At 47.4% G+C, this 56,844-nt stretch carries 64 protein-coding genes (1 of these 64 cut by a window edge); 57 read left to right on the top strand and 7 right to left on the bottom strand.

The annotated features are described in order from the left end of the window. Positions 1-49: 49 nt before the first annotated feature. From ASF99_RS02970 to ASF99_RS02890, 17 genes are all read left to right on the top strand, one after another. Positions 50-2,122 carry a peptidoglycan D,D-transpeptidase FtsI family protein gene (locus tag ASF99_RS02970; protein WP_023467537.1) on the top strand — a complete coding sequence of 691 codons (2,073 nt, stop codon included), beginning with the start codon at positions 50-52 and terminating at the stop codon, positions 2,120-2,122. A 225-nt stretch (positions 2,123-2,347) separates the two neighbouring features. Then, the gene (locus ASF99_RS02965; RefSeq protein ID WP_055966887.1) at positions 2,348-3,292 is read left to right on the top strand and encodes a PstS family phosphate ABC transporter substrate-binding protein; all 945 of its coding nucleotides are present in this window, start codon (positions 2,348-2,350) and stop codon (positions 3,290-3,292) included. 90 nt (positions 3,293-3,382) lie between these two features. Next, a complete protein-coding gene (gene pstC, locus ASF99_RS02960) occupies positions 3,383-4,324 on the top strand; it encodes a phosphate ABC transporter permease subunit PstC (RefSeq protein ID WP_023467539.1) in 942 nt (313 codons plus the stop codon). A 1-nt stretch (position 4,325) separates the two neighbouring features. After that, entirely contained in the window at positions 4,326-5,234 is a 909-nt protein-coding gene (pstA, locus tag ASF99_RS02955) for a phosphate ABC transporter permease PstA (RefSeq protein ID WP_023467540.1), read from the top strand. Between the two features lie 99 nt (positions 5,235-5,333). Beyond that, entirely contained in the window at positions 5,334-6,110 is a 777-nt protein-coding gene (pstB, locus tag ASF99_RS02950; protein ID WP_053454494.1) for a phosphate ABC transporter ATP-binding protein PstB, read from the top strand. An 18-nt stretch (positions 6,111-6,128) separates the two neighbouring features. Next, on the top strand, positions 6,129-6,791 hold the full coding sequence (gene phoU / locus ASF99_RS02945) for a phosphate signaling complex protein PhoU (protein WP_023467542.1): 663 nt from the start codon (positions 6,129-6,131) through the stop codon (positions 6,789-6,791). A gap of 107 nt (positions 6,792-6,898) precedes the next feature. Then, positions 6,899-7,621, top strand: a complete 723-nt coding sequence (locus ASF99_RS02940; protein ID WP_035398333.1) for a DUF4912 domain-containing protein — start codon at positions 6,899-6,901, stop codon at positions 7,619-7,621. A 32-nt stretch (positions 7,622-7,653) separates the two neighbouring features. Next, entirely contained in the window at positions 7,654-9,837 is a 2,184-nt protein-coding gene (locus ASF99_RS02935; RefSeq protein WP_055966884.1) for a 1,4-alpha-glucan branching protein domain-containing protein, read from the top strand. A gap of 104 nt (positions 9,838-9,941) precedes the next feature. Beyond that, positions 9,942-10,091 carry a 50S ribosomal protein L33 gene (rpmG, locus tag ASF99_RS02930; RefSeq protein WP_012369771.1) on the top strand — a complete coding sequence of 50 codons (150 nt, stop codon included), beginning with the start codon at positions 9,942-9,944 and terminating at the stop codon, positions 10,089-10,091. A 57-nt stretch (positions 10,092-10,148) separates the two neighbouring features. Then, positions 10,149-10,694, top strand: coding sequence for a 5-formyltetrahydrofolate cyclo-ligase (locus tag ASF99_RS02925; protein ID WP_023467545.1), 546 nt, complete (start codon positions 10,149-10,151; stop codon positions 10,692-10,694). Beyond that, on the top strand, positions 10,688-11,467 hold the full coding sequence (locus ASF99_RS02920) for a DUF92 domain-containing protein (protein WP_055966883.1): 780 nt from the start codon (positions 10,688-10,690) through the stop codon (positions 11,465-11,467). The genes ASF99_RS02925 and ASF99_RS02920 overlap by 7 nt, the downstream gene beginning before the upstream one ends. Before the next feature lie 165 nt (positions 11,468-11,632). Next, the gene (locus ASF99_RS02915) at positions 11,633-12,589 is read left to right on the top strand and encodes an L-lactate dehydrogenase (RefSeq protein WP_023467547.1); all 957 of its coding nucleotides are present in this window, start codon (positions 11,633-11,635) and stop codon (positions 12,587-12,589) included. A 257-nt stretch (positions 12,590-12,846) separates the two neighbouring features. Then, entirely contained in the window at positions 12,847-13,356 is a 510-nt protein-coding gene (locus ASF99_RS02910) for a GNAT family N-acetyltransferase (protein ID WP_023467548.1), read from the top strand. 161 nt (positions 13,357-13,517) lie between these two features. Then, on the top strand, positions 13,518-14,555 hold the full coding sequence (locus ASF99_RS02905) for a M42 family metallopeptidase (RefSeq protein WP_023467549.1): 1,038 nt from the start codon (positions 13,518-13,520) through the stop codon (positions 14,553-14,555). Beyond that, the gene (locus ASF99_RS02900) at positions 14,539-14,742 is read left to right on the top strand and encodes a YqgQ family protein (protein WP_023467550.1); all 204 of its coding nucleotides are present in this window, start codon (positions 14,539-14,541) and stop codon (positions 14,740-14,742) included. Before ASF99_RS02905 ends, ASF99_RS02900 begins: the two co-directional genes overlap by 17 nt. An 83-nt stretch (positions 14,743-14,825) precedes the next feature. Continuing rightward, positions 14,826-15,776: an ROK family glucokinase gene (locus tag ASF99_RS02895; protein WP_023467551.1), complete on the top strand. Its 951-nt coding sequence runs from the start codon at positions 14,826-14,828 to the stop codon at positions 15,774-15,776. 216 nt (positions 15,777-15,992) lie between these two features. Continuing rightward, positions 15,993-17,918: an LTA synthase family protein gene (locus ASF99_RS02890; RefSeq protein ID WP_023467552.1), complete on the top strand. Its 1,926-nt coding sequence runs from the start codon at positions 15,993-15,995 to the stop codon at positions 17,916-17,918. Positions 17,919-18,454: 536 nt separating this feature from the next. Here ASF99_RS02890 and ASF99_RS02885 read toward each other — a convergent pair. Next, positions 18,455-18,634, bottom strand: a complete 180-nt coding sequence (locus tag ASF99_RS02885) for a DUF2759 domain-containing protein (RefSeq protein ID WP_023467553.1) — start codon at positions 18,632-18,634, stop codon at positions 18,455-18,457. A 168-nt stretch (positions 18,635-18,802) separates the two neighbouring features. On the opposite strand from ASF99_RS02885, the gene ASF99_RS02880 reads away from it, so the two are divergent. Beyond that, entirely contained in the window at positions 18,803-19,420 is a 618-nt protein-coding gene (locus ASF99_RS02880) for an MBL fold metallo-hydrolase (protein WP_023467554.1), read from the top strand. Between the two features lie 42 nt (positions 19,421-19,462). On the opposite strand, the gene ASF99_RS02875 is transcribed toward ASF99_RS02880, so the two are convergent. After that, positions 19,463-19,726 (bottom strand): DUF2626 family protein, encoded by a 264-nt coding sequence (locus ASF99_RS02875; protein WP_023467555.1) that lies wholly within the window; start codon positions 19,724-19,726, stop codon positions 19,463-19,465. Positions 19,727-19,950: 224 nt separating this feature from the next. On the opposite strand from ASF99_RS02875, the gene ASF99_RS02870 reads away from it, so the two are divergent. The 13 genes from ASF99_RS02870 to gcvPB all read left to right on the top strand — a co-directional run bounded on the left by ASF99_RS02870 (position 19,951) and on the right by gcvPB (position 28,755). After that, the gene (locus ASF99_RS02870) at positions 19,951-20,337 is read left to right on the top strand and encodes a Spx/MgsR family RNA polymerase-binding regulatory protein (protein ID WP_023467556.1); all 387 of its coding nucleotides are present in this window, start codon (positions 19,951-19,953) and stop codon (positions 20,335-20,337) included. Positions 20,338-20,399: 62 nt separating this feature from the next. Further along, on the top strand, positions 20,400-21,242 hold the full coding sequence (locus tag ASF99_RS02865; protein WP_023467557.1) for an ATPase, T2SS/T4P/T4SS family: 843 nt from the start codon (positions 20,400-20,402) through the stop codon (positions 21,240-21,242). A 14-nt stretch (positions 21,243-21,256) separates the two neighbouring features. Further along, entirely contained in the window at positions 21,257-22,198 is a 942-nt protein-coding gene (locus ASF99_RS02860) for a type II secretion system F family protein (RefSeq protein WP_055966876.1), read from the top strand. A gap of 17 nt (positions 22,199-22,215) precedes the next feature. After that, the gene (locus ASF99_RS02855; protein ID WP_023467559.1) at positions 22,216-22,527 is read left to right on the top strand and encodes a competence type IV pilus major pilin ComGC; all 312 of its coding nucleotides are present in this window, start codon (positions 22,216-22,218) and stop codon (positions 22,525-22,527) included. Further along, positions 22,496-22,957, top strand: a complete 462-nt coding sequence (locus ASF99_RS02850; RefSeq protein WP_023467560.1) for a type II secretion system protein — start codon at positions 22,496-22,498, stop codon at positions 22,955-22,957. Before ASF99_RS02855 ends, ASF99_RS02850 begins: the two co-directional genes overlap by 32 nt. Positions 22,958-22,962: 5 nt before the next feature. Next, entirely contained in the window at positions 22,963-23,322 is a 360-nt protein-coding gene (locus ASF99_RS02845) for a type II secretion system protein (protein WP_055966873.1), read from the top strand. Beyond that, on the top strand, positions 23,315-23,608 hold the full coding sequence (locus ASF99_RS02840) for a hypothetical protein (protein WP_023467562.1): 294 nt from the start codon (positions 23,315-23,317) through the stop codon (positions 23,606-23,608). Before ASF99_RS02845 ends, ASF99_RS02840 begins: the two co-directional genes overlap by 8 nt. Next, positions 23,605-23,877 (top strand): hypothetical protein, encoded by a 273-nt coding sequence (locus tag ASF99_RS02835; RefSeq protein ID WP_235515862.1) that lies wholly within the window; start codon positions 23,605-23,607, stop codon positions 23,875-23,877. Before ASF99_RS02840 ends, ASF99_RS02835 begins: the two co-directional genes overlap by 4 nt. After that, complete coding sequence (locus ASF99_RS02830) at positions 23,870-24,355, top strand: shikimate kinase (protein WP_023467564.1); 486 nt, start codon at positions 23,870-23,872, stop codon at positions 24,353-24,355. Before ASF99_RS02835 ends, ASF99_RS02830 begins: the two co-directional genes overlap by 8 nt. After that, positions 24,352-24,666, top strand: a complete 315-nt coding sequence (locus ASF99_RS02825) for a hypothetical protein (RefSeq protein WP_023467565.1) — start codon at positions 24,352-24,354, stop codon at positions 24,664-24,666. The genes ASF99_RS02830 and ASF99_RS02825 overlap by 4 nt, the downstream gene beginning before the upstream one ends. 184 nt (positions 24,667-24,850) lie before the next feature. Further along, a complete protein-coding gene (gene gcvT / locus ASF99_RS02820) occupies positions 24,851-25,933 on the top strand; it encodes a glycine cleavage system aminomethyltransferase GcvT (RefSeq protein ID WP_055966867.1) in 1,083 nt (360 codons plus the stop codon). Positions 25,934-25,946: 13 nt separating this feature from the next. Then, positions 25,947-27,293 carry an aminomethyl-transferring glycine dehydrogenase subunit GcvPA gene (gcvPA, locus tag ASF99_RS02815; RefSeq protein WP_055966865.1) on the top strand — a complete coding sequence of 449 codons (1,347 nt, stop codon included), beginning with the start codon at positions 25,947-25,949 and terminating at the stop codon, positions 27,291-27,293. Continuing rightward, positions 27,286-28,755, top strand: a complete 1,470-nt coding sequence (gcvPB, locus tag ASF99_RS02810) for an aminomethyl-transferring glycine dehydrogenase subunit GcvPB (protein WP_055966861.1) — start codon at positions 27,286-27,288, stop codon at positions 28,753-28,755. The genes gcvPA and gcvPB overlap by 8 nt, the downstream gene beginning before the upstream one ends. Positions 28,756-28,821: 66 nt before the next feature. Here the strand turns inward: gcvPB and ASF99_RS02805 are convergent, their stop codons facing one another. Next, the gene (locus tag ASF99_RS02805) at positions 28,822-29,202 is read right to left on the bottom strand and encodes a rhodanese-like domain-containing protein (RefSeq protein WP_023467569.1); all 381 of its coding nucleotides are present in this window, start codon (positions 29,200-29,202) and stop codon (positions 28,822-28,824) included. Between the two features lie 138 nt (positions 29,203-29,340). Here ASF99_RS02805 and ASF99_RS02800 point away from each other — a divergent pair, with 138 nt between their 5' ends. The 3 genes from ASF99_RS02800 (at position 29,341) to hpt (ending at position 31,296) form a co-directional block, all read left to right on the top strand. After that, positions 29,341-30,171, top strand: coding sequence for a lipoate--protein ligase family protein (locus ASF99_RS02800; protein WP_023467570.1), 831 nt, complete (start codon positions 29,341-29,343; stop codon positions 30,169-30,171). Positions 30,172-30,195: 24 nt separating this feature from the next. After that, a complete protein-coding gene (mntR, locus tag ASF99_RS02795) occupies positions 30,196-30,618 on the top strand; it encodes a transcriptional regulator MntR (protein ID WP_035398709.1) in 423 nt (140 codons plus the stop codon). A gap of 150 nt (positions 30,619-30,768) precedes the next feature. Beyond that, on the top strand, positions 30,769-31,296 hold the full coding sequence (hpt, locus tag ASF99_RS02790; RefSeq protein WP_023467572.1) for a hypoxanthine phosphoribosyltransferase: 528 nt from the start codon (positions 30,769-30,771) through the stop codon (positions 31,294-31,296). A gap of 57 nt (positions 31,297-31,353) precedes the next feature. Here the strand turns inward: hpt and ASF99_RS02785 are convergent, their stop codons facing one another. Both ASF99_RS02785 and ASF99_RS02780 read right to left on the bottom strand, forming a co-directional pair. Next, positions 31,354-31,755: an SA1362 family protein gene (locus ASF99_RS02785; RefSeq protein WP_055966858.1), complete on the bottom strand. Its 402-nt coding sequence runs from the start codon at positions 31,753-31,755 to the stop codon at positions 31,354-31,356. 20 nt (positions 31,756-31,775) lie between these two features. Beyond that, a complete protein-coding gene (locus ASF99_RS02780) occupies positions 31,776-32,708 on the bottom strand; it encodes a DUF1385 domain-containing protein (RefSeq protein ID WP_023467574.1) in 933 nt (310 codons plus the stop codon). Between the two features lie 156 nt (positions 32,709-32,864). Between ASF99_RS02780 and aroQ the strand changes: the two genes are divergently transcribed. The 15 genes from aroQ to spo0A all read left to right on the top strand — a co-directional run bounded on the left by aroQ (position 32,865) and on the right by spo0A (position 46,663). After that, on the top strand, positions 32,865-33,311 hold the full coding sequence (aroQ, locus tag ASF99_RS02775; protein WP_023467575.1) for a type II 3-dehydroquinate dehydratase: 447 nt from the start codon (positions 32,865-32,867) through the stop codon (positions 33,309-33,311). Further along, positions 33,308-34,372, top strand: a complete 1,065-nt coding sequence (locus ASF99_RS02770; RefSeq protein WP_023467576.1) for a M24 family metallopeptidase — start codon at positions 33,308-33,310, stop codon at positions 34,370-34,372. The genes aroQ and ASF99_RS02770 overlap by 4 nt, the downstream gene beginning before the upstream one ends. Positions 34,373-34,407: 35 nt before the next feature. Then, positions 34,408-34,974: an elongation factor P gene (efp, locus tag ASF99_RS02765; protein ID WP_023467577.1), complete on the top strand. Its 567-nt coding sequence runs from the start codon at positions 34,408-34,410 to the stop codon at positions 34,972-34,974. Positions 34,975-35,142: 168 nt separating this feature from the next. Next, positions 35,143-35,592, top strand: a complete 450-nt coding sequence (gene accB, locus ASF99_RS02760; protein WP_023467578.1) for an acetyl-CoA carboxylase biotin carboxyl carrier protein — start codon at positions 35,143-35,145, stop codon at positions 35,590-35,592. A 15-nt stretch (positions 35,593-35,607) separates the two neighbouring features. Continuing rightward, on the top strand, positions 35,608-36,960 hold the full coding sequence (gene accC / locus ASF99_RS02755) for an acetyl-CoA carboxylase biotin carboxylase subunit (protein WP_023467579.1): 1,353 nt from the start codon (positions 35,608-35,610) through the stop codon (positions 36,958-36,960). 120 nt (positions 36,961-37,080) lie between these two features. Further along, a complete protein-coding gene (gene nusB, locus ASF99_RS02750; RefSeq protein WP_023467580.1) occupies positions 37,081-37,485 on the top strand; it encodes a transcription antitermination factor NusB in 405 nt (134 codons plus the stop codon). A gap of 69 nt (positions 37,486-37,554) precedes the next feature. Next, positions 37,555-38,388: a bifunctional methylenetetrahydrofolate dehydrogenase/methenyltetrahydrofolate cyclohydrolase FolD gene (gene folD, locus ASF99_RS02745; RefSeq protein WP_023467581.1), complete on the top strand. Its 834-nt coding sequence runs from the start codon at positions 37,555-37,557 to the stop codon at positions 38,386-38,388. Beyond that, positions 38,385-39,707, top strand: coding sequence for an exodeoxyribonuclease VII large subunit (gene xseA, locus ASF99_RS02740; RefSeq protein WP_023467582.1), 1,323 nt, complete (start codon positions 38,385-38,387; stop codon positions 39,705-39,707). Before folD ends, xseA begins: the two co-directional genes overlap by 4 nt. Before the next feature lie 2 nt (positions 39,708-39,709). Further along, a complete protein-coding gene (gene xseB / locus ASF99_RS02735) occupies positions 39,710-39,931 on the top strand; it encodes an exodeoxyribonuclease VII small subunit (RefSeq protein ID WP_023467583.1) in 222 nt (73 codons plus the stop codon). Further along, positions 39,928-40,797: a polyprenyl synthetase family protein gene (locus tag ASF99_RS02730; protein ID WP_023467584.1), complete on the top strand. Its 870-nt coding sequence runs from the start codon at positions 39,928-39,930 to the stop codon at positions 40,795-40,797. The genes xseB and ASF99_RS02730 overlap by 4 nt, the downstream gene beginning before the upstream one ends. 117 nt (positions 40,798-40,914) lie before the next feature. Beyond that, positions 40,915-42,801, top strand: coding sequence for a 1-deoxy-D-xylulose-5-phosphate synthase (gene dxs, locus ASF99_RS02725; RefSeq protein WP_023467585.1), 1,887 nt, complete (start codon positions 40,915-40,917; stop codon positions 42,799-42,801). Positions 42,802-42,807: 6 nt separating this feature from the next. Beyond that, a complete protein-coding gene (locus tag ASF99_RS02720; protein ID WP_041255024.1) occupies positions 42,808-43,614 on the top strand; it encodes a TlyA family RNA methyltransferase in 807 nt (268 codons plus the stop codon). 154 nt (positions 43,615-43,768) lie between these two features. After that, a complete protein-coding gene (gene ahrC / locus ASF99_RS02715; RefSeq protein WP_023467586.1) occupies positions 43,769-44,218 on the top strand; it encodes a transcriptional regulator AhrC/ArgR in 450 nt (149 codons plus the stop codon). 12 nt (positions 44,219-44,230) lie between these two features. Further along, entirely contained in the window at positions 44,231-45,937 is a 1,707-nt protein-coding gene (gene recN, locus ASF99_RS02710) for a DNA repair protein RecN (RefSeq protein ID WP_055966852.1), read from the top strand. A gap of 3 nt (positions 45,938-45,940) precedes the next feature. Beyond that, positions 45,941-46,663, top strand: coding sequence for a sporulation transcription factor Spo0A (gene spo0A, locus ASF99_RS02705; RefSeq protein WP_023467588.1), 723 nt, complete (start codon positions 45,941-45,943; stop codon positions 46,661-46,663). 36 nt (positions 46,664-46,699) lie between these two features. Here spo0A and ASF99_RS02700 read toward each other — a convergent pair whose 3' ends face one another. Both ASF99_RS02700 and ASF99_RS02695 read right to left on the bottom strand, forming a co-directional pair. After that, complete coding sequence (locus ASF99_RS02700; protein ID WP_055966849.1) at positions 46,700-47,278, bottom strand: dihydrofolate reductase family protein; 579 nt, start codon at positions 47,276-47,278, stop codon at positions 46,700-46,702. 675 nt (positions 47,279-47,953) lie between these two features. Continuing rightward, positions 47,954-48,208, bottom strand: coding sequence for a DUF2627 family protein (locus ASF99_RS02695; RefSeq protein ID WP_023467590.1), 255 nt, complete (start codon positions 48,206-48,208; stop codon positions 47,954-47,956). A gap of 122 nt (positions 48,209-48,330) precedes the next feature. On the opposite strand from ASF99_RS02695, the gene ASF99_RS02690 reads away from it, so the two are divergent. The 8 genes from ASF99_RS02690 to ASF99_RS02655 form a co-directional block, all read left to right on the top strand. Next, positions 48,331-49,986 carry a sigma-54-dependent Fis family transcriptional regulator gene (locus ASF99_RS02690; protein ID WP_023467591.1) on the top strand — a complete coding sequence of 552 codons (1,656 nt, stop codon included), beginning with the start codon at positions 48,331-48,333 and terminating at the stop codon, positions 49,984-49,986. Positions 49,987-50,130: 144 nt separating this feature from the next. After that, positions 50,131-51,051 (top strand): phosphate butyryltransferase, encoded by a 921-nt coding sequence (yqiS, locus tag ASF99_RS02685; RefSeq protein ID WP_041255026.1) that lies wholly within the window; start codon positions 50,131-50,133, stop codon positions 51,049-51,051. Between the two features lie 13 nt (positions 51,052-51,064). Continuing rightward, complete coding sequence (locus ASF99_RS02680) at positions 51,065-52,189, top strand: Leu/Phe/Val dehydrogenase (protein WP_023467593.1); 1,125 nt, start codon at positions 51,065-51,067, stop codon at positions 52,187-52,189. Between the two features lie 16 nt (positions 52,190-52,205). Then, positions 52,206-53,309 (top strand): butyrate kinase, encoded by a 1,104-nt coding sequence (gene buk, locus ASF99_RS02675; RefSeq protein ID WP_055966846.1) that lies wholly within the window; start codon positions 52,206-52,208, stop codon positions 53,307-53,309. Next, positions 53,279-54,700, top strand: coding sequence for a dihydrolipoyl dehydrogenase (lpdA, locus tag ASF99_RS02670; protein ID WP_023467594.1), 1,422 nt, complete (start codon positions 53,279-53,281; stop codon positions 54,698-54,700). The genes buk and lpdA overlap by 31 nt, the downstream gene beginning before the upstream one ends. A gap of 13 nt (positions 54,701-54,713) precedes the next feature. Further along, positions 54,714-55,727, top strand: a complete 1,014-nt coding sequence (locus ASF99_RS02665; RefSeq protein WP_023467595.1) for a thiamine pyrophosphate-dependent dehydrogenase E1 component subunit alpha — start codon at positions 54,714-54,716, stop codon at positions 55,725-55,727. Continuing rightward, positions 55,724-56,707, top strand: a complete 984-nt coding sequence (locus ASF99_RS02660) for an alpha-ketoacid dehydrogenase subunit beta (RefSeq protein ID WP_023467596.1) — start codon at positions 55,724-55,726, stop codon at positions 56,705-56,707. Before ASF99_RS02665 ends, ASF99_RS02660 begins: the two co-directional genes overlap by 4 nt. Before the next feature lie 14 nt (positions 56,708-56,721). Then, a protein-coding gene (locus ASF99_RS02655; RefSeq protein WP_023467597.1) for a dihydrolipoamide acetyltransferase family protein crosses the window boundary here: on the top strand, positions 56,722-56,844 show its 5' end (the start). It continues 1,146 nt past the right edge of the window; 123 of the gene's 1,269 nt are visible here — the first part of the coding sequence; it begins with the start codon at positions 56,722-56,724; its stop codon lies off the right edge, out of view.

The following is a 56,844-nucleotide window of genomic DNA, read 5'->3' as shown; positions in this document are numbered from 1 at the left end:
CTTCTATATAATGAAACAAGATGACTTTTGAACGATAGGGGAGTACGCCATGGCTAAACGAATCACCGTACGAGGAAGACGGCGTAATCATCTGCCGCTTCGTCTGAATTTAATGTTCTTCGTCGTTTTTTTATTGTTTGCGATTTTGATTTTCCGTTTAGGAGTCGTGCAAATCGTCAATGGTGAGAAAATTTCGCGGGAAGTTCAAAAAACAGAAATGATCGCATCAAAATATGAAGTGCCACGCGGAAAGATTTATGACCGGGATGGTCGTCTTTTGGTTGATACGATTTCTAAATACTCCATCGTCTACCGTCGCGCACAAACGACGAAAGTCGATGAACGCATTGAGATTGCACAGCGTCTTGCGGCAATCATTGATCTACCGAAAAAAGATTGGAAAGTCACGGAACGGGACATCAAGGATTTTTGGGTGGCGACGAATACAAAAGAATCGGATCGTCGATACCAAGAGGCAGTAAAAAAGAAGTATCCTTCAACAGAAGCACAAAGTAAGCTCTCGATTCCGGAGCAAGATAAAATTCGTTTAGATGCCATCACAAAAGAGGATATCGATTATGATGATCAGACAATGGAAGTCATCGCGATCAAACATAACATGGAAGTTGGTTATGCACTTGATCCGCAGCTCGTCAAACTCGGTGCATCTGCAAAAGAGATGGCGATCATCGATGAAAATCTAGAAGATTTAAAAGGTGTATCGGTGGAACCGTTTTACGAGCGTTCTTATCCATATGAAGGAACACTTCGGAATATCTTTGGGAAGTACTCGAAGATTCCAGCAGAACAACAAGCAGAGTTCAAAGCAAAAGGTTACAGCTTGAATGACCGTGTCGGAACATCATTCCTTGAACAACAGTATGAAGATCTACTGCGTGGGAAACCCGCATACGATGTGTATGAGACGTTTAACGGAGAGCCGGTCGGTGATCCAAAACGCGAGGAAGGCGAGTCTGGTAAAGATCTCGTTTTAACTGTTGATGCAGAGTACAACAAACAAGTCGACAAAATCATGCAACAAGCCATTAAAATGGGGCGTGGCATGGGTAGTCGTTATCTAAAAGAAGGTTACGCCGTCGTCATGAATCCACAGACAGGTGAGATTCTTGCGATGTCTGGTCAAAAGTTGGATCCAGCAACCGGCAAGTTCTCAGATGTCGCAATCAATAACGTCTTGACGTCGCTTCAAATCGGTTCGACGATCAAAGGTGCAACGGTTGCGATGGGACTTGAGGAAGGTGTTATCCGTCAAAACGAAGTCATCAATGATGCTCCGATCACGATTGGTGGTACGAAAAAAGCATCGTACGTCAACATGGGAGCAATCACGGATTTGACGGCACTTGAGCGTTCATCAAACGTTTACATGTTCAATATTGCGATGCGGATGGCGAAATATCCGAGTAATGGTATCGCTGGAGCAAGTGTAGATGCAGCGGCTGCGATCATGCAGAATTACTACAGTCAGTTCGGGCTCGGAGTGACGACCGGTGTCGATTTACCGTACGAAGCAAAAGGTGTTCAAGGGACACCGGACCGTGTCACGCTACTCATGGACCGAGTCATCGGACAGTACGATGCCTTTACACCGCTACAAGTTGCACAGTATATTTCAACACTTGCCAATGGTGGCTATCGTGTTCAACCGCACTTCTTAAAAGAAGTTCTCGCGTCGAATTCGATTGAAAAAGGAACGAAACAAGTGGATTATAGCTTCAAGACGAATTACCTGAATCGGATTGAGGTCAGTCAAGATAACATTGATCATGTCCGCGAAGGATTGCATCGTGTCGTTAAAGGAGAGCGTGGTACAGCAAAAATCATTGCCCAAACCGGTATTGATGCAGCTGCGAAAACAGGTACAGCGCAGGTCAGTGTTTATGGTGATGATGGAATCGCCTTACGTGACGGAAGTGGTCAACCGGTTCGTTCATTGAACTCGAACCTTGTCGGCTGGGCACCGTATGACAATCCAGAGATGGCATGGGCCGTGTTCCTTCCTTATATGGAACAAGAAACCGTCAACTCAAAAATCGGTCATGATCTTGTCAAAGCGTATTTCAATGTGAAGGACGTACCATGGCAAACTAAGCCAAATTAACTAGAAATAAAGCGAGAGTGAGCAATCACTCTCGTTTTTTTGTTTGTATTGACCTTTTTTTCTAATGGATTTCGAATTGTAAACACTAAAAAACACGCCTTTACAATTCTTTTACGTTGGATTCATTTCGTTTTAATAGTTCATCCGTAGTATAAGTCTTGTAAGGAAAACGGATAAAAAGTCGTGACATCGTCAGCGACATACTTTCGAGGAGGAAAATTAATCATGTCTTGGATGAAAAAAACAGCACTCATCACAACGGTAGCATCAATCGCAGTAGTGGGGGCAGGATGTGGTAACGATAAAGGCGGTTCTGCTAGTTCATCTGATTTAAAAGGAAAAATCGCAATCGACGGTTCTTCTACAGTCTTCCCGATCATGGAAGCTGTCGGTGAAGAATATTCGATGGAACAACCTGACGTAGATGTCACAGTCGGTGTCTCTGGTACAGGTGGCGGATTCAAACGCTTCGTCGTTGGGGAAACAGATCTTTCAAACGCATCGCGTGAAATTAAAGAAGAAGAAGCAGCTGAAGCGAAAAAGAACAACATTGAATTCACAAAAATGGCACTCGCATATGACGGTTTGACTGTCGCAGTCAGCAAAGAAAATACATGGGTAAAAGAACTCACAATGGAGCAACTCGAGAAAATCTGGCTCGACCCGAACATCAAGACTTGGAAAGATGTCGATTCTTCTTACCCGGCTGAACCATTGAAATTCTTCAGCCCAGGGAAAGATTCAGGAACATTCGATTTCTTCTCTGAGGAAGTACTTGAGAAAAAAGACATGCGTAAAGATGTTCAATTATCAGAAGACGATAACGTTCTCGTCAAGGGTGTTGAAGGAACGAAAGGCGCAATCGGATACTTCGGTTATGCGTACTACGCTGAGAATAAAGATAAGTTGAAGGAAGTACCACTTTCTGCTGAAGGAAAAGACGCAGTTGATCCAACACCAGAAACGATCAAAGATCTCTCTTATCCACTATCACGTGAAATCTACACGTACATCAATAACAAATCGATGAAAGACAAAAAACAAGTCGCTGACTTCGTTCAGTTCACGAACGAAAACGCTGGTGATCTTGCTGAAGAAGTCGGATATATCAAAATGCCACAAGATCGTTACGATGAAAACGCAAAAGCAATTGAAGACGCAATGAAATAAATCATCGAGTCATGAGGATGGCCCAACCGGGGAAGTCTGTACCGGTTGGGTCCCGTTCTCATGTCAAGAAGGAGTAGGGAGTGAAGAAGGATGAGTTCAACTCAAAACAAATCGGTTCGCGAGCTGATTCAACAGAACCGACAGCAAAAATATAGTATGAAAAACGTCATGGAACGCGTCATGCCGATCGTGTTATTCCTTTGTGCGTTCGTCTCGGTCGTTACGACCATCGGCATCATTCTCACGTTAGTCATTGAAACAGAGCACTTCTTCGAAGTCGTTCCGTTCAAGGAATTCTTCGGCAGTACGAGCTGGTATCCACTCAACTCACAACCAGAGTATGGAATTTGGCCGCTTGTCGTCGGGACGCTTGAGATTACCGTGATTGCGATGCTAGTTGCCGTGCCGATCGGTCTCACATCAGCGATTTATTTAAGTGAGTACGCGTCAGACCGCGCACGCCGTATCTTAAAACCAATTCTTGAAGTGTTAGCAGGTGTTCCAACGATCGTCTTCGGATTCTTCGCGTTGACGTTCGTCACACCAGTACTCGTAAAATTGATTCCAGGTATTCAAATTTACAATGCGCTCAGTCCGGGAATCGTCGTCGGGATCATGATCATTCCAATGATTGCTTCGATTTCTGAGGATGCGATGAGCTCTGTTCCGAAAAAAATTCGTGATGGTGCACTTGCACTCGGTTCGACACGTCTTGAAGTCGCTTTGAAAGTCGTCGTTCCAGCTGCCTTATCAGGTATCATTGCTTCGATCGTACTCGGTATGTCACGTGCAATCGGTGAGACGATGATCGTAACGATCGCTGGTGGTTCGAATCCGACAGCTGCGATCGATCCACTCGAGCCAGTCCAAACGATGACAGCGTATATCGTTCAGGTTGCCTTAGGTGATGCTGGATTTGGAACTGTCGAATATTACAGTATCTATGCGGTTGGTACACTCTTGTTCGTCTTCACATTAGTGATGAACTTACTTGCGAACTGGATCACACGCCGCTTCAGAGAGGAGTACTAAGATGGCCTTACCAGAAAAGCAACCTGTCTCAAAAAAATTCATTGATCCGGTCGCGGTGAAGAAATCCATTAGCCAGCGACTCATCGTCAACAACGTCACAAAAGTCATTTTCCTTGCTGGACTGTTCTTCGGTCTCGTCGTCTTAGGTATTCTCTTGTTCGGCGTCATCCGTGACGGTGCGTCATGGTTATCACTTGAGTTTCTACAAAATGCACCATCACGCCGTTCGGAACGTGCCGGGATTTATCCGGCGTTAATGGGCTCCATCTTCTTGATGCTCCTCATCATCCCGATGATTTTCATCATTGGTGTCGGGGCAGCGATTTACCTAGAAGAGTATGCGAAGAAGAGTCGGATGACTTCATTCATCGAAGTCAACATCTCAAACCTTGCAGGTGTACCATCGATCGTCTTCGGTTTACTTGGTTTGACGTTCTTCGTACGTAACATGGGCTTCGGTTCAACATTGATTGCAGGAGCCTTGACACTCGCGTTGATGAGTCTTCCGGTCGTCATCGTCTCGTCTCAAGAGGCGATCCGTGCCGTTCCACAAGCAATGCGTCATGCATCACTTGCACTCGGTGCGTCAAAATGGCAAACGACGTTTAAAGTCGTTCTTCCGGCATCACTACCAGGTGTCATTACTGGGATCATCTTGGCTGTATCTCGAGCAATTGGTGAGACAGCACCACTCATCATGGTCGGAGCTGCGATTTTCATTGCTCGTGCGCCAGAAAGTATTTTCTCAGAATTCACAGCATTGCCGATTCAAATCTACAACTGGACAAGTCGTCCGCAAGCAGATTTCCAAGGACTTGCAGCTGCGGGAATCATCGTCTTAATGGTCATTCTCTTGACGATGAACTCACTTGCGATCTGGATCCGGAACCGTTTCTCAAAACGTTATTAATCGAACGAGATAGATAGAAGGGATTTCTTTTAAGGAGGAAGACAGATGATGGATACGAAGCTGAATACGAAATCAGTCGTTACAGAAGGGACAGAGCGTATGAACCAACCAGTAGCAGCACGTGAGAGCGTCTATAACGTCAAAGACTTAAACTTATGGTACGGTGACGATCATGCGCTGAAAGATGTCAATCTCGACATTAAGAAAAATGAAGTCACGGCAATCATTGGACCGTCTGGCTGCGGGAAATCGACATTCATCAAAACATTGAATCGAATGGTCGAACTCGTTCCGATCGTACGGACGAATGGTGCAATCGAGTATCACGGACGTAATATCTTTGATAAAGAATACGGTGTCGAAGAATTACGGACATCGGTCGGAATGGTCTTCCAGCAACCGAACCCATTCCCAAAATCAATCTATGACAACATCGCTTATGGTCCTCGTGTCCACGGTGTTAAAAACAAAAAGATCCTCGACGAGATCGTCGAACGCAGTTTACGCCGTGCGGCAATCTGGGATGAAGTCAAAGATCGTTTGAACGAAAATGCCTACGGTCTTTCTGGTGGTCAGCAACAACGTCTTTGTATCGCGCGTTGCCTTGCAATCGAGCCAGATGTCATCTTGATGGATGAGCCGACATCGGCACTTGACCCGATTTCTACATTAAAAGTAGAAGAACTCGTCCAAGAATTGAAATCAGACTACTCGATCATCATCGTGACACACAACATGCAACAGGCTGCACGTGTTTCGGACAAAACAGCGTTCTTCTTGAATGGTGAAGTCGTCGAGTTCGATCAAACAGACCGGATCTTTGGCAATCCGAGTGACAAACGGACGGAAGATTACATTTCAGGACGATTCGGATAAGAAGGGGAGACGAGACGAATGGCAGCGAACCGTACGATTTTTGGAGAAAATCTTGCAATACTCGATCAAAAGGTCTTTTTACTGGCTCGCAAGACGATGCAACAGATCGCAACAACGGCAGAAGCACTCGAAAAATATGATCAAGACATCGCGCGTAGTGTCATCGAAAACGATAATGAACTCGATGATCTTGAACTTGAAATCAACGATGATGCGATTCTCTTAATCGCAAAGCAACAACCCGTTGCGACGGATTTACGACGAATCATCACCGCGATGAAAATTTCGTCGGATCTCGAACGGATTGCAGATTATGCGGGGAATATCTCAAAAGCGGTTCTTCGTGTCGAAACATTCCCGTATGTCATCGATATCTCTTTGTTGAAGGAAGCATTCGAGACATTACTGGATATGACGGAAACTGCGATCGTCGCCTATCGTGACGGAGATGTCGAGAAAGCAAAAGCCTTGTCTGATCTCGATAACGTCATTGATGAGACGACATATAAGGCACTTCGCCAGTACATGCGTCACATGTCACTTCAGCCGATTGTCGTCGATGAAGTCATGCAATTCACGAACATTTGCCGCTACATCGAGCGGATGGGTGATCACTTGACGAACGTCGGGGAGCATCTGATCTATCTCGAAAAAGGAAAACATTATGATTTAAACGGATGAATCAAGTAGGCAGGAGGAATTTCCTCTGCCTACTTTTTTTGTAAAGGGATTCGAAACACGTTTGTAGAATAGGAAAGAAGTGAATAATGACAGAGAGGTGATTGGGAATGCTTGAGCAAATCATTAAATTGAAAGAACAAGGGCTGACAACAAAACAAATCGCAGCTCAATTGGATACGACTGAAGGAAAAATCAAATATGCGTGGACTAAATATCGTAAATCGTTAACAGAACAACCTTTAGTAGCGCCGAAAGTAGAATCAAAAACGGTCAAGCAGACAAAAAAGTCGACTGCACCTGTATTAGACGTCGTACCGTCTGTGCAAGTGGTACCTTCGCTAGAACGTGACGCGTTTGGAATGGCGACACATTACGAGGATGACATCCTCCACGCCATCGTTCAGTCACCGACAGCGTTATACGTCTACTGGGAATTGTCTGAACTGTCGAAACAGTTGCTAGAGACGCACTATCACACGACGTTTGATTCGTTCCGTAAAGAATTACGCATTATTGATGTCACGCTTGTTGAATATGAACAAGGACAGGCAAATCGGACGTATCAATTCGAGCTACCAGAAATGACGAATGCTTGGTTCGTTCGACCAGTCGCCCCGAATACTACATACATCATTGAATGGGGCATTCAAACGATCGACGGGGACTTTGTTCCAGTACTGCGTTCAAAACCAGTCGAAACGCCACGTGACGAGCCAGTTACGGACGGACGGTTCGCGGAAGTCGTGCATCATTGGCAATACGGAGAGGTCGAACAACCGGAATGGGTCGAAGTATTACGTCCTTACTCCTATTTCGATCGCGTCCGATAATGGAATTAGAGAGAGGGGAAGGAAGAGAAGCTATGCGAAAAGGATATTTTTCACTCGTCTTACATGCACATTTACCATATATCCGTCATGAAGAGGCGCATCGTCTAGAAGAACGGTGGATGTATGAAGCGATTTCAGAAACCTACATCCCATTATTGTGGGAGGTCGATCGCTTGTCACGTCCGCTCGGCTGGACGGTCAGCATTTCACCACCCGTCATCGAGATGCTTGCCGACCCATTGATTCAAGAGCGGTATATCGAGCATATCGAGGATACGTTACGTTTGATTCGCCAGGAACTAGAGCGAGAGCTTGCTCAAAAGGAACGAGATGCGCTTCTATTCTATCAAGACCGCTATCAAGATTTATTGAATACGTTCCTTCACTGGGAAAAAGATTTGAACCGCGCATTCCGTCATTACAAGGAGCAAGGTTATCTCGATTTGATTACGTGTACGGCGACGCACGGATTCAGTCCGCACATGTTGTCTGAACAAGCGGCACGTTCTGAAATTCAGACGGGATTGAACTGTTTCGAACGTCATTACGGATTCCGTCCATCTGGTCTTTGGATGCCAGAGTGTGCGTATACACCCGGACTTGATCGTATTTTGTATGAAGAGGGCATTCGTTATACATTCGTTGACGAACATTCAATCTTAAACGCGGATCCGTCACCGAAACACGGAATCGGAGCACCTGTCTATTCGCCGCACGGTGTGGCACTGTTCCCGCGTGATCAAATCATTTCCGGCAAGATTTGGAGCTCTGTCATCGGATACCCGGGTCATCCGGATTACCGCGAGTTTTATCGTGACCTTGCGTACGATCGAGAGTGGGATCAAATCGCTGAGTTCATGCACCCAGAGGGCTTACGTTATGATACAGGATTGAAATTGCATCGTGTAACAGGAGAAACGGATCAAAAAGACTATTACGTTCGTGATTGGGCATGGCAACGGACAAGTGAGCACGCAGCAGACTTCGCACAAGCACTTGGTGAACATTTAGATGCGCATCAAGGACAAGACTTCCCACCGTTCCTTGTCACAGCACCATTTGATGCCGAATTATTCGGTCACTGGTGGTTTGAAGGTCCCGACTTCCTCGGTAAAGCGATGGAACGTTTAGAAGACCAAGGAATTGAGTCGATTTCACCGGCGATCTTCCTCGAACGTCACTTCCAAGACATCGACACGGCCCACGTCGCGATGGGAACATGGGGACGAAAAGGCTACGCGGAAGTCTGGATCAATGAACGGAATGACTGGATGATTCGTCATCTCCATCAGCTTGAGAAGAGACTAGCAGGTGTCGTAGCTCGAAATCGTCATCAAGATGCATTGACTGTCAAAGCGAAGCGTCAACTCATTCGAGAATACCTCCTCGCTGTCTCGAGCGACTGGCCGTTCATCCTTGATGGACAGACGACAGCGCAGTATGCTGCGAATCGTTTCCGGGAGCACATCCTACGTTTTGAAGAAACTGAGCGTCGCCTGGATGCTGAGGAGCTGACGGTGGAATGGTTGGATGATCGATATCGCGAATATCCTTTCCTTCAAGATTCAGATATTGAACCGGATGTCTTCTTGACGGCACATGATTACTACGTGGCAGTGAAACGTGAAAAATCTTGGAATACAGACGCCATCTTATTGTTTGTCCGACAATATGATGCGTCAGACCGGCCAGCTTCGGAGCTCGCTCGACGGCTTGCTGCTGCTGGTGAGAACGTCTATGTCGTCACGGAACATCTGGAAGCGTATCGATTTGAAGAAGGTGTTCACGTTTACGGAGTGCAAGTGACAGGTCTACCGCTCGTTCAGACCTATAACCAACTGGCGGCACTAAATTTAGCCTTCTTACGCCAAGCGCAAGCTTTGAGTAAGATCGTTGATTTCGCAGTCATCCACAACTTCAACATGGAGACCGCATCAGCTGCCCAAGCTATCGCGAAGATCAAAGAGTTGCCACTCGTCAGTAACGTCTACGATGTCGAAAGTGAGCGTTCTCCTGATCGTTCAGGTGGTCTGGTCGTTGCCTTAAAACGACTTGAAGGAGATGCGTTGCGCCAATCAGCGGTTGTTTATCTAGAACGAGAAGAGTCACGTCACGGGGTGGAGCAAGAGTATCACGTCGAAAAGAAGCCACTGCGTTTTGAAGAGAACCTTGAAAAACCATATCAACACGTGACGAATCCGAAAAAGAACGGATGAACAGTTGCAATTCCTTTCCTTTCTTGGTACGATACTTGAGTATGCTTAACCTTATGTAAAGCAAAATCACTTGATACATCGAGAGCTAGATAGGAGGGAATCCCATGCGCGTTAAAATCACATTAGCTTGCACTGAAACTGGTGACCGTACTTATATCACTAAAAAGAACAAGCGTAACAACCCAGAGCGTCTTGAGTTGAAGAAATACAACCCACGTCTCCGTAAGCACACACTTCACCGTGAAGTGAAATAATTGAGATGGAAGCCGTCACTTCGTGTGATGGCTTTTTTTGTGGAAAGGAAGACATTCATGAATAAACAAGAAGTACGCCGTCTGATCAAAGAACGACTCGATATGATGGAGAACCGTGCGGAGAAGGAACGGTTGATTCACGAACATGTATTATTATTACCTGAATGGCAACAAGCGACTTGTGTCGCGATCACATTAGCTTTTCGAAATGAATGTGATACAAGAATGCTGATTGAACAGGCGTGGCAAGAGGGCAAGACGGTCTTGATACCAAAAGTAGTCGGAGACGAGATGATCTTTTATGAACATGGACCAGAAGATCAACTGCAAGCAAATCAGATGGGGATTTCTGAACCGACCGCTTCAGCACGTCGCGCTTCACTTGCTCAAGCAGAGCTTTGCCTTGTTCCGGGTCGTGCCTATCGTCGGGACGGCTATCGGTTAGGATGGGGGGGAGGTTATTACGATCGTGCACTCGTGACCTATGCAGGATGTAAAGTATCGATTGCCTTTTCTGAACAACTTCTTTCAGATTTTGAAGTGGAAGCCTTTGATATCCCAGTTGATCTGATCGTCACTGACTTAGAGGTCATCCGATGCTAAGCGCGACCATTTTGTTTTGTCTATTGCTTGCTTGGACCGGACGATCTTTTCGTTTATTGACGACAAGTGGTGCGATCATGACCTTGCTCGTCGGTAGTGGTGTCTCATTCGGATTCGGTTGGCAAGGATTAGTAGTACTCTTACTTTTCTTTGGTAGCTCGAGCCTGTTATCGAAGGTCGGACGGTCCAGAAAACAATCGGTCGACTCCATCGTTGAGAAAGACGGCGCGCGTGACGGATGGCAGGTCCTTGCGAATGGAGGGCTAGCGTTCGTTGCTGCCTTAGCGTATGCCATGACGATGGATTTTGCGTATCTCTTGTTATTTCTATTCGTCATCGCAGCATCGAATGCTGATACGTGGGCATCCGAAATCGGACCGCTCTCAAGACGTGATCCATGGTCGCTCAAAACGTTACGACGGGTACCAGCAGGAACAAGTGGAGCGATGTCGCTGATTGGAACGGTCGGTACGATCGCAGGAGCTGCGTTCATCGCGATAGCAGCGCATTGGATATTTTCTCTTTCTTTAAGAGACGTCTTACTCGTAACAAGTATCGGTGTACTCGGGAGCCTGCTGGATACACTATTTGGAGCAGTAGGGCAACGCGTTTACCGATGTACGGTTTGTGGGGAATACACAGAAAAGCGAAAGCACCATGGGCAACCGACAGCTTATGTTTCAGGTATTCGATTTTTAGGGAATGATGCTGTCAATGTCTTAACGAGTGGTTTGGCAAGTGGAATCGGGTTTATCATCGTTCGATTCTGGTAACTGGAAAGTATATGAGTATGTAATTCCTTATGTTAGGATATCAATGACACAAAATGGACAAATGTGATTAATTTCACATGATACAAATAATGTGAAAGATGTTACAATTTATTTGTGAGATAGTTAACAAACTCTTAGGACGAATGAAAGGGTGGACATAACGATATGGAATTACATGCGAAAGTGACACGGGTAGCCCTCATTGGAGCTGGTGCAGTCGGTTCAAGCTTTGCCTATCAGATGTCAACAGCTGGGCTTTGTGAAGAACTTGTCATCATTGATGTCAACAAAGCCAAAGCAGAGGGCGAGGCAATGGACTTAAACCATGGAACACCATTTAGCTCTTCACCGATGCGAATATGGGCTGGCGACTACGCGGACTGCCGCGAAGCGGAAGTCGTCGTCATCACGGCAGGCGCTCCACAAAAACCAGGTGAGACAAGACTCGATCTCGTTGCAAAGAATGCGCTGATCATGAAAGAAATGATTCGTCAAATCATGGATTCTGGTTTTGATGGGATCATCGTCGTGGCTTCTAATCCGGTTGATATCATGGCGCATCTTGCCTGGAAATATTCCGGTCTTCCGAAATCCCGCGTATTTGGATCAGGAACGGTGCTTGATACAGCACGTCTGCGTCAAATGCTTGGAGAATACTTTCACATTGACTCCCGAAATGCCCATGCCTATATTCTTGGAGAACATGGTGATACGGAATTCGCTGCCTGGAGTAACAGCCGTATTTATGGAAAAACGATTGATGAACTACTTGCTGAAGACGATCGTTATTCTCAAGCAGATCTTGATCAAATTTACATCAACGTCCGAGATGCTGCTTATCATATCATCGAGCGCAAAGGGGCAACCTACTATGCGATCGGGCTTGGGCTTGTTCGGATCGTTCGTGCCATCCTCGGAAATGAGAACTGTCTATTAACGGTCGGTGCGCATGTCGATGGGCAGTATGGCATTTCCGGTATCCACATTGGAGTTCCCGCCATCATTAATCGTCAAGGTGTGCGTGAAATCATTGAAGTCTCATTGACGGAAGAAGAGTTGAAGAAATTCCATCATTCTGCTGATGTATTGCGTCAGACGCTTGAACCCGTCTTGCAAGGATAAGCGTACGCATCATGCTGAAGGTATTACCGAAATAAAGTAGCAAAAAAACTCAAGTGTCGGACTTTCTTCATATTGTCCACACTTGAGTTTTTTTGATGTAAAGAACGAATACATAAAAAATCACATCTATTCGTCCAGTAGTAAAAAGAGAAAAATCTAGGTTTTATTTTACTAGAAAAGGGTTAAGTAAGAGATAGAAGCATTTTTACGTCATTTTTTGTACGTCATGATACCCAAAAAGGAGAGAACCGACAGTCATGTATACTTTTCGAAAACTAACTAAAGAGGATGCAGAACAATACTGGAATCTACGCCTTGAGGGATTAAAAAATCATCCAGATGCATTCGGTCATTCGTTTGATGATGAACAGCAAACCCCGCTCCGCGAAGTACAAGAAGGACTTGAGGGAGAACCCGACTCCGATGAGGTTTGGCTTGGTATGTTCGACGGTGATACGTTGTTTGGGTTTGGTCAGGTCAAACCATATGAATTGTCACGTGAATCGCATAAAGCGATGATTTCTGGAGTATACGTATCACCTGAATATCGCGGGGGTACTGGTCGCGCTTTAATGGAAGCCTTAATCGAGGAAGCGAAAAAGTTACCGGACGTCGAGCAAGTCATTCTTGCCGTTTTATCAGGAAACGAAGCCGCACAAAATCTTTATGAGTCGCTCGGTTTTGAAGTATATGCCGAAGATCCAGATTCCGTAAAATTAGAAGACGGCACATATCGTGATGATATTTGGATGAAGAAGTACGTCTAAGTTCTTCAGAGGATGTAGATTAGAAGCTGTAGCAAAAAAAGTGCTACAGCTTTTTTGCATGGTATCCGTAGGATATCAGTATCGGCAAAGAATGAATATTTGTTATCATGAGAACAAAGCGGATGTCACATCGTAGTCCGATTGAAAGGGAGCGAATGAACATGAAAGAAGTCATACGTACGATTGAAGAGCTTGTCTCGATTCCGAGTCCAACAGGTTCGACAAAAGAAGCGATTACATATGTAGAAAAGCGATTGGTATCAGAAGGAATCACGTATCGAAAACTTGAGAAAGGAGCGATTTTAGCGACACTACCTGGTGCTTCAACGCGTACGCGGTTACTGACGGCACACGTCGACACACTAGGAGCGATGGTGAAAGAGATTTTACCAACAGGACGACTTCGTTTATCACAACTGGGGGGATATGCTTGGACAGCAATTGAAGGTGAGAACTGTCTCATTCACAAGATGGACGGTCAAACGATTTCAGGTACAATCGTGTTCCACCATTCGAGTGTTCATACGTCGCGCGAGACGAATAAGACGGAACGCTCCGCTGATAATATCGAAGTACGGCTCGATATCCGTTCAACGACAGCAGAAGAGACGCGCGTTGCCGGGATTGAAGTAGGAGACATCGTAACATTTGATCCGCGATTCCTCTACACGGAAACGGGATTCGTGAAGTCGCGCCATCTCGACGATAAAGCATCCGTTGCTTTGTTGCTTGAATTGATCAAGGAATGGAAAACAATCGAGCTGCCACACACGGTCCAGATTCTGATTTCAAATTACGAAGAAGTTGGATTCGGTGGAAATGCTGGATTCACGGAAGAAGTCGCAGAATACATCGCAGTCGACATGGGGGCACTAGGAGACGGTCAACACTCCGATGAATTCACGGTCTCGATCTGTGCGAAAGATGGTTCGGGTCCATATGACTTGGCTTTACGCCACCAGTTAACGCGTTTAGCACAACGTAACAGTATTCCATATAAGGTTGATATCTATCCATTCTATAGCTCGGATGCCTCAGCGGCAGTAAGTGCGGGACACGACGTCCGGCACGGATTGTTCGGTCCGGGAATCGAATCGAGTCATTCGTACGAACGTACACATGAGACGTCGTTACAAGCGACATATGATTTGTTGCATGCCTATGTAAAGGAGCCGATGGTTGATGAAGACACTGTATGACGTACAGCAGTTACTCAAGACATACGGAACATTCATCTATCTTGGGGACCGAGCGTCCGATATCGCGATGATGATGCTTGAACTCGATGAATTACAAGAAGCAGGCGTTTTAGAACAACGTCAGTACGATTCAGCGAAACTAATCTTACGACATGAATTAAAGCGTTCACAATCCGATAACATTTAAGATTGTGCAACCCTTTGCGCAAACGGGTTATGTCCGGTAAAATGAGGAAGCAGACATTATATGAGTATAGGGGAGACGAAGCAATGAAATGGTTACTCGGCATTGATATCGGCGGCACGACAGTCAAGATGGCAATTTTGGATTTGCAAGGGATCATCGTAGAAAAGTGGGAAATCGAGACGGTCGTTTTGAATGATGGCGTACAAATTCCTGGAGATATCGCAAAATCCTTCTTTGAGAAGTGTCAAGAGAGCAATAAACGACCAGAAGATTTCGTCGGAGCGGGCATCGGTGCGCCGGGATTCATTGATTTCAATACAGGTGTCGTTGAGAAAGCAGTCAATATCGGTTGGACTAACTTTGAACTCATCGGTGAATTCGAACGTTTGACGGGTTTACCGGCTGTACTTGAAAATGATGCGAACGCAGCGGCAATCGGTGAGATGTGGAAAGGTGCCGGTAGTGGGGCAACCGAACTCCTTGCTGTCACACTCGGTACGGGCGTCGGTGGTGGTCTGATCACGAACGGACAAATCGTGCATGGTACAGTCGGAATGGCTGGAGAAATCGGTCATATCACGATGTTGCCTGAAGGTGGCGTCCTATGTGGATGTGGTCGCAAAGGATGTCTTGAGACGATCGCGTCAGCAACAGGGATCGCTCGTCTTGGTCTTGAGAAGCGTAAAGGGAAAGAAACGTTACTCAACGACATCAAGGCAGTGACAGCAAAAGACGTATTCGAAGCGTATGAGAAAGGAGACCGGATTGCAACGGAAGTCGTAGAAGAAGTGACGTTCCATCTCGGTCTTGCCATCTCCAACTTAGCGAACAGTATTAACCCGGAAATCATCGTTATCGGTGGTGGTGTGTCAAAAGCGGGCGAGACATTGCTTGCACCACTCCGTCAACAGTTCGAACGCTTCGCTTTACCACGGGTTTTCGGATCAACGACGTTCAAGATTGCCGAGCTTGGAAACGATGCAGGAGTCATCGGCTGTGCATGGCTTGCGAAGCAGATGTTTCTCAAAAAATGATAATATTCAATTTCAGTAAAAGGTTCGCTTCGGCGAATCTTTTTTTTGTTTACAAACGTACAGTAATTATGTGATTGTTAAGTATCTTCCGGATTCCAGTTGCATTTTTGTAAAACTAAGCGTAAAATTTTCACGTGATATGGGTATATGTAAATTATGAGGTAAGTTGTGTGAACTGAAATCAGAAAGCACATGTAAATTAGGAGGCAGGTTTTTATGCAGCAAGACGCAAACATCTGGTCGCGAATGCGCCTAAAGATGGGTCAAGGCGTTCGCAGCACCTATAAAGAGCACAAGCTCTTTTGGATTGCGACCTTATTGATTTGGTTAAAAACGTATTTAGCGTATACACTTTTCTTCAACGTTCCCGTAACAAACTCTGCGCAAGCATTCATTCTACTAATTAACCCAATTAGTTCAGCGCTCTTCATGTTCGGGTTCAGCTTCTTCTTCCGAGGAAATGTTCAAAAATGGTTCATCTACGGCACACTGTTCGTCGCGACACTCATTTTATATGCGGACATCATTTTCTTCCGCTTCTTTAATGACTATCTGACGTTGCCGGTATTGTTCCAAACATCGAATGCGGAAACTGTTTCTGCATCGCTCGGGTCACTTTTGAATTGGTCCGATTTATTGATCGTCGGTGACTTGATCATCTTACCGTTCTTCTTACGGAAAATGGACATGTCAAAAAATGTTGCGTCACGTGGACGCGCGATTCTCGCATTCGTTGCAGCAGTTGTCGTTTTCCTTGGAAACTTGACGCTCGCTGAGACAGAACGTCCAGAATTGCTCACACGTGCCTTCGACCGAGAATTGCTCGTTAAAAACATCGGAACATTTAACTTCCATATGTATGATGCTCTCATTCAGTCTAAGACATCTGCGCAAAAAGCACTCGCGGACAGTTCTGAACTGTCGGAAGTTCAAAGTTTCATTGATTCAAAACATGCTGAACCGAACCCAGCTATGTTCGGAAAGTACAAAGGAAAGAACGTCATCGTCGTTTCCTTTGAGTCGGCACAATCCTTTGCAGTTGGATTAAAAGCACCAAACGGACAAGAGATTACACCGAACCTGAATAAGTTGATCAAGGAATCGCATTCATGGGATAACTTCTATCACAACACAGGACAAGGGAAAACGGCAGATGCTGAGTTCATTCTCGAAAACTCGATCTATCCACTTGGACGCGGTGCAGCATTCTTTACGAACGGAGAAAATGAATTCCGGGCAACTCCTGAAATGCTGAAAGAAGACGGCTATTATTCAGCTGTTTTCCATGCAAACAACAAATCGTTCTGGAACCGAGACATCGTCTACAATAGCTTTGGCGTCGATCGTTTCTTCTCAGAGACGGATTATGACCTAGGTGATCCAGCAGATTTGACGGAGTGGGGCTTGCTTGACGATAAATTCTTTGAACAGTCATTGCCGATGTTGAAAGATTTACCACGTCCGTTCTATTCGAAGTTCATCACATTGACGAACCACTATCCATTTGAGATGCCAAAACCAGAAGATGAACTCGTACCACCGCTTGAGACAAGTTCTACGACGTTGAACCATTATGTTCAGGCACTAGCGTATCAAGATATGGCACTCGGTAAATTCATCGAGGGTCTGAAAAAAGATGGTACGTGGGATGATACGATCTTCATGGTCTATGGTGACCACTATGGTATCTCGACGAACCACAATGCTGCGATGGCAGAACTCATGAACAAAGATGAGTTGACGCCGTATGATGTTGCACAATTGCAACGTGTACCATTCGTGATCCATTTACCGGGTCAAACGAAAGGTGTCAAACATGAAGACGTCGCGAGCCAAATCGACATTAAACCGACATTGCTTCATCTGTTAGGACAAGACTTCAAGAATGAAGTATTGTTCGGTACTGATCTCTTCTCGAAACAGCACAAGGATTATGCGCTGTTCCGCGATGGTTCCGTCATAACAGACAAAACGGTTTATACGCAGGAAACATGTTATGATCGTCAGACAGGTGAAGAGGTAAAAGATGGAGAGTTAGCAGAGATGTGTAAACAATCTACGAAACAATCCGAGAAGGAGTTAGGACTTTCGGATAAAGTCATCTATGGTGACTTGCTCCGTTTCCTTCAAACTTCAAAATAAGATGAAGAAAACGAATCTACTTTCGAGTGGATTCGTTTTTTTGTAGAAAGGCAAATAAAAAGAGAGATGCGCGAGGCATCTCTCTTCAGATTTTAGACAAAAGGGCTGACACCAAAAAATGACGCATCTTTTCACGCCCTTTCCTCAGGCGTGTGCCTCTAACAGCGCAAAATTGCGCTTTTTCCTGTAAGAGTGGCGTGTAACGCGTCATTCTTTTGATACTCGGAAGAAGGATCAGGGAAGCGTTTTGTTCACTCGACATCGCTTCCTAGGGAATAACAAGCAAGAGCGACCCTGCAGCGAATTGAAGCGGCGCGATGCTTGTCTCAGGAAAACGATTCGAAACGAACAAAAAAGTGCAATTCTTCTCGTTAGAGAAAAATTGCACTTTGTCTTTAGTCTCAAGGGGCTGACTCAAAAAAAAGAATGACGCGTCATTCTTTTTATTACGAGATAAGGGAGGCAGATCATCAATCTGCCTCCCTTATCTTTGTAGATACTGACTTTTGAGTCAGCCTCTTTTTAGCGTATCTTGATTACGATGGAATACCGCCGTAAATCAATGTCGCAATCCCGAACCAGCCGAATAAGACGACAGTCAGACCTGCGAATACGAGTGGAAACATTTGGCGTTTCTTAAGTGAACGAACGACGGCCCAAACGCCGACGAGTGCGACGAAGAAGAAAAGCCAACCGATTGGTTGATCCAAATGCATGACGTACTCCCCCTTAAACAATCACGTTATGAATTTCACGAAGATTTCACTTAAATCTCACTTTTTAGTTTATCCGACTCGCGGGATAAAGTCGAGAGGGCGTTGCAGGAACTTTCGACAATTTCGTGTATAGTAGGAGAAGAGTCTATTGTAAAGGGGTTTTATAGAATGGAAATCGTAATGATCACTTCCGGTATGGCATCTGAGAATGGTTATTTGTTATTTAAAGATAAGGAATGTCTCGTCATTGATCCGGGTACAGAAGATATGCGGTTTTTCGATGAGATTGAAAGTCGGGGAGCAACATTAAAAGCGATTTTGTTGACGCATGCGCATTTTGACCACATTGGTGGTGTGGATATGTTACGACGCTTCACGGAAGCCCCTGTCTACGTGCATCCGGAAGAAGCAGGATGGCTCGGTAATCCAGAATGGAATGGTTCAGCAAAATTCGGAATGCCACCGATGCGGATGAAACCAGCGGATCATTTGTTGCAACCAGGACGATTGACGATCGGTAGCTTTTCGATGCATGTACTTGAGACGCCAGGACACTCACCAGGAAGTGTGACGTTCTACTTTAAAGGAGAACGGATCGCGTTCGGTGGAGATCTCCTGTTCCAGCAAGGCGTCGGACGAACGGATCTACACGGTGGGGATCAAGACGTATTGATGCGTTCACTGGATCGACTCATCGCGGAACTACCGGCAGATACGACGGTTTATCCAGGGCATGGTCCGAGTACGACGATTCGTCAAGAAATGAAATCGAATCCATTCCTCTGACTAAAAAAACTCGCCATCCAAAAGGATGACGAGTTTTTTTCATTACATCTGGAAGTTCGACCAGTACGTAAAGACGATGAAAAATACAGTTAAGTAAGCTCCAAAGATATAGACATACGTTTTTTCAGTTAAGCGCAAGTAACCAAGCGCTGCAAAAAAGACAGTTTGTGCTAAGAAGACGAAGCCCATGACTAAAAATGAATCCGTATGCTCACTTGAGCTTGCATCGCCACCCAATGCGCCGATAAATGCCATGACTGCGATGATACCAGTCCAGAAACCGAGTACGCGGTACATTCTCCCCATTCCTATAACCCCCTAAATCCGACAGATAGTCAATATACGTACTTATTTTACCAAGCAAACAATCATCCGTCCATCCTGTTCTAGTGATTGTTAAGGAATAACTGTGAACAAAAGATGAAGTTTCAAAAAAAGTTGTACAATAGTTGTACAAAAGGTGTACAAAGTCAAATTGACGTGCTATAGTAACTGTAATGAAACCCCACACTTTGAGAGGAGGAGCAAAAATGACGAATGAGTTAGTCTTTTTCACATACCCAAGCTGTACATCATGTCGTAAAACGAAATCATGGTTAAAAGAGGAACATGTTGATGTAGAGGAACGTCATCTGTTCAGAAATGCTCCAACAGTTGATGAACTCATGGAACTGTTGAAATTATCGACGGATGGGATTGAAAGTTTGCTCGCAACACGCAGTCAAGCCTTCAAGGATCTCGGCATTGATATTGAAGACATGAAACTCAGTGAGTTATTACGCCTCATGAGTGACAATCCGAAATTATTACGCCGCCCAATCATCACTGATGGAAAACAACTTGTTATCGGATACGATAAACCAGGTCTTGAGACATTGGCGAAGCGTAAACATCGGACAATCGCACACGTATCGTAAAGAAGCCGGTTTGGTCGGCTTCTTTTTTTTGTGTATTGTTTGCGGTAGGGAGGTGAAGAGAAATGAAGGAATGGACGACACAACTCATGGAACGATTCGAATCACTTGGTGCAACAGATGTTCATTTCGTACCGAATGAAGCTTGCGTCCGAATAGTTTGTCGAACGGGTGATGGTTTGTGTGAACAAGAAGAGGTGGAACTGACACGTTACCGGACACTTGTCAGTCATGTCCGCTATGAGGCGAACTTAAAGGAACAGAATGAGCGGATTCCGCAAAGTGGTTTGTATCCGCACGGGAAAAAGGGCATGCGTGTCTCGTTGTTGCCGAGTCGACAAGGGGATGCGATGTCGTGGCGATTTTATCGATCAACGGTCTCTCAAGAAACAGCTTTACGAACGTTACACAATCAATTGGACTTCGCTTGGTTAGCTGAACAACGACACGGGTGTATCGTCATTTCTGGATCGACAGGTGCAGGAAAGACGACGATGTTATATTCCTTGATGAGTGCAATGGAAGAAAAGCGAATCATCTCGATTGAAGATCCGGTGGAATGTACGGTACCAAACGTCTTACAACTGGAACTAAATGAAAAGGCAGGCTTCACTGCTACGCGATGTTTTGAGGAAATATTGCGAGCGGATCCGGATTGGATTGCTTTTGGTGAGGTGCGGACGAGAGAGGCAGCACGTTTGACGATGAATGCCGCACTTAGTGGTCACGTCGTGTTATTTACGTTACACGCTGGAAGTATTGATGAGGCGCGATTGCGATTGCGTAGTTTAGGGATCGAAGAGTCAGAACTAGCTGTCTGTCAACGCATCATTCATCTCGAGCGAAAAGGAGAGGATGTCCGCTGTACCGTCAGAAACTTACAAGCCGCGATCAAAGTCGGTTCTTAAAACGATATCACCGTTTGTTATCAAAAGGCATTTCCGCGAAAGAGACGTTACTCATTTTAAAACGATTCGAGCGTCAGCCGTTCGCGGAAGTAGTCGGAGAAATGGAACAACGTCTTGAGAAAGGAGACTCCTTTGCAGCATCGCTTGAACCGCTTGCGTTAACGAATACCTTAAAACGACTTCTTTTCGTTGGAGAAAGGACAGAGCGACCATTGCTCGTTCTTCACCAAATCGTGAAACTGCTCGACCTCGAAACAGAAATGCGATCGAAGTTTTGGAAGATGATTCGGTATCCGCTTGTTCTAGCGACCAGTCTATTCCTTCTGTTCTTCTTTTACGCCCTCTACGTATTTCCGTCTCTCCTCGAGATGTCGGACCCGAAGACTCTCCCCTCATTTCTGCATCTCCTTCTTCACCCCTCTGCGAAATATCTGCTCGCAAGTATTCCCGTTATTTTGTTGACCTCCGGGTACCTCTTTTTTCGCTTCTTTCCGTTAAACCGTATTTTACGACTGAAACCGCTACAGCGTTTGATTCGCCTCTACTACAGCTATTTATTCACGATCGAAGTAGGATCGTTCATCGATGCTGGCTTCTCGCTCGAAGAGACCTTTCGCCATCTAGAGCAAGGACAAGCGAATAAAAAAGGGCATCTCTATGCTCGTCTACATGCTAAACAACAGGCAGGGGAACCACTTGCAGAAGCGCTTGGCGAAGATGAGATCATCGAAGCCGAGACGATTGGAATCGTCCATTTGGCGCGGGAAAGTGGCGATCTTGGACCGTTATTGCTTGAACAAGCGACACTTTTGCATGAGTCGATGGAAGAGGAACTAGAGAAAAAGTTGTTATGGATCGAGCCGATTTTGTACGGTGGATTGACGATCATGACGGGAACGTTGTTTCTCATCTTGTATTATCCGATACAGCTAGCGATACAGCAGCTTCCATTCTAAACAGAGGAGACGATACGATGAAACAATTCTTAAAGCGACAGGATGGATTCACCTTACTTGAGATGGCAGCCGTCTTATTGATCATTTCGTTATTACTGCTCGTTTTGATTCCAACGATGACAAGTGGAAAGGACCAGGCGAAAGGTGTGAGTTGTGAGGCGAACATTCGAGTCATTCGGTCAGAAGTAAACCTTTACTATGCCAAAGAGAAGAAGTACCCAGAATCGCTTCAGACGATCAATCGCGGAACAGCTGATAAACCGAATGCTCTCGTCTGTGATCAGGAGACGTATACGTATGATCCGAAGACTGGCGAACTTACGAAGTGAACGTGGATTTACCTTATTTGAGATGACGGCGGTGCTGACAATCATTGCTTGTTTACTTGTTTTTTTATTACCGGCACTGTTTGAAAAACGACCGGACTGGATTCCGCTTGAACAAGAGGTTCGTCTGATGGAACAAGATATTCAGACACTTCGACTGATGCAGTACTCAAAGCAAGATCAATCATTGATGCAGTTTCGATTTCGAGGAGACGGTGCAGGATACCTTGTCCTTGCGGATGACCGGTTGTTATGGCAACGGACATTCCAAAATGGTCATACGTGTACCGTTCCACCCTCGAATCGCATCATCTATTTTAAAAGCTATCACTCGATTTATGCAGCGACTTGGTCTTGCCGTTCGGCAACAGCCGAATATGAAATCAAATTCTTACTTGGGAACTATCAAATGGCAATCCGTAAAGTGAGGTGAGAAGGATGCAGAACGAACGCCAAGCGGGCTTCTCTTTGCTTGAAGTGATGCTCTCGATCGTTGCAATCGGTATCTTTATGATGTTAGCGATTGATCCTTATCTCGATTTACGGACGAAACAAATGAAATGGGAACAAGAGACGGAACAGCTTGAGCAGATGGCGACGGATCAAGTTGAAAACCGAACAGCGTCCTATGTCCTGAAACAAGGAGCGTGGTGCAATGAAACGATGTGTCTTGCGAGCGGAATCCGGAATGACCCTTCTCGAACTCTCATTCGTCCTATGGCTGAGCCCACTTCTTCTGCTGGCAATCTTGACATTGACCCCTCTCGTTCGTCCGCCGGAAGTCAACCGAATGAATGAAAAATTGTTCTTTCATACCGTGGAACGACTGATGTGGCGTAGTACGATGTGTGAGCGCGTCGGAGACGAGATTCGTGGAATGGACGTCAATCCGGGAGAGACGGCTGAAAAGTGGCGTCTCGTCCGTGTGCAAGATCAACTGCGTCTCAAGAAAGAACAGGGAGGTGAACTGACATACGCCCGCGACGTCAAACACTATACCGTGACAGGGGATGCCGAGATTCTCTCGATTCAGTTGAACGACAGCAGACGTTCCTTCCGATGCGTCAGGAAGGATTCATCTTGATTCAAACGTTACTGTTACTTCTAGGAATGGGAGTCGTGCTCTTGATTTCTTGTCAGCAAATTGACGAAGAGATGCGGCATCATCAGTTAGAGCAAGAAGCCCTTCAACTCGAGTCTCTCATCCGAGCGGCGAAAGCAGATTGTACGAATGACGAGACCCTCCGCTACTCAATCGGACAAGTCAGCTGTACAGCGACCGATAAAGGCTTTAAAATGGAAGCGAGATTAGAGAATGGTCAAAGAATCGAGGCGGTCGTCACACATGAGTAAGGTTTATTTGATTGGGTTTATGGGAACTGGTAAAACAGCCGTCGGACATCGATTGGGTTCACAATACGAGGTCGACGAACTGGATGAACGGTTCGAACAGGAACATGGACAAACGATTACCGCTTTTTTCGCTGAGCATGGCGAAGCAGGGTTTCGTACACATGAAAGCGAATTGTTGAAGAGTAGCAAAGCCGAAGTGGTCGTCACAGGTGGCGGGATCATCGAACGAGAAGAGAACCGACTGTACATGCAGGAGTCCGGAACAGTCGTCTGGATCGATACACCCTTTGATTTGATTTGGGAACGGATCGCCGCTGATCCGAATCGTCCACTCGTGACAGAACGGGAACAAGTGAGACGATTGTTTGAACGTCGCTATTCCTTATATGCTGGAGTAGCTACTGTCCGACTTGAAGGAACGGCATCAATCGAAGAATTAACGCGTGCGATTGAAACTGTATTGGAGGAGAAGTCATGATTTGGATTACGTTAGGTATTATTTTATTGGCTATCATAGGACTCGTGTTGTTTGGATTCAGTCTTTACAAAAAGAAGCTGTCTCAGGATATTCGGCAGTTAAAACAACTGATGGAGCGCTTTACGATTCGTCAGCAAACCTTGCAGACGAACATTGATCATACGACGCAGCGAATCGATCAAATCAAAGGGAATATCAATCGAATCACTGAAGAAGGAAATCGTGTGAAGCAAGGAGCGAGCCAATTGGTGACGGAAGGTCGTCGACTCCAGGAAGAAATCAAACGAACTGCCGGAATCAAACAATTTTGAAATGGCTTTCATGGGAAGAATATGAAACAATAGGAGAGAAGGGACAGGGTCCTTTCTCTCTTTTTCGTATGTTCCTTTTTCCGAATAATACTAGATAATTATGATTTTAATTGGTAAGATGGATTTGAAAATGGAACATTAAAGAGAAGAGAGAGTGAAAACGTTCGTAAATAGGGGGATTTGTATGAGTCAAACGACATTGAAAAGAACACCGTTATTCGAAACGGTTTCGCAAACCGGTAAGATGGTGGATTTTGCGGGATTTGAAATGCCAGTTTTGTTTTCCTCGATTAAAGAAGAACACGTTGCAGTAAGGGAGAACGTCGGCATGTTCGATGTCTCGCACATGGGAGAACTGTTCGTCAGCGGACCGGATGCTCTGACGTTTTTACAAGCTACATTATCGAACGATATTTCAAAGATTGCGGTGGGGCAAGCGCAATATAACGTCTTATGCCAAGAAGACGGTGGGACAGTGGATGATTTACTCGTCTATCGTTTGGCAGAAACGGACTATCTTCTCGTCGTCAATGCTTCGAACATTGAAAAAGACGAACAACATTTACGTCACTATCTAACAGGGGACGTTACGCTTGAGAATCAATCGGAACAATATGGTCAAATTGCGGTCCAAGGACCACGTGCGGAAGCCATCCTTTCCGGCATGACACCACTTGTCTTATCAGAGATCGGATTTTTCAAGTTCCAACAGGGGACGGTTGCAGGAGTGGAAATGATCGTCTCACGCAGTGGGTACACAGGGGAAGATGGGTTCGAACTCTACATGGCAGCTGTTGACGCACCTGCTGTCTGGCAAGCACTACTTGAGCAAGGTGTCGTACCATGCGGGCTCGGGGCACGTGACACATTACGTTTTGAGGCATGTCTGCCACTTTATGGACATGAATTATCAGCAACGATTTCACCCATCGAAGCGGGAATGGGCTTTGCGGTCAAACCACAAGTCAAACCGTTCGTCGGTTCAGAGGTCTTGTTGCAACAGAAAGAACAAGGAGCACCGCGTCGCTTGATCGGTCTTGAATTACTCGATAAAGGGATTGCGCGTCAAGATGCACCGGTTTGGCATGACGGGGAAGTCGTTGGTGTGGTGACGACAGGTACGTTGCCGCCGACAGTCGGAAAAGCGATTGCTTGGGCACTCGTTCCTGCAGAAGTAGCGGAACAAGAGCAATTTGAAGTGGAAGTACGCGGAAAACGTTTAGCAGCGAAACGAACAGCGACACCGTTTTATCGTCGCACGAAATAAGGGGGATATTTCTATGGATTTTCGTTATTTACCAATGACAGCAGAAGATGAGCAGGCGATGTTACAGACGATCGGTGCAGCATCGATCGAAGATTTACTTGCTGATATCCCGGCATCCGTCCGTGATAACGGTACATTGGAAGAAGTCGGAGTTCCACTTCCGGAAACAGACTTGATTCGGACACTCTCGAAGCTTGCCGACCAAAACATGAATACGAAACAATATCCATCGTTCCTTGGCGCCGGTATCTATGATCACTATGCACCTGCTGTCGTCAACCATATGTTACTGCGCTCAGAGTTTTACACTGCCTATACACCATATCAGCCAGAGATTTCGCAAGGTGAGCTACAAGCGATTTTTGAATTCCAATCGATGATTTGTGAATTGACAGGGATGGATGTCGCGAATTCTTCGATGTATGACGGGATCACGGCGTTAGCGGAAGCGGCCATGCTTGCGTGTGCCCATACGAAGAAAAAGACGATCGTTCTTTCAGACGGCGTTCACCCGGAAGCACACGATGTCGTTCGGACGTATGCGAACGGTCCTGGACTAAACGTCGAGACATTATCGCTTGAGCAAGGTGTCACACGGATCGATCAACTCGATGCCATCGAAGACGTCGCCTGTGTCATCGTGCAGTATCCGAACTTCTACGGTCGTGTCGAAGAACTACAAGCATTGGCCGATGCGACACATGCACGTGGTGCGCTCTTCATCGTCTCTGCGAATCCACTGGCACTCGGTATCTTAGAAGCGCCAGGTAAACTTGGCGCTGACATTACGATCGGAGATTGCCAACCGTTCGGAATTCCACAAAGCTTTGGTGGACCGACATGTGGTTATTTCACGACGACAAAAGCGTTGATGCGTAAGATTCCGGGACGTCTCGTTGGACAGACCGTCGATGAGAATGGGAAACGCGGTTTCGTTCTGACGTTACAAGCACGTGAACAACACATTCGCCGTGACAAGGCGACATCTAATATCTGTTCGAACCAAGCGTTGAATGCACTCGCTGCTTCGATTGCGATGAGTGCACTCGGAAAACGGGGTATCCGGGAACTCGCGACACGTAACTTGCAAACGGCACATGCCTTAAAACAAAAGCTGAAACAGGCTGGCTTTACGATCGTTGACGATGGACCGAGCTTCAATGAATTCGTCGTTACGCTACCAATCGACGCGACACGTGCGAGTCAACAATTGCTCGATCACGGGATCATCAGCGGTTTGCCGTTAGGATCGTATGACGCGGCACGTCAAAATGAAATGCTTGTTTGTGCAACGGAATTACGGACGAATGAAGAGTTGGATCAATTCGTGACAGCGTTAGGGGGACTCACACATGAATGAGCAAACATTGATCTTTGAAATTTCTAAACCGGGTCGTATCGCCTATAGCTTACCGTTACCGACTGTCGATGAGGTGGCAGTAGAAGAATTGTTACCGACCTCGATGTTACGGAAGGAAGACGTGGCGCTACCGGAAGTATCTGAACTGGATCTCGTCCGTCACTACACGGCACTCTCGAACCGTAACCATGGTGTGGATTCTGGATTCTATCCACTCGGATCATGTACGATGAAATACAACCCGAAAATCAATGAAGATATGGCACGCCTCCCTGGGTTTGCACACATTCACCCGCTTCAACCAGTCGAAAGTGTCCAAGGGGCACTCGGTTTAATGTATGATCTGCAAGAAAAACTCGCAGTCATCACAGGAATGGATGAAGTGACGCTCCAGCCGGCGGCGGGAGCACACGGTGAATGGACAGGCTTGATGTTGATTAAGGCCTACCATCATGCACGTGGTGACTTTAAACGGACGAAAGTCCTCGTACCGGACTCGGCACACGGAACGAATCCAGCATCGGCATCAGTCGCTGGATTTGATACCGTGACGGTCTTATCGGATGAACGTGGTCTCGTTGATTTAGCAGACTTAAAGAAAAAAGTCGGTGACGATACAGCGGCACTCATGTTGACGAATCCAAACACGCTCGGTTTATTCGAGTCGGATATCGTCGAAATCGCAAAAGCGGTGCATGAGGCAGGCGGAAAACTGTACTACGATGGTGCGAACTCGAATGCGATCATGGGCATCGCTCGTCCAGGAGACATGGGCTTTGATGTCGTCCACTTGAACTTGCATAAGACGTTCACAGGACCGCACGGTGGCGGCGGACCAGGGTCGGGTCCAGTAGGGGTCAAACAAGATTTGATTTCGTATTTACCGAAACCGATCGTCCGCAAAGAGGAAGAGCGTTATGTCCTCGACTACGATCGCCCGGAAGCAATCGGTCGTGTCAAACCATTCTACGGTAACTTCGGCATCAACGTGCGTGCCTATAGCTATATTCGGACGATGGGTGGAGCAGGTCTCGCTCGCGTCTCGAAAGAAGCGGTCTTGAATGCGAACTATATGTTGGCTCGTCTCAAAGGTGCGTATGACGCGCCATACGACGTCTATTGCAAGCACGAATTCGTCTTGTCGGGTAAACGTCAAAAAGCACTAGGTGTCCGGACGCTTGACATCGCTAAACGTCTGCTTGACTTTGGATACCATCCACCAACGATCTACTTCCCATTGAACGTCGAGGAGTGTATCATGATCGAACCGACGGAAACAGAGTCGAAAGAAACACTCGATGCCTTCTGTGATGCGATGCTCCAGATTGCAAAAGAGGTCGAAGAGACACCGGATGTCGTCTTGAACGCACCACACACGACAATCGTCAAACGGATGGACGAGACACTTGCTGCTCGAAAACCGGTCTTACGCTACGAACCAAAACAAGAAGTACACGCATAAGCTATTTCATAAAAAAGAGGATTTCTCCGACGAAGGAGAGATCCTCTTTTTGCGATGAACGAAGCATTAGCTCCGTTTGATTTTTCCTGACCACTGCTTGAATCCGCCTTTTAACTGATACAGATTCGTATAGCCTGCTTTTTTCAAGACTTTTGCAGCCTGTGAAGAACGCATGCTACCTTGACAATACAAGTAAATCGGCATGTCTTTTCGTAATTCCTTCGAGCGCATCTTCATTTGGCTGACCGGGATGTTACGGGCACCGACGATGTGTCCACCTTTGAATTCCTGTGTTTCGCGAACATCGACGATTTGTGCTTTACGGTAGTTCGCACGGAATTCTTCTTGCGACAATTTCGTGATGCCTTTGACCGGCATGAAACGCCAAGCGATGTAGGCGATCAGCGCGACCCATAATACGATCGTAATGATAGTTCCAGTTTCCATATTCGACTTCCAACCCCTTCGTTCGTTTAACCTCTGTTTCATTATAGTCAACGAAATCGATTTCGGCAATCGACTCGTGATTGCGCGACCGAGAATGGGTTTGATACACTAAGACGGAAACGTTTTGGGGGTGCTCAAGTGAACAGAGAGTGGCAAGTGTTGACGACGCCGGCGATGGAGCCGGCAATGAACATGGCAATCGATGAAGCATTGATTCAGTTCGTCGGGCGGGGGGAGATCGCACCGACGCTTCGTTTTTACTCATGGGAACCACGCGGATTAAGTGTTGGTCATTTTCAACGGGCAACCCGTGATATCGATCGAGAGCGGATTGCAGAGCTCGGGATTCCGATCGTGCGTCGGATGACAGGAGGGCGCGCTGTCTTGCATGCAGACGAGTTGACGTACAGTGTCGTCATCCCGGAAGATACAGAAGGTTTACCACGCACGGTCATCGAAAGTTATCGGATGTTGACGGAAGGGATTCGCAAAGGATACCATCACCTCGGCATTCCGGTCGAATTTTCCGTTCCGTTGACGGAAGAGGAAAAAGAAGAGTTACGGAAGCCGAAATCAGCCGTTTGTTTTGATGCCGCATCGTATTATGAACTCGCTGTCGGAAAACGGAAAGTCGCTGGAAGTGCACAAGTCCGCCATCAAGGCGTTGTCTTACAGCACGGCTCGGTCCCGCTCTCTGTCGATGAAGGTGAATTGTTTGATTGTTTCTTGTATGATGATGAGTCAACGCGCGAGCGGATGAAAGCGCGTTTTTCAGGAAAAGCTGTCGCTTTGAATGAGCTAGCAGGTCGCGCTGTAGCATTTGACGAGGTACGAGAAGCGTTCACGAAAGGCTTCGAAGAGGCGCTTGATTTGTCGTTCGTTCCGTTAACGTTCACTAGCGAGCAGTGGCAGGAGATTGAGCGTCTTGCCGAGAAATACCGTAGTGATGAGTGGAACTGGAAACGCTAATGAATGAAATGGGAAGGTGATGTCGTGCCAACTCCGAGTATGGAAGATTATTTGGAACAAATTTATAAACTGATCGAAGATAAGGGATATGCCCGCGTGTCGGATATAGCGGAGTCGTTAGGAGTTCACCCGTCCTCGGTAACGAAGATGGTTCAAAAGCTTGACCGGGAGACGTACCTCGTTTATGAAAAGTATCGGGGTCTCATGCTGACGCCTAAAGGACGCAAAATCGGAAAGCGTCTCGTGGAACGACATGCCTTACTTGAAGATTTTCTTCGTCTCGTTGGTGTGGATGAAGAACTGATCTATAAGGATGTCGAAGGAATCGAGCACCATATTAGTATCGAAGCATTGGATAAGATTAACGGAATGATTCAGTTTTTCGCGGAACGTCCTGGTTTGAAAGAGGAACTGCATCGCTATCAACAAGCCCATCCAGAGGATTGAGGCTTGTTTTTTTATATTTCTTTGCTAAAAAAAAGTTCTCAAACACGAACGATCCATTACATTTTTATGATAAAGTGCGCATTTTAAGTTGGATATGCTATACTGAGCCTGAAAATGGACGAAGGGGGTGGCGGGTGTTCGCACCTTGTCATGGAAATCACGATTAAAGAAAAATTAGTGTCGGAGTCACAACTGAAAGAAAAAGTTCGTGAATTAGCACAACAGATCGAAGCAGATGCGGCTGGGCGTCAAATCGTTCTCGTCGTCGTGTTAAAAGGATCGATGGTCTTTGCTGCCGATTTGATGCGCGAAATCAAAGGAAGCGTTCAAATTGATACAGTCGCGTGCTCTTCTTACGGAACAAAGACCGTCTCTTCCGGGCGTGTTCAGTTGAAGAAAGATCTCGATCTCGATGTGCAAGGGAAATATGTCGTCGTCATCGAAGATATCATCGACACAGGGCGGACGCTCCATTTCTTATGTGATCACATGAAATTGCATCAACCCGGAGTTCTCAAAGTATGTACATTGCTTGATAAACCGGCACGCCGTGAAGTAAAACTCGACGCAGACTATGTCGGTTTCGAGATTCCGGATTACTTCGTTGTTGGGTACGGAATCGATTGTGCGGAGGAATATCGCAATCTACCGTATATCGGTTGGGTCGAAACGGATTGAACACGAAAAAAGGAGGTTCGTCGCATGACGAATCTCCTTTTTAATGTACTTCTGAAATTAGAAAGCACGTTTTTTCTTTTTGCCTTTTTTTCCTTCGATGACTGTCAGATGAGGAGCTTTTGAACGATCCCGCAACGGTCTGACTTTATTCGATGCCGGCGCTTTTGAAGACTTGACCGTTTTTTTCTTAAAGTCTGTCCGGCGAACAGAATTCGAAGAGCCATGCATTTTTTTTGATTGAGCGACGGATTTTCGGTACTGAGCATTTGCGCCCGTTCCGACGCTTCGATTACGAGTCAGGAACTTAAAGAGCAAGAAGATGATCCCGGCGGTAATCCCGAAGAACAGCAATTGTGAAAACAGACTACTTGGATTATTGACGAGTTTATATCCGAAGCCGACAAAAGCGAACAGTAACACGACGAGTGCAAATGTAGAACCAATGCGTTGTCTGATCATAATATCACCCCTGTTATCGATTAACCCAGTGCATTCTCATGTAGGTTATGTTCCTGTTTTTCCAATGCTTCAAACGCATAAATCGCAACCTCGATCTGTGCATCGTCCGGTTCTTTCGTCGTCAAGTATTGTAACCATAGGCCAGGCAAGGCAATGACGCGAAGTCCTTTGATGTGCTGTGCTTTGTTCGTCAGCTGCAACACTTCAAATGAAAGACCGATGACGACCGGTAATAAAGCGATCCGGCAGACGAGACGCAACCAAAGCGGATCCGTTGGCACGATCAGATAGACGAAAAATCCGACGATGACGGTGAAGATCAAGAAACTCGAGCCGCAACGGTAATGAAGACGACTGCTGACGCGAACGTTTTCGACCGTGAGTGGGCGTCCTGATTCGACGCAGTTGATGACCTTATGCTCTGCACCGTGATATTGAAAGAGTCGTTTGACGAGCGGAGTCAATGAAATCACGTAGAGGTAACTGAACAAAAGCGTTAATTTGATTGTTGCTTCGATGACATTTTGAATGACATGTCCTGATAAAGCAGGGAACACATCGAATAGTGACGCAAGGAAAGCAGGTAGTAACGTAAAAAGTAATTTACCGAAAAAGAATGATAGGACTCCGACGACAGCTACGCCGAGCCATTTCGTCAAAGGGCTGGCAGTCGTCTCTTCCGGCTCTTCTTCACCAGGTTTGACACCGTATCGGTCACTTGCGAAGTTCATATGACTGGCACCATTCGCTGAGGACTCCATCAAAGCGAACAAGCCACGTAGAAGTGGAATTTTTTTGCCTTTAGCGATTCGTGGTCGAACCGGTTTTTGTTGGGCGAACGTCTCGATCGACTCATCGTTTCGACGAATCGCTGAGACCGCGTGGGTCGCATTTTGGAACATGACGCCTTCGACGATGGCTTGACCACCGACCGGCGGATTAGTCGTTTTCATAATAGAACGCATCCCGTCTTCATTAAAATTAGGTGTATCGTCAGTGTACTTGATTTACAACAAAAAAACTATGTTCGACTCGTCAAAACGAGGTAATCTTTAGGAGTCGGAAATCGGGTTATGATACAATGAAAAGGAATTCGAGGAGGTGTTTTTTTGCGTGTCTTGATATTAAACGGACCAAACTTGAATTTACTCGGAACACGCGAACCGGATACATATGGAACGGCGACATTAGCCGACTTAGAACACGACCTTCGCACTTATTTTCCGAACATTCAGTTTCGGTTTGAACAATCGAACCATGAAGGACGACTGATTGATGTTCTTCACGAGGAACGGGGAGCGGACGGCATCGTCTTCAATGCTGCTGCCTACACGCATACGAGTATCGCGTTACGTGACGCGATTGCTGCAATCGAAGCGCCCGTCATCGAGGTCCATCTATCGAATGTCCATGCACGTGAATCCTTCCGGCATCATTCGATGATCGCACCCGTCTGCCAAGGTGTCATCGCTGGACTTGGCATGACGGGATATCGTCTGGCAACGGAGGCACTCCAAGCTTTACAACAATCGGAACAAGGGGGAAATCAATCATGAAACAACGGATCGAGGCGTTACAAGCAGCTTTAAAGGAACGGGACCTTCCAGGATTACTCGTCACGAAAGCAGAGAACATTCGATACATTTCCGGCTTCACGGGATCAAGCGGTGCATGTCTCGTAACAGAAGAGCAAGCGTACTTCGTGACGGATTTCCGTTACACGGAGCAAGCGGCAGACCAAGTCAAAGGAATGGAGATCGTTCAAATCGAACGTTCGATTCCAGAGACGATGGGCGAATTGATGGCAGGAGCGCGTGTTCGCGCGGTTGGTGTCGAAAAGGATGCGATGACACTCGGTGCTTTTGAAGCATACGATCAAGCTTCAGCAATCGAGCTTGTTCCGACGACAGGAATCATTGAAAACCTACGCTTGATTAAGGATTCGTCAGAGATTAAGATGATTAAGGAAGCGGTGGAGCTCGCAGACGCGACCTTCCAACACATCTTGACGTACATTCAACCAGGACGAACGGAACTTGAAGTATCAAATGAACTAGAATTCTTCATGCGGAAGCATGGAGCGACGTCTTCTTCTTTCGATACGATCGTGGCATCGGGCTATCGTTCTGCCTTGCCGCACGGTGTTGCCAGCTCGAAGGTCATTGCGACGGGTGAACTCGTCACGCTTGATTTCGGAGCGCTCTTGAACGGTTATGTTTCAGATATCACACGGACTGTCGCAGTCGGTCCGATCAATGCCGAGTTGCAGAAGATCTACGATACGGTCTTGCAAGCGCAACTAGCGGGTGTCGACGGCTTAAAACCAGGCATCACTGGGATCGAAGCGGACGCATTGACACGTGATATCATCAAAGAAGCAGGTTACGGTGAGTACTTCGGTCACTCGACGGGACACGGTATTGGTCTAGAAGTACATGAAGGACCTGGCTTGTCGTTCCGCTCTGAGACGAAACTTGAACCGGGCATGATCGTTACGGTCGAACCAGGTATCTACGTGCCGCAAGTTGGCGGATGCCGGATTGAAGATGACGTTTTGATCACGGAAACAGGTCGAGAAATTCTTTCGTCTTCACCAAAAGAACTGATCACTCTCTAATTCAGAGTGACGGGACATTTTAGGAGGAACCATTCATGGTATCAGTAAACGATTTAAAAACAGGATTAACGATTAAGACTTCAGACGGTATGATTTGGCAAGTACTTGAATTCCAACATGTTAAACCAGGTAAAGGGGCAGCGTTCGTTCGGACGAAAATGCGTAACATCCGTAACGGAAACATCCAAGAGATGACATTCCGTGGTGGTGAGCGTGTCGAGCGTGCACACATCGAGCGTAACAAGATGCAATACCTTTACCCAATGGGCGAGACTTACGTCTTCATGGACACAGAATCGTATGAGCAATTGGAATTGACGACGGCACAAGTCGAAGCAGCTCTTCCATACTTGCTTGAAAACATGGAAGTTCAAATCGCGGTTTACAACGGCGAAATCCTCGGTCTTGAATTGCCGAACACAGTCGTCATGACGATCGTTGAAGCAGAGCCTGGCGTTAAGGGTGATACAGCTTCGAACGTCAAGAAAAATGCGACAGTGGAGACAGGTCATATCATTCAAGTCCCACTCTTCATCGAAGCAGGCGAAAAAGTAACGGTTGATACACGTACAGGTGATTTCACAGGTCGTTACAACGGATAATATTGAAACGACAAGACGTCTCTCACCTTTTATCAGGTCGAGAGACGTCTTTTTTCATCCAGCTTGACTTGCATCCAATGGTATGACCAGTTAATATAAGTATTTGAGTAGGCATTAGCACCTGGTATAATAATTGTGAATACAGCATAGATGGGGGAAGAATGACAGATGAAAATCGATCAGTTGAAACAAGTACTCGAAATGCTCGATCAGTCGAGTGTAAATGAACTCTCACTCGAGACGGATACGTATAAATTGAAGTTGAAGAAACAAGGAGAAACAGTAACGGTCTCGCACCAAGCACCTGCTACTCCAGTGGCGGCGCCAGCTCCTGTGAAGCAAGCGGCAGCACCAGTCGAGGAAGAGGTGACTACGGATGATACGGTCACGATCAATGCCTTGATGGTCGGAACGTTCTATTCGCGTCCGAATCCAGATAAACCTGCATACGTCAAAGTCGGTGATCAGATTGAAGTGGGTCAGATCGTTTGTGTCCTTGAAGCAATGAAACTCTTCAATAACTTAAACTCGGAAGTATCTGGAACGGTCGTCGAGATTCTTGTCGCCGATGGAGATCTCGTTGAATTTGGTCAACCACTCTTCCGGATCCGTCCGTAAACGGGGGTGAACAGCATGGAAAAATTATTGATTGCCAACCGTGGAGAAATCGCCGTCCGCATCATTCGAGCGGCAAAGGAACTTGGAATACAAACCGTTGCTGTCTACTCGACAGCGGATAAGGAAGCCTTACACGTTCGTTTAGCCGATGAGGCGTACTGCATCGGTGAGGCGAGTTCTGCTTCATCTTACTTAAACGTTACGAATATCCTCGCGGTCGCAACGAACCGTCAAGTGACGATGATCCACCCGGGTTACGGTTTCCTAGCAGAAAACGTTGATTTTGCTGAGATGTGTGAAGCGTGCGGGATCAAGTTCGTTGGTCCGACGTCGGATGCGATCCGTCAGATGGGGATCAAGGACGTTGCGAAGAAGACGATGATCGAGTGTGGAGTGCCCGTCGTGCCTGGTTCAGATGGAACGGTCACGGACGAAGAAGCGGTCGCACTGGCGCAAGAAATTGGTTATCCGGTCATCATCAAAGCAACAGCAGGTGGTGGCGGTAAAGGGATTCGGGTCGCTCGTTCGGAAGAAGAGCTGATCAACGGGCTAAGTGAGACACGCCGTGAAGCAAAACAAGCTTTCGGAAACGGGGATGTCTATTTAGAACGCTTCATCGAAGAGTTCCGCCATGTCGAGGTACAGGTCCTCGCCGATCGTCACGGGAATGTCATTCACCTCGGTGAACGGGATTGTACCGTCCAGCGCCGGATGCAGAAACTGATCGAGGAAGCGCCGTCACCTGCGGTCAGTGAAGCGACACGATTGAAGATGGGAGAGGCTGCCGTAAAAGCCGCAAAAGCGATTCAATATACAGGAGCTGGGACGATCGAATTCATCTTCGTCGAAGAGACGGAAGAGTTCTTCTTCATGGAGATGAACACACGCATTCAAGTCGAACACCCGGTAACGGAGATGATCACTGGGTTCGATCTCGTTCAAGCGCAATTGCAAGTCGCGCTCGATCATCCGCTTGCCGTTAAACAAAAGGATATCAAGTTCCACGGTCATTCGATCGAATGCCGAATCAATGCCGAGGATCCAGATCATGATTTCCGTCCGTCTGCTGGACGCGTCACACAATACGTGACACCAGGCGGAATGGGCGTACGTATCGATAGCGCAGTCTATCCGGGGTACATGATTCCACCGTACTATGACTCGATGGTCGCGAAATTGATCGTCCATGCGGAAACACGGGAAGAAGCATGTGCGAAGATGGAACGTGCACTAGCTGAATTTTGGATTGAAGGTGTCAAAACGACGATCCCGTTCCACGAACGTGTTCTCAGTCACCCGGTATTCCGGCGTGGGACGTTCACGACGAAATTCGCAGAGCGTGAGCTAAAAGGTACGATCGTTAACTGAATCAGGACGGGAGTTTGTGCGACGAACTCCCGTCTTTTTTTGGCGTTCTCTATGTTTTTTAAAAGAGGAATGTGCTAAACTAACTGATTGAGAACGACAAAAAAAGGAGCACGCAAAATCATGATGAAACGACACATGGCACGCGAACTCGCAGTCCAATCTTTGTTCCAAATGGAGCTTTCGGATCTGACTGCACAAGAGGCCATTGAATTCGCGGTAGAAGGTAAGGAATATGACACATTCGTCGAGCAATTGGTGAACGGTGTCGAAACGAACAAAGCAACGATTGACCAACACATCCGAGAAGCACTGGTCAACTGGTCATTCGAACGACTCGGAAACATCGAGCGGACGATTCTTCGCTTAGCCGTCTACGAATTATTGTTCGAAACGAACATTCCGGTTCGAGTGACGATCAACGAAGCGATTGAATTGACGAAGGCGTTCGCTGACGAAGAAGCAACAAAAATCGTGAACGGTGTTCTCGGTAAGGTCGCACAAGGCGTCGTCAAAGAAAATTCATAAACTTGTAAAACCGAATAGAGACAAACAGACAGAAGAGTGAATCGAACTTTTTGGGGGAGTGGACAAATCATGGCAGTAGTAATCGATGGAAAACAGGTAGCCCATTCATATCGTATGAAGCTGAAAGAAGAAGTCGCACGTCTGAAAGAACAGCGGATTCAACCGCAATTGACTGTCATCCTGATTGGCGAAGATCCTGCTAGTCAGTCCTATGTACGTGGTAAAGAAAAGGCGGCGAAGGAAATCGGCATGGATTCGGAGTTGATCCGACTTCCGGCAGAAACTACGGAATCAGAGCTTCTTCACTTGATCGAACGTCTGAACGTTGATGCGAGTGTCCACGGGATTCTCGTTCAATTGCCGTTGCCTGACCATATTGATGAGAGTAAAGTCATTTTTGCGATTTCTCCTGAAAAGGACGTCGATGGTTTTCATCCTGTCTCTGTCGGGAAAATGATGATTGGTGAACCGACATTTTTACCGTGTACACCAAACGGCATTCTTCATCTCGTCAAAGAGATGAACGTACCGATTGCCGGTCAACACGTCGTTGTCGTCGGTCGTAGCCAAATCGTCGGTAAACCCGTCGGTATGTTGTTCTTGAATGAATCGGCTACCGTTTCCTATTGTCATTCCAAGACAAAAGATCTCGGTGCGATGACGCGTCAAGCGGATATCTTGATCGTCGCAGTCGGCGTACCGAAGCTGATTACGGCGGATATGGTGAAACCGGGTGCTGTCGTCATTGACGTTGGTGTCAACCGTGTCGATGGCAAACTCGTCGGTGATGTCGAGTTTGATACGGTACAAGACGTTGCATCGATGATCACACCTGTTCCAGGTGGCGTTGGTCCGATGACGATCACGATGCTACTGCATAACACGATCGAGGCTGCGCGATGAGCGAACCTCTTCACGTTTCCGATTTAGTCCACTATGTCAAACGTGAACTAGAAGGCGACGCCCTTCTGCAACAAGTCCAGGTGGTGGGAGAAGTGTCGAACTTTAAACGACACTCTTCCGGTCACCTTTATTTTACGTTGAAGGACGAGCAGTCACGGATGAAAGCCGTCATGTTTGCCCGGGATGCGAGTCGAGTCAAAGCAGACGTTCGCGATGGGATGCGTGTCGTCGTCACCGCGCGCTTATCCGTTTACGTCTCTTCTGGAGAGATGCAACTCTATGTCGAACGGATGACGGAAGATGGTGTAGGAGCGCTATATGAGGCGTTCTCACGCTTGAAGGTGGATCTTGAAGAGCGTGGTTGGTTTGATCCAGCAATCAAACAATCGTTGCCAGCGTTTCCAGAGCGCATCGGAATCATCACGTCGCCAAAAGGAGCAGCGCTTCATGATATCGCAACGACACTCCGGCGCCGCTATCCGCAAGCAGCCATCGTCTTCGCCCCGGTCCTTGTACAGGGAGCGGACGCGGCACCACAAATCAGTCGTGCCATTCAGCTGATGAATGAGCATGCTGCCTGTGATGTGTTGATCATTGGTCGTGGTGGTGGTTCGATTGAGGAGCTGTGGGCATTCAATGAGATGTCTGTCGTGACAGCCGTGTTTGAATCCCGCATTCCGATCGTCTCTGCTGTCGGTCACGAAACGGATTTTACGATCAGTGATTTCGTCGCCGACGTTCGTGCTGCTACACCAACGGCAGCGGCAGAACTCGTCACTCCGGAAGCAGAGGCACTCACTCGACGTGTGCAGGATGTAGAGCGACGTTTAGAACGAACGTATGCACAACTCCTCAAAAGTAAACAAGAGCAAGTGACACGGCTTGCCGCGAGCTATGGTCTGAAATCACCACGCGTCCTACTCGGACTGAAGCAGGAACAATTGGACCGGGCAGAGATGTCACTCCAAAAGGAGATCAAGCAAGTAGTAGCGCAACACCAGCAACAGGTGGAGCGTCTTGACACACGCTTAATGCGTGTGCCGATGCGGGATCGCTTCGTGCAACAACGGGCGACGATTGAACAATCACGACGTCGACTCGAAATCGTTCGTCGACTTTTACAATCGAAGCAACAACAGGTGCGTCATGTGCTCGCGCGACTCGACTCCGTCAGTCCTACGCATGTTCTGATGCGCGGTTATACGTATGTCGAACAGGATGGACAAATCGTCCGTTCCGCGAAGGCATTGACAGCGTCTTCGTTCGATATCCGATTCCATGATGGAACGATTCGTGCTAAACGAGAGGATGGGGAGTAAGAATGGAGACGGAACAATCTTTTGAAGAAGCACTGGAACGATTAGAAGAAATCGTCACGTTACTCGAAGAGGGCGAAGCTCCTCTTGAACAAGCGATGGCTCTATATGAAGAAGGCGTCAAACTGACGGCTCTTTGCCAAGGAAAGTTATCCGTTGCTGAGAAAAAACTCGATCAAATCCTGGAGCAAGATGGTACGCTTCGGGAAAAAGGAGGAGCGCAATGATTGCTTTGAATGAGTGGAAGACACAAGTCGAAAATAAAATGGAAGAGTTCATGGAGCGACTCGACGCACCGGATCGTTTACGCGATTCGATGCGGTATTCACTCGATGCGGGTGGGAAACGAATTCGCCCAGCCTTGATTTATGCGGTACTCGATGCTTTTTCCATCGATCGTTCAAAAGGTGACGCGACTGCTGCGGCACTTGAGATGATTCATACATACTCACTGATTCACGATGACCTTCCAGCAATGGACGATGATGATCTGCGTCGAGGGCGTCCGACGAATCATATCGCTTTTGATGAAGCAACAGCGATTTTAGCAGGAGATGCCTTGCTCACGAACGCCTTCAGCTGTCTTCTTGAGGCACCAGCTTCGCCGGAAGTAAAGCTTGCACTTGTCGAACGGTTGGCAACAGCAGCGGGCGCTACGGGTATGGTCGGTGGTCAGCTCGACGATATGCTCGGTGAGCGTGGCGGCATCAATGACGTAGCGGAGCTTGAGTCGATTCACCGTCGGAAAACAGGAGCACTCCTCGTCTTTGCAGTCGAAGCGGGTGGTTTGCTTGCCTCGGTCAGCTCGACGGATCTTGATCACTTGAAGCAATACGGTCGCCATCTCGGAATCGCATTCCAAATCCAAGATGACATCTTGGACGTAACAGGCGATGCTGAAAAAATCGGCAAACCGGTCGGTAGCGACGAAGGGAACGAAAAAGCAACGTACCCAAAATTACTGGGTCTTGAAGGAGCGAAACGCGCACTGACAGCTCAGGTGGAAGCAGCGGAACAAGCGATTGATGCATTATCAGTCGAAGCGACGACACTTAAGGAACTGCTCGACTTCGTGGTCAAGCGCGACCATTAAGCAGGACGACGCATCTGCGTCGTCTTTTTCTATGCTGACAATGGCGCTCGATAGATTGTTCTAGTACAATGTAGGGTACAAACCCTATAAGATTGTAAGGAAAAGAGGCGGTAAGGTATGAAATTGACAGAAATACAGGATCCGTCATTTTTAAAGCGTATGTCGGTCTCCGAACTCGAAGTACTCGCAGGCGATATTCGACGCTTTTTGATTGAAGAATTAGCGACGACAGGTGGACACTTGGCACCGAACCTCGGTGTCGTCGAGTTGACGCTTGCGTTGCATCGTGAATTCGACAGTCCGAATGACAAGTTCGTCTGGGATGTCGGGCACCAAGCATACGTGCATAAGATTTTGACAGGACGTGCGAGCCAGTTTGATACGCTCCGTCAGCACAAAGGACTCTGTGGGTTCCCGAAACGCAATGAGAGTGTGCATGACGTCTGGGAGACAGGACACAGCTCGACGTCCTTGTCAGCAGCAATGGGGATTGCTGTCTCGAACGAACTGAGCGGTAAGAGTGATCGTGCAGTCGCGATCATCGGTGACGGTGCTTTGACAGGTGGTATGGCACTTGAAGCATTGAATCATATTGGAGCAGAACAACAAAACGTCATCGTCATCTTGAACGATAACGAGATGTCGATTGCACCAAACGTTGGGGCGATGCATCAAATGCTTGGACGAATTCGTTCATCACGTAAAGTGCGTTTTGCCCAAGACGAGCTTGAAACGTTGATCAAAAAGATTCCGGTCATTGGCGGACGTCTTGAAAAAGGAAGCGAGAAGTTGAAGGAAGCCGTTAAAGGCGCACTTGTTCCTGGCATGTTCTTCGAAGAGCTCGGCTTCAACTATTATGGTCCAGTCGATGGGCACGATCTTGATGATTTAATCGAACAGCTCAATTACGTGAAAAAAGAAGAAGGTCCTGTCCTGCTTCATGTCATCACGAAAAAAGGGAAAGGCTATCGTCCGGCAGAGTTCGATGGTGTCGGCACATGGCATGGTCTTGGACCGTACAAGATGGAGTCTGGCGAAGTCATCAAAGGGAAATCAAAAGCACCTAGTTACTCCTTTACGGTAGCGGATACTTTAACAAAGATGGCACGCGATGATGAAAAGCTGACGTTGATCACGCCGGCGATGAGCGTCGGTTCAAAACTCGATTGTTTTGAAAAAGAATTCCCAGAGCGGATGTTTGACGTCGGGATTGCAGAACAACATGCTGTGACGTTCGCAGCTGGTCAAGCGACGCAAGGCATGAAACCTGTCGTATCGATCTACTCGACCTTCTTCCAACGTGCATACGATCAGCTCGTTCACGACGTGGCGCGTCAAAATCTAGATGTGACGTTTACGATTGACCGGTCAGGTCTCGTCGGTGCGGATGGTGAAACACACCAAGGCGTCTTCGATATTGCCTTCATGCGTCACGTACCGAACATCCGGATCGTCATGGCGAAGGATGAGAACGAACTGCAACACTTGCTCTATTCGGCCGTCAAATATGAAGGACCAATCGCCGTTCGTTTCCCACGTGGAGAAGGTATCGGTGTACCAATGGACGAGACACTGCATGAAATTTCGCTTGATACATGGGAAGTCGAACGTGAAGGAACGGACGTCGCGATCCTTGCGTTCGGACCACAAGTACAAGATGCGCTCAAAATCGCGGATCTCCTAGCAGACGAACTGTCGGTTCGTGTCATCAATGCTCGGACGATCAAACCGCTTGATGAGAAGATGCTGAATGCCCTTTACGCAGAAGGCATTCCACTCGTGACGCTCGAAGAAGCCGTCTTAAAAGGTGGATTCGGATCAGCTGTCCTTGAGCATGCGAACGAGCAGGAAGCATTCCCACGCGTCAAACGCTTTGGTATTCCAGATTGGTATATCGAGCATGGCGGTGTGAACGAATTACTGGAAGAAATCGGATTATTACCTGGACAAATCGCAGAAGAAGTACGCGCTTTCGTCAATCAAGGAAAGAAACAGAGTGTGTGACGATTCATGGAAAATGTAAAAAAAATCCGCCTCGACGTTCTTCTCGTCGAGCGCGGTTTGTTTGAAACGCGTGAAAAAGCGAAGCGATCGATCATGGCTGGACTGGTCTTTAGTGGTACGGAACGATTAGAGAAGGCCGGTGAGAAGGTCAAATCGGACATCGATCTGCACGTCAAAGGTCAATTGATGCCCTACGTCGGTCGTGGAGGCTTCAAGATGGAAAAGGCACTTCAAGTATTCGATTTCGATGTCACGGGTAAAACAGGTCTCGATATTGGATCGTCAACGGGTGGCTTTACCGACTGCTCCTTACAAAATGGAGCAGCACATATGTATGCGCTCGATGTCGGTTCCAATCAGCTGGACTGGAAGCTTCGCTCGGATGACCGTGTGACGGTGATGGAGAAAACGAACTTCCGGCATGCGACACCAGACATGTTCCCTGTTGCGCCGCAGTTTGCGACGATCGATGTCTCATTCATCTCGTTACGGTTGATGCTTCCGCCGCTGAAGACGATCCTCGTCGAAGGAGGAGATGTCATGGCGCTCGTCAAGCCGCAATTCGAAGCGGGGCGTGATGATATCGGTAAAAAAGGCATCGTGCGTGATGAACGGATTCATGTCCGTGTCCTCGAGGAGATGGTCGAATTCTTCATTCAACAAGGATTCTATGTGAAACAGCTCGACTATTCACCGATTACTGGTGGAGAGGGGAACATCGAGTTCTTATTGCATGCGCGCCTTGGTCAACCAGGACTTGATTCATCCGTCCATGCGACGGAGACAGTCAAGCAAGCACATGCTAGTCTTTAAACGAACAGATGAAAACGAGGGCGGATCCGGTTCATGGGTCCGTCTTCCTTGTTGTTCGGAGCGACGAAAACCGTATAATAAAATGGCAAACGTGGACTTTTAATGATTTATTGGATTACAATAGTAACATCGAAGAATACTGTGAGGTGCAGGGATGACAAAGGGGCAACGGTTGATTAAGATTCGGGAGATCATCACCCAGTCGGAAGTAGAAACCCAAGATGAATTGGTAGAGGAATTACGGAATGCAGGATATAAGGTTACACAGGCAACGGTATCACGAGATATCAAGGAACTTCATCTCGTTAAGGTCCCGTTGAATGATGGACGTTATAAATATAGTTTACCTGCCGACCAACGCTTCAACCCACTCGGGAAATTGCGGCGTCTGCTCGGGGACAGCTTCATCTCGATTGATTCTGCTCAAAATCTGATTGTCATGCATGTCCTGCCGGGAAATGCGAATGCAGTCGCTGTCTTACTGGATCATTTGAGCTGGAACGAACTGCTTGGCACGGTGTGTGGGGACGATACGATCCTATTAATCGCACGAAGTGAGGAACAAGCGAAAGAAGTGACCGAACGAATTTTAGAAATGCTGTAAGGAGTTGACAGGATGCTAGCTGAATTATCGATCAAACAATTTGCGATCATTGACGAGCTACAGATCGACTTTAAAAAAGGAATGACCGTCTTGACTGGGGAAACAGGTGCCGGTAAATCGATCGTTCTCGACGCGATCGGATTATTGATTGGTGGACGTGGATCCGCGGAATTCGTTCGATACGGGGAAGATCGGGCGGAGCTAGAAGGATTGTTTCTGATTGAAGACGACCATCTCGTCTATGATCTCGCAGAAGAGTATGGTATCGATATCGAAGATGGATTGATCATCTTACGACGTGATCTGTTCGCGACCGGGAAAAGTGTCTGTCGCGTCAACAATAAGCTGGTCACACTGACGATCTTACGGGAGTTCGGACGTGTCCTCGTCGACATGCACGGGCAACATGAACATCAGCATTTAATGGACAGTACGTATCATCAAGCGATTCTCGATGACTTCGCGCAAGAGACGATTGCACCGCTCCTTCAAGCCTACCAGTCCGGTTATCAAGCGTATGAAGAAAAACGGACGGCGCTGCAATCGCTCGCGCAAAGTGAGCAAGAACTCGCTCAACGGATTGATTTACTATCGTTTCAGACGGAAGAAATCGAAGGCGCAAAACTTCGAGCACATGAGGAAGACGAGTTGCTCGTCGAACGAAATCGTCTCGCGAATTTCGAGAAGCTATATGCGTCACTGAAGACAGCATACGATGCTTTGCATGATGAGATGCGCGGCATCGACTCTGTCGGAGACGCGATGCGTGAACTACAACAAGCATCAAGCATCGACGAACAGTTTTCGCAGCAGAGTGACGCGATCGCAAGCGCTTTTTATGGACTCGAAGAAGTCGGGTATGCGATTCGAGATCAACTTGAAACACTTGAGTTCGATTCCAATCGACTCGATGAGATCGAACAACGTTTATCCGTCTTTCAACAACTGAAACGAAAATACGGGGCGACGATCGAGGAAGTCATTGCGTATGGGGAAAAAATTCGAGTTGAACTTGATACGATGACGAATCGAGATGAACGGATTGAGCGCTTAAAAGCCGAAGTCGAACAGCTCGAAGTCGAATTGTTTGAGATAGGTGGGCGTCTGTCGCAACAGCGTCGAAAAGCGGCCGTTCAATTAAGCGAAGCGATTCATCTGGAGTTACGTGAGCTCTACATGGAAAAAGCGCGGTTTGAAATTCGTTTTCTTCAAGACGGAAAGACACCGATGCTACGCAAGAACGGGATCGATCAAGTGGAGTTCTTCATCATGACGAATGCGGGAGAACCATTCAAGTCGCTCGGAAAAGTCGCATCGGGCGGGGAGTTATCTCGTATCATGCTCGGACTGAAGTCAATCTTCTCGCGCTCGGTCGGAGTTGCTTCGATCATTTTCGATGAAGTCGATACAGGAGTATCGGGTCGTGTCGCACAAGCGATGGCTGAAAAAATCTATCGTTTATCGGTAGACGGACAAGTGCTTTGTATTACGCACTTACCGCAAGTCGCTTCGATGGCCGATCAACATCTCTATATTCGGAAAATCGAGGAGACGGATCGTACGACGACACAGGTCAACGTCTTGTCTCAGTCAGATCGAGGAAACGAACTAGGACGGATGATTTCCGGTGCACATATGACGGATTTGACGTTACGCCATGCCGAGGAATTGATGGATCAGGCGAAGACGATGAAAGAATCGCTTAAAAATGGGGTGTAAGGATTGATTAAAGTCGGGATAGCAGATGATAATCGCGAAATGGTCGAACTGATTCGCCAGCATATCTCTGCGCAAGAAGACATGGAAGTCGTTTGCGTCGCCTACAATGGCGAGAGTTGTCTCGAACGTATGAAAGAACATGAAGTGGATGTATTGCTTCTCGACATCATCATGCCTCATTTAGATGGGCTTGGTGTTCTCGAGGAGTTGATGAAGAAAAAGAAGAATCCTGCTGTCATCATGTTGAGTGCTTTCGGTAAGGATGAGGTCTCACAACAGGCGGTCACTCTCGGAGCATCGTACTTCTTACTTAAACCGTTCAGCATGGATCAGCTCGTTCAAAAAATTCGTCTCGTGACGCATCAAGGACAAGCACCGATCGTCGAAACGATTGATTTAAAAGTCGGTACGACACTGCGAGAAGTGGGGATTGCTCCGCATATTAAAGGCTTCACGTATTTAAAGGACGCTGTCTTAATGGTGCTAGAACGGGAAGATTTACTTGGATTGATCACAAAGGAACTCTATCCGACGATTGCGAAAAAACATCAAACGACGGCATCTCGCGTCGAACGAGCGATGCGTCACGCCATCAAGTCCGCTTGGAACGAAGGAATGCAACAGCACGAGCTCTTCAATGGTCGAATCGAACAAGAGAAAAGTCCGAAGAACTCGGAATTCATCTCGTATGTTTCAAGTCATATGAATCAAGAACAATCTGGTTAAAGGAAACACACCGTCTAATGGATAGACGGTGTGTTTTTAGTTCCGATCCCGCTCATAGCAAGCGATCAACACGCCGTTATCAAACGTGTGTCGTTTCGTGACGTTCCAAGTGAGGGGCGTCATTCCGTTGTCTGGAAATAGACGTTTACCAGAACCAACGATAACTGGATAGTGGATCAATCGAAGTTCATCGATCAGATCAGCTTCATAAAGCGTATGAACGAGTTGACTACTCCCCCAGACGTGAAGCGGTGGTCCGTCCTGTTGTTTCAAGCGTATTAGTTCAGAAGTCGGTTGATTCAAATATGTCGTCGGCTGCCAACGAATAGGTGGTGTATGACGCGTAGCAACATACTTCATGGCACGATCGGCAACTGGCCAGATATCGGCATGGAGTGGCCAGTAACTCGACCATTGCTCGTAAGTCGCGCGACCGAGTAACAGGGCGCAATCCTCTTGCATCCATCCACGGATGACCTGACCGATCTCAGGATGCTGAAATGGAGCAGTCCATCCACCGTGCTTGAAGTCGTTGCTCACATCCTCATTCTTTCCGCTCGGTGCTTGAATGACACCGTCTAACGATAGATGTTCGAATACGATGATTTTTCGCATGAAGGGTCTCCTTTCGATTACGATCTGCTTATAGCATACCGTAAAGCTAAAAATATATAATAGCGCTTGCAAATAAATATTGCATAAACTGAAATGTTTGTTATAATAAAGGTACCAAATGATTTGGCAAGACGTCAGATGAACGTCGAGTCGACAAGGACTCCGGAAATCCTGTTGATGAACATCATCTCAGAACGCCAACTGTAAATGGCTCAAGAATGCCGGACGACATTCTCTTGGTAGAAGTCGTACCAAGGTATCTTGTTCATTCTAGATGGGAAATCTCGAATGAATGGGAGCTTCCATGATTTCGAAGCTAGGGAAAAGTGGAAGGTAACGGATCGTCTAAAATGAAAAGTACAGTTCGTGAAAAGGAGTGTTGTCTAGCAGTGATTGTTAGCAACCGAATGTTTGACTGCTTCAAGCGGATGACATTACGCTCCACCTAGGTCCCGAGTACAGTCAGATGATGGAACTGAAACACCATTCTATCGTTAGCCCGATAGCCAGATCTGATTTCTTTCTACCTCTTCATTAAGAGGAACACCTAAGGTTTTGGAGTACACGAATAGTTCTAACTATGAGAGGAGTTCATCCGTAAGTGAAACCAATTTTATATGAGTAAAAGGTCCCGCGCTTGAAATGAGTTCAAGAGATGGGGACCTTTTTCTGTGTTCATTTTTTTTGATAGCGATCGGAGACTTTTCCACGTTTTCGATCGCGATAAAAGACATATCCTGCGACAAATCCAATGCCACCCATCGCAAGAATCAAACCAACGAGACCTTGCAATACATATACGTAAGCCGCATCGCCTAAGTATTTAAACGGCACTTGCGCAATTAGAAAAACACTATCACGCATGAGCTTAATACCAATCGCGCCGATGATGCCGGGGATTAATAATGAGAGCAAACCAATGATACGCATAGGACGCCACTCCTTTCCAAGCGTATTGTATCAAAAAATCGATCGTTCTGCGAATCGGGTTTGCTTCCCTATTTTATTCCGAGTACGATAGAAATGTAAGCAGTTTCAAAGGGGGAATTCATATGCATCATCTACTCGTCGTCGGGGCTGGTCAAGGGGGAACAGAAGTCCTGCATGCGTTTCAACGTTCACCATTATTAACGGTCATTGGTCTTGTCGATCCAAACATGGATGCGCCTGGGGTGGCGCTTGCACGGCGTGCGGACATTCGGATTGAAACGAACTGGTCAGCTTTTGAAGGAGCTGATGTCGATTTCATCATTGACGCTACAGGAGAAACTGGCGTACTTGAGCAATTGATTCATGATTTTCCGGGAGCGGCGGTCTTACCGGGTGAATTCGTCAGAGTGTTGCTTGAGCGATTGACTGAAAAAGAGAAAATGCTCGAAGCAATCATTCATTGTACGAGCGAGGCGATTTCCGTCGCCGATCAAGACGGACAGACGATGCTGATCAATCCAGCATATACGCGTATGACTGGTTTCACGGAGCGAGACGTCGTCGGAAAACCGGCAAGTGCCGATATCGGAATGCAGGAATCCGTTCATTTGAAAGTCTTGAATACGGGCGAGAACGTGCGGGATGTTCGCATGAAGATCGGGCAAGATCAACGTGATATCATCGTCAATGCGGCACCCGTCATCGTCGATGGACAAGTCCGCGGTTCCGTTGGGGTCATTCGGGATATTTCGGAAATGAAGGCACTCGCCAAAGAATTGAAGGCAGCGCGCCAAAAAATCCGGACGCTCGAAGCTAAATATACTTTTGACGATATCATCGCTGAGAGTGAAGCGATGCGCTTCGTCGTCGATCAAGCAAAGCTTGCGGCAACGATGCCCGTCAACGTCTTGATTCGCGGTGAATCCGGAACCGGCAAGGAATTGTTTGCACATGCGATCCATGCAGCGAGCGAACGTAAATATGAACAATTCGTCCGCGTCAACTGTGCGGCAATCGCACCGACGTTACTCGAAAGTGAACTATTCGGGTACGAGGAAGGCGCGTTCTCAGGAGCGCGACGTGGTGGGAAGCGGGGATATTTCGAAGAAGCACACGGGGGTTCGCTATTCTTAGATGAGATTGGCGAACTACCACTCGACGTCCAGGCCAAACTATTACGGGTGTTACAGGAAAATGAAGTCGTTCGCGTCGGTGGGACGAAGGCGATTCCAGTCGATGTCCGGATTATCGCGGCGACGAATGCGAATCTAGAGCAAAAGATCATCATGAATGAGTTCCGAGAAGATCTCTACTACCGGATCAATCGTTTACCGATTCACATACCGGCACTACGTGAGCGACCGGATGATATCGCACCATTGACCTTGCACTTACTCCGTAAATTGAATCAAAGTTATGGACGATCGGTCGGACGGATCTCAGATGATGTACTTGAAGCAATGAAGAAGCAACCGTGGAAAGGAAATGTCCGCGAGCTTGAAAATGTCATCGGTCGCGCGTTGATTTTTACGGATAAAACAGAAACCGTCTTACGAAAAGGTCATCTTCAGCTTGTCGTGCCACAAACAACGAAAGTCACGACGAGACAGAAAAAGGAAATCAAGCATTTATCGGACGAGATGTCACACGTCGAAGAACGGTTGATTCGGGAAGCGCTTACTGCCTTTAATGGCAACAAAACAGAAGCGGCGAAACAACTCGGAATTTCTCTTCGGGCACTTTATTACAAAGTGGAACGATTTAACATCTATTCGTGAAGCGCAAATTTTTGCGTGCAATATATTGCAAAAAATGCAAAAGCGTGCAAAATTAAAGACGTTCTTGCTTAACCTACCGTCTCTTTTGAATTGGCACGAAAATTGCTATTACTATTTATGTATGACAGGTGAGGGGGGAATACGGTGAGATTCAGTGAAATGGTCGAGCAGGCAGCTCGACTCGAAGATTCCGTCGTTGCGATTGCAGCTGCGGATGACGAAGAAGTGATGGATGCTGTCGCATTAGCAATTGAGAACGATTTAGCACGTTTTCATTTGTTCGGGGATGCGACACGGATTCAGCAGATGATTCAAAAACGAGCATTACGAGAGTCACAGTTCGTGATCACGCACACTTCTACATCACAAGAAGCGGCAGAGCGTGCCGCTCATGCCGTTCGCAAAGGGGATGCGAGCGTCTTGATGAAAGGTCTTGTTCCGACAGCAACGTTCATGAAAGCTGTCTTGAACAAAGAAACGGGTCTGCGTTCAGGGAATGTCTTGTCGCATGTCGCCTTGTTCGAAGTACCGGGGCGTGAATCAGCAATCGGATTAACCGATGCAGCGATTCACATCCAACCGACACTCGAAGACAAAGTAAAGATCATCGAAAACGGTGTCTCCGCCTTACGAGCGCTTGGATACGGCTTACCAAAAGTCGCAGTCTTAGCAGCTGTCGAAGTCGTCAATCCAACGATGCAGGCAACGATTGATGCCGCTCTGCTAACACAAATGAACCGACGTGGTCAAATCAAGGATTGCCTTGTAGACGGACCACTCGCACTCGACAATGCCGTAAATCTCGTCGCTGCCCAGCAAAAAGGGCTAACGGGAGACGTAGCAGGTCAGGCGGATTTACTCGTCGTTCCGCAAATTGAAGTCGGAAACGTCATCTACAAATCACTCATGTATTTCGCACATGCCTCGGTTGCGGCGATTCTCGTCGGAGCGCGGGCGCCAGTCGTTTTGACCAGCCGTGCCGATACAGCAGAAGCAAAAATGTACTCACTAGCCTTTGCGCTATTAAATGCCCAACAGACGAAAAAAGTAAAACAAACAATCTGAGGAGGAACTTAAAATGGTCGAAACAAACGTAGAGTCACGCTTCAGCATCTTTGAAACAATGGAGATGGAAGATTACGAACAAGTCGTTTTTTGCCACGATAAAGTATCAGGATTAAAAGCAATCATTGCGATTCATGACACGACACTCGGACCGGCACTCGGTGGACTTCGCATGTGGAACTATGCATCAGACGAAGAGGCATTGATTGATGCGCTCCGTTTATCAAAAGGAATGACGTATAAGAACGCAGCCGCTGGGTTGAACCTTGGTGGTGGTAAAGCGGTCATCATCGGCGATGCGAAGACACAAAAGTCAGAAGCACTCTTCCGGGCATTCGGACGTTACGTCCAGTCACTGAACGGTCGTTACATCACAGCAGAAGATGTCAATACGACAGTTGCAGACATGGATTACATCCACATGGAGACAGATTTCGTTACTGGTGTCAGCCCAGCATTCGGATCAAGTGGTAACCCATCACCGGTTACGGCATACGGTGTCTATCGTGGAATGAAAGCAGCGGCAAAAGAAGTGTACGGAACAGATTCACTTGGTGGAAAAACGATTGCGATCCAAGGTGTCGGTAACGTTGCCTTTAATCTATGCCGTCATTTACATGAAGAAGGGGCGAAACTGATCGTCACAGACATCAATCAAGAAGCACTTCAACGTGCAGAAGAAGCATTCGGTGCCTTGATCGTCGCACCAGAAGACATCTACAGTGTCGAAGCAGATATCTTCGCACCATGTGCCCTCGGTGCGACATTGAACGACGAGACGATTCCACAATTGAAAGTCAAGATCATCGCCGGTGCAGCAAATAACCAACTCAAAGAAGACCGTCACGGTGACATGCTCGAAGAACGCGATATTTTATACGTACCAGACTTCGTCATCAATGCTGGTGGTGTCATCAACGTTGCCGATGAACTCGATGGATACAACCGTGATCGTGCCATGAAAAAAGTTGAACTCGTCTACGATGCGGTCACGAAAGTGTTCGAAATCGCAAAACGCGATCATTTACCGACATACCGTGCGGCTGAGAAAATGGCAGAAGAGCGTATCGCAACGATGCGCAGTGCCCGCAGCCAATTCTTGCGTCGTGATAAAAACATTCTAGGATCACGTGGCTGATCAGAGGAGGATATCCATGAGCGAACGTATTTTAACGATTAATCCCGGTTCGACGTCGACGAAGATCGGTATCTTCGAAGGGGCGAACCAGGTGTTCACGAAGACGTTACGCCATCCAGCGGAGGCGGTCGGAGGACCGCTTCCAGCGCAGCTGGAGATGCGTCGTCATGTGTTACTCGAAGTATTGTCTGAAGAGCAGATTGATTTGAAAGCGCTTACTGCAGTCGTGGGTCGCGGAGGACTACTCCGGCCGCTCGTCAGTGGTACGTATGCCGTCAATCGAGAAATGCGAGAAGACTTACTCAGCGGTATTTTTGGCGTCCATGCCTCGAATCTCGGCGGACTCCTCGCGGATGAGATTGCTCGGACACTCGATATCCCATCGTTCATCGTTGATCCAGTCGTCGTTGACGAACTCGAGCCGATTGCGCGGATTACAGGCTTACCTGAACTTGAACGAAAGAGTATTTTCCATGCTTTGAATCAAAAAGCTGTCGCGAAGCGGTACGCGAAGGAAATCGGGCGTCCCTATGAGGAACTGCGCCTGATCATCGCACACATGGGCGGCGGGATTACGGTCGGTGCGCACCAAGAGGGGCGTGTCATCGATGTCAACAACGGGCTCGATGGAGAAGGACCGTTTTCGCCAGAACGCAGCGGATCGCTACCTGTTGGTCAACTAGTAGAACTATGTTATAGTACCAAGTATAAACTTGAAGAGATGAAGCGTCTGGTCGTTGGGTCAGGCGGACTTGTCGCGCACTTGGGAACGTTTGACGCGATCGAGATCGAACGCCGGATTGAAGAAGGCGACGAAAAAGCGGCGTTGTTATATGACGCGATGGCGTACCGGGTCGCAAAAGAGATCGCTGGTCAAAGTGCCGTCTTGTTCGGTCAGATCGACGCGATCATCCTAACAGGCGGACTTGCCTATAGTGATCGGTTGACGCGTGCGATCGAAGAACGCATCGCCCACCTCGGTCAAGTCGTACGTAGTCCTGGTGAAGATGAGTTGCAGGCGCTCGCAGAAGGAGTGTTGCGTGTCTTACGTGGGGAAGAAGAAGTTAAGGAATATGGAGGCGAACCAACATGGCTAGAGAATTCGACGTCGTTGTCCTAGGTGGCGGACCCGGTGGATATGTCGCCGCGATCCGTGCGGCACAAGCCGGGAAGTCGGTAGCAATCGTGGAACAAGGAAAATTAGGCGGGACATGCTTACATCGTGGCTGTATCCCATCTAAAGCCTTTTTGAAATCAGCAGCAGTCTATCAGACGGTCAAACACGCTGCTACATATGGCGTGGACGTACCGGAATCGTTTTTACGATTCGAACAGGTCAAACAACGTAAACAAGAGATCGTAGATGGATTAGAAGCAGGCATTCAGCACCTGATGAAAAAAGGAAAGATTGAAGTCTTTCATGGTCGGGGTTCGATTCTTGGACCAAGTATCTTTTCACCGATGCCGGGAACGATCAGCGTCGAACCGGAAGAAGGCGAAGGTGAGTTGATCCTTCCGCGTCAATTGATCGTCGCGACAGGGTCACGTCCACGTCCATTGAACGGACTTGCTTTTGATTCAGAGTATGTCCTCAGTTCGGATGATGCACTCGATATGGCAGATTTGCCAAAATCGATCGTCATCATTGGTGGTGGCGTCATCGGTGTCGAATGGGCATCGATGTTGACGGATTTTGACGTCGCAGTAACGGTCGTTGAATTCAGCGATCGGATTTTACCGACGGAAGATGCGGCAGTCAGTCGTGAAGTCGCCCGTCAACTGAAAAAGCGGGGCGTCAAGATTCATACCGGCGCAGCTGCACAAAGTGACACATTCCGGATGTCAGAAGACGGTGTCTCGATCGCGATTGACCGTAATGGAGAACAAACGACGCTTGAAGCGGATAAGTTGCTCGTCGCGATCGGTCGAATGGCGAACGTCGAAGGCATCGGGATCGAAAACACGAATATCGTCGTCGAAAATGGCTTCATCCAAGTAGATGACCATTTCCGGACGAAGGATCAACATATCTATGCGATCGGAGATGTCATCGGTCGCTTACAACTGGCGCACGTCGCGTCAGCAGAAGGTGTCAAAGCGGTCGAGGCGATCGTCCACGGAACGACGACACCACTTGAATATGCGTTCGTACCACGTTGTATCTACAGCGTACCGGAAGCGGCATCGGTCGGTTTGACGGAAGACGAAGCAAAACGTGCCGGAATGGACGTCAAGGTAGGGAGCTTCTCGTTCAATGGATTAGGGAAAGCGCGGATCGAAGGAGAGGCGGCAGGCTTCATCAAGCTCGTCTCCGATGCGAAGACAGATGATCTCGTCGGCGTTCACATCGTCGGACCAAAAGCAACGGAACTGATCAGTGAAGGTGGATTAGCGCTCGTACTCAATGCAACGGCATGGGAAGTCGGACAGCTCGTGCATCCGCACCCGGCCTTGTCAGAAGCATTCGGTGAAGCAGCACTTGCCGTCGACGGACTCGCGGTTCACGCCTAAGGAGGAATTACGGATGGAAAAAATAGAATTCAAAGAATTAGTAGAACTCGGATTAACGGAACAGGACGCGATTCAGATGTTCGAAACGATGGTCCGTGCGCGGAAGATCGACGAACGGATGTGGAAGTTGAACCGAGCGGGTAAAATTCCCTTCCTCGTCTCATGTCAAGGACAAGAAGCGGCTCAAGTCGGTGCAGCGTTCGCCCTTGAAAAAGGAACGGACTACATTTTGCCGTATTACCGGGATTTAGGCGTCGTCTTACACTTCGGTCAAACGTCACGCGATATCATGCTGTCGGCATTCGCAAAGGCAGAAGATCCGAACTCAGGTGGTCGTCAAATGCCAGGACACTACGGTTCACGTGCCTTGAACATCGTCACGGGTTCAAGTCCGGTCACGACACAAGTCCCACATGCTGTCGGGATCGCACTTGCTGCGAAGATGCGTAAGGAACCACTCGTTGCTTACGTCTCGTTCGGAGAGGGCTCTTCAAACCAAGGAGACTTCCATGAAGGGGCGAACTTCGCCGGAATTCATAAACTCCCGGTCATCTTGTTCTGTGAAAACAATAAATACGCGATTTCGACACCACTTTCGAAACAGCTGTCGGCGAAACACGTCGCTGATCGGGCAATCGGCTACGGAATGCCTGGCTATACGGTAGACGGCATCGATCCACTCGCTGTCTATAAGGTCGTCAAGGAAGCACGCGAGCGCGGATTACGGGGAGAAGGTCCGACCTTGATCGAAGTTGAAGTCGAACGCCTCGTGCCACACTCATCCGATGATGACGATAAATCGTACCGTTCTGCTGAAGAACTCGATGCCTTAAAAGCACGTGACGGGATCAAACTCTTCCGTGCGCGTTTGATTGAAATGGGCGTCCTGACGGAAGAATCAGCGACTGAAATCGAACAAGCGATGGAGAAAGAAGTCGACGAAGCAACGGCTTATGCGGAAGCAGCAGCTTACGATGCGCCAGAAAATGCATTACGTTACGTGTACGACGAGGAGGAAACGAAATGACGACGTTAAGTTTAATCGAAGCGATCAATAGTGCAATCAAAGAAGAGATGGAACGCGACGAGTCCGTCTTCATCCTCGGCGAAGACGTCGGTGTCCGTGGTGGTGTTTTCCGGGCGACACAAGGATTGCTCGAACAATTCGGAGAAGAACGGGTCATCGATGCACCACTCGCTGAGAGTGCGATTGCCGGTGTCGGAATTGGAGCTGCGATGTACGGCATGCGTCCGATTGCTGAAATGCAATTCGCTGACTTCATCATGCCAGCGGTCAACCAAATCGTCAGTGAAGCAGCGAAGATTCGGTACCGTTCGAACAATGACTGGACGTGTCCGATCGTCATCCGCGCACCGTTCGGCGGCGGTATTCACGGGGCACTTTATCATTCTCAGTCGGTCGAAGCGATGTTCAACTCGACGCCTGGTCTGAAAATTGTCATCCCATCGAATCCATATGACGCAAAAGGATTGCTAAAGGCAGCGATTCGTTCGAATGATCCGGTCTTGTTCTTTGAGCACAAACGAGGCTATCGTCTGTTAAAAGGGGATGTTCCTGAAGGCGACTATACGGTCGAAATCGGTAAAGCAGACGTCAAGCGTGAGGGTGAAGACGTGACAATCATCACTTACGGACTATGTGTTCATATGGCACTTGAGGCAGCAACACGCCTTGAAAAAGACGGAATCGATGTCCACATCCTTGACTTGCGGACCGTCTATCCAATCGACCGCGAAGCAGTCGTCGAAGCAGCGAAAAAGACGGGGAAAGTCTTGCTCGTCACGGAAGACAATAAAGAAGGTAGCGTCATGAGTGAAGTGTCGGCGATCATTGCAGAAGAAGCATTGTTCGATCTCGATGCACCAATCGAACGACTCTGTGGTCCAGACGTCCCAGCGATGCCATACGCTCCGACGATGGAGAAGTTCTTCAACATCTCAAGCGAGAAAATTGAAGATAAAATCCGGACGTTACACGCATACTAAGGGGGAACTGACCGATGAAGACTGAAACACTTACGATGCCACAACTCGGGGAAAGTGTTACTGAAGGAACGATTTCGATGTGGCTCGTCAAACCGGGCGATACTGTCAAAAAATATGATCCGATTGCAGAAGTCATT

The organism is Exiguobacterium sp. Leaf187 (assembly GCF_001423925.1).
Taxonomy (GTDB): domain Bacteria; phylum Bacillota; class Bacilli; order Exiguobacteriales; family Exiguobacteriaceae; genus Exiguobacterium_A; species Exiguobacterium_A indicum.
Note: the sequence above shows the minus strand (reverse complement) of the source record. Positions and strands in the feature narration are given on the sequence as shown.

Excerpts from the sequence above, each read along its gene's own strand:
- pstC (WP_023467539.1), top strand. The coding sequence starts at position 3,383 with ATGAGTTCAACTCAAAACAAATCGGTTCGCGAGCTGATTCAACAGAAC.
- ASF99_RS02905 (WP_023467549.1), top strand. The coding sequence starts at position 13,518 with ATGAAAGAAGTCATACGTACGATTGAAGAGCTTGTCTCGATTCCGAGT.
- ASF99_RS02825 (WP_023467565.1), top strand. The coding sequence starts at position 24,352 with ATGATTTGGATTACGTTAGGTATTATTTTATTGGCTATCATAGGACTC.
- ASF99_RS02785 (WP_055966858.1), bottom strand. The coding sequence starts at position 31,755 with ATGATCAGACAACGCATTGGTTCTACATTTGCACTCGTCGTGTTACTG.
- hpt (WP_023467572.1), top strand. The coding sequence starts at position 30,769 with ATGGAAATCACGATTAAAGAAAAATTAGTGTCGGAGTCACAACTGAAA.
- rpmG (WP_012369771.1), top strand. The coding sequence starts at position 9,942 with ATGCGCGTTAAAATCACATTAGCTTGCACTGAAACTGGTGACCGTACT.
- ASF99_RS02690 (WP_023467591.1), top strand. The coding sequence starts at position 48,331 with ATGCATCATCTACTCGTCGTCGGGGCTGGTCAAGGGGGAACAGAAGTC.
- ASF99_RS02895 (WP_023467551.1), top strand. The coding sequence starts at position 14,826 with ATGAAATGGTTACTCGGCATTGATATCGGCGGCACGACAGTCAAGATG.
- ASF99_RS02665 (WP_023467595.1), top strand. The coding sequence starts at position 54,714 with ATGGAAAAAATAGAATTCAAAGAATTAGTAGAACTCGGATTAACGGAA.
- nusB (WP_023467580.1), top strand. The coding sequence starts at position 37,081 with ATGATGAAACGACACATGGCACGCGAACTCGCAGTCCAATCTTTGTTC.
- buk (WP_055966846.1), top strand. The coding sequence starts at position 52,206 with ATGAGCGAACGTATTTTAACGATTAATCCCGGTTCGACGTCGACGAAG.
- ASF99_RS02940 (WP_035398333.1), top strand. The coding sequence starts at position 6,899 with ATGCTTGAGCAAATCATTAAATTGAAAGAACAAGGGCTGACAACAAAA.
- xseB (WP_023467583.1), top strand. The coding sequence starts at position 39,710 with ATGGAGACGGAACAATCTTTTGAAGAAGCACTGGAACGATTAGAAGAA.
- accC (WP_023467579.1), top strand. The coding sequence starts at position 35,608 with ATGGAAAAATTATTGATTGCCAACCGTGGAGAAATCGCCGTCCGCATC.
- ASF99_RS02780 (WP_023467574.1), bottom strand. The coding sequence starts at position 32,708 with ATGAAAACGACTAATCCGCCGGTCGGTGGTCAAGCCATCGTCGAAGGC.
- gcvPA (WP_055966865.1), top strand. The coding sequence starts at position 25,947 with ATGGATTTTCGTTATTTACCAATGACAGCAGAAGATGAGCAGGCGATG.
- ASF99_RS02845 (WP_055966873.1), top strand. The coding sequence starts at position 22,963 with ATGCAGAACGAACGCCAAGCGGGCTTCTCTTTGCTTGAAGTGATGCTC.
- dxs (WP_023467585.1), top strand. The coding sequence starts at position 40,915 with ATGAAATTGACAGAAATACAGGATCCGTCATTTTTAAAGCGTATGTCG.
- ASF99_RS02870 (WP_023467556.1), top strand. The coding sequence starts at position 19,951 with ATGACGAATGAGTTAGTCTTTTTCACATACCCAAGCTGTACATCATGT.
- ASF99_RS02970 (WP_023467537.1), top strand. The coding sequence starts at position 50 with ATGGCTAAACGAATCACCGTACGAGGAAGACGGCGTAATCATCTGCCG.
- ASF99_RS02660 (WP_023467596.1), top strand. The coding sequence starts at position 55,724 with ATGACGACGTTAAGTTTAATCGAAGCGATCAATAGTGCAATCAAAGAA.
- ASF99_RS02885 (WP_023467553.1), bottom strand. The coding sequence starts at position 18,634 with ATGCATTTGGATCAACCAATCGGTTGGCTTTTCTTCTTCGTCGCACTC.
- ASF99_RS02935 (WP_055966884.1), top strand. The coding sequence starts at position 7,654 with ATGCGAAAAGGATATTTTTCACTCGTCTTACATGCACATTTACCATAT.
- ASF99_RS02700 (WP_055966849.1), bottom strand. The coding sequence starts at position 47,278 with ATGCGAAAAATCATCGTATTCGAACATCTATCGTTAGACGGTGTCATT.
- gcvPB (WP_055966861.1), top strand. The coding sequence starts at position 27,286 with ATGAATGAGCAAACATTGATCTTTGAAATTTCTAAACCGGGTCGTATC.
- ASF99_RS02965 (WP_055966887.1), top strand. The coding sequence starts at position 2,348 with ATGTCTTGGATGAAAAAAACAGCACTCATCACAACGGTAGCATCAATC.
- ASF99_RS02805 (WP_023467569.1), bottom strand. The coding sequence starts at position 29,202 with ATGGAAACTGGAACTATCATTACGATCGTATTATGGGTCGCGCTGATC.
- ASF99_RS02830 (WP_023467564.1), top strand. The coding sequence starts at position 23,870 with ATGAGTAAGGTTTATTTGATTGGGTTTATGGGAACTGGTAAAACAGCC.
- ASF99_RS02915 (WP_023467547.1), top strand. The coding sequence starts at position 11,633 with ATGGAATTACATGCGAAAGTGACACGGGTAGCCCTCATTGGAGCTGGT.
- recN (WP_055966852.1), top strand. The coding sequence starts at position 44,231 with ATGCTAGCTGAATTATCGATCAAACAATTTGCGATCATTGACGAGCTA.
- ASF99_RS02840 (WP_023467562.1), top strand. The coding sequence starts at position 23,315 with ATGAATGAAAAATTGTTCTTTCATACCGTGGAACGACTGATGTGGCGT.
- ASF99_RS02855 (WP_023467559.1), top strand. The coding sequence starts at position 22,216 with ATGAAACAATTCTTAAAGCGACAGGATGGATTCACCTTACTTGAGATG.
- ASF99_RS02875 (WP_023467555.1), bottom strand. The coding sequence starts at position 19,726 with ATGGGGAGAATGTACCGCGTACTCGGTTTCTGGACTGGTATCATCGCA.
- ASF99_RS02890 (WP_023467552.1), top strand. The coding sequence starts at position 15,993 with ATGCAGCAAGACGCAAACATCTGGTCGCGAATGCGCCTAAAGATGGGT.
- ASF99_RS02850 (WP_023467560.1), top strand. The coding sequence starts at position 22,496 with ATGATCCGAAGACTGGCGAACTTACGAAGTGAACGTGGATTTACCTTA.
- ASF99_RS02900 (WP_023467550.1), top strand. The coding sequence starts at position 14,539 with ATGAAGACACTGTATGACGTACAGCAGTTACTCAAGACATACGGAACA.
- ahrC (WP_023467586.1), top strand. The coding sequence starts at position 43,769 with ATGACAAAGGGGCAACGGTTGATTAAGATTCGGGAGATCATCACCCAG.
- ASF99_RS02880 (WP_023467554.1), top strand. The coding sequence starts at position 18,803 with ATGGAAATCGTAATGATCACTTCCGGTATGGCATCTGAGAATGGTTAT.
- pstB (WP_053454494.1), top strand. The coding sequence starts at position 5,334 with ATGAACCAACCAGTAGCAGCACGTGAGAGCGTCTATAACGTCAAAGAC.
- ASF99_RS02680 (WP_023467593.1), top strand. The coding sequence starts at position 51,065 with ATGGTCGAAACAAACGTAGAGTCACGCTTCAGCATCTTTGAAACAATG.
- ASF99_RS02920 (WP_055966883.1), top strand. The coding sequence starts at position 10,688 with ATGCTAAGCGCGACCATTTTGTTTTGTCTATTGCTTGCTTGGACCGGA.
- efp (WP_023467577.1), top strand. The coding sequence starts at position 34,408 with ATGGTATCAGTAAACGATTTAAAAACAGGATTAACGATTAAGACTTCA.
- accB (WP_023467578.1), top strand. The coding sequence starts at position 35,143 with ATGAAAATCGATCAGTTGAAACAAGTACTCGAAATGCTCGATCAGTCG.
- folD (WP_023467581.1), top strand. The coding sequence starts at position 37,555 with ATGGCAGTAGTAATCGATGGAAAACAGGTAGCCCATTCATATCGTATG.
- ASF99_RS02695 (WP_023467590.1), bottom strand. The coding sequence starts at position 48,208 with ATGCGTATCATTGGTTTGCTCTCATTATTAATCCCCGGCATCATCGGC.
- ASF99_RS02910 (WP_023467548.1), top strand. The coding sequence starts at position 12,847 with ATGTATACTTTTCGAAAACTAACTAAAGAGGATGCAGAACAATACTGG.
- ASF99_RS02720 (WP_041255024.1), top strand. The coding sequence starts at position 42,808 with ATGGAAAATGTAAAAAAAATCCGCCTCGACGTTCTTCTCGTCGAGCGC.
- ASF99_RS02925 (WP_023467545.1), top strand. The coding sequence starts at position 10,149 with ATGAATAAACAAGAAGTACGCCGTCTGATCAAAGAACGACTCGATATG.
- phoU (WP_023467542.1), top strand. The coding sequence starts at position 6,129 with ATGGCAGCGAACCGTACGATTTTTGGAGAAAATCTTGCAATACTCGAT.
- ASF99_RS02865 (WP_023467557.1), top strand. The coding sequence starts at position 20,400 with ATGAAGGAATGGACGACACAACTCATGGAACGATTCGAATCACTTGGT.
- xseA (WP_023467582.1), top strand. The coding sequence starts at position 38,385 with ATGAGCGAACCTCTTCACGTTTCCGATTTAGTCCACTATGTCAAACGT.
- ASF99_RS02730 (WP_023467584.1), top strand. The coding sequence starts at position 39,928 with ATGATTGCTTTGAATGAGTGGAAGACACAAGTCGAAAATAAAATGGAA.
- gcvT (WP_055966867.1), top strand. The coding sequence starts at position 24,851 with ATGAGTCAAACGACATTGAAAAGAACACCGTTATTCGAAACGGTTTCG.
- pstA (WP_023467540.1), top strand. The coding sequence starts at position 4,326 with ATGGCCTTACCAGAAAAGCAACCTGTCTCAAAAAAATTCATTGATCCG.
- lpdA (WP_023467594.1), top strand. The coding sequence starts at position 53,279 with ATGGCTAGAGAATTCGACGTCGTTGTCCTAGGTGGCGGACCCGGTGGA.
- ASF99_RS02770 (WP_023467576.1), top strand. The coding sequence starts at position 33,308 with ATGAAACAACGGATCGAGGCGTTACAAGCAGCTTTAAAGGAACGGGAC.